General features: G+C 65.7%; 47 protein-coding genes. 26 read left to right on the plus strand and 21 right to left on the minus strand.

The genetic code is table 11. The annotated features are described in order from the left end of the window. From HMPREF2559_RS10980 to HMPREF2559_RS11000, 5 genes are all read right to left on the minus strand, one after another. A partial coding sequence (locus HMPREF2559_RS10980) for a hypothetical protein (protein ID WP_148138819.1) occupies window positions 1–200 on the minus strand: 200 nt, incomplete at its 3' end. Between the two features lie 440 nt (window positions 201–640). Further along, the gene (gene mfd / locus HMPREF2559_RS10985; protein WP_196131116.1) at window positions 641–4,291 is read right to left on the minus strand and encodes a transcription-repair coupling factor; all 3,651 of its coding nucleotides are present in this window, start codon (window positions 4,289–4,291) and stop codon (window positions 641–643) included. Next, complete coding sequence (locus tag HMPREF2559_RS10990) at window positions 4,292–4,900, minus strand: TetR/AcrR family transcriptional regulator (RefSeq protein ID WP_066487536.1); 609 nt, start codon at window positions 4,898–4,900, stop codon at window positions 4,292–4,294. A 522-nt stretch (window positions 4,901–5,422) separates the two neighbouring features. Next, entirely contained in the window at window positions 5,423–6,646 is a 1,224-nt protein-coding gene (locus HMPREF2559_RS10995) for an MFS transporter (RefSeq protein ID WP_066510518.1), read from the minus strand. A gap of 352 nt (window positions 6,647–6,998) precedes the next feature. Further along, window positions 6,999–8,630 (minus strand): multicopper oxidase family protein, encoded by a 1,632-nt coding sequence (locus HMPREF2559_RS11000; RefSeq protein ID WP_066487530.1) that lies wholly within the window; start codon window positions 8,628–8,630, stop codon window positions 6,999–7,001. Between the two features lie 49 nt (window positions 8,631–8,679). Between HMPREF2559_RS11000 and HMPREF2559_RS11005 the strand changes: the two genes are divergently transcribed. The 7 genes from HMPREF2559_RS11005 to HMPREF2559_RS11035 all read left to right on the plus strand — a co-directional run bounded on the left by HMPREF2559_RS11005 (window position 8,680) and on the right by HMPREF2559_RS11035 (window position 15,255). Then, window positions 8,680–9,912, plus strand: a complete 1,233-nt coding sequence (locus HMPREF2559_RS11005) for an MFS transporter (RefSeq protein ID WP_066487528.1) — start codon at window positions 8,680–8,682, stop codon at window positions 9,910–9,912. 52 nt (window positions 9,913–9,964) lie between these two features. After that, the gene (gene glmU, locus HMPREF2559_RS11010; RefSeq protein ID WP_066487526.1) at window positions 9,965–11,422 is read left to right on the plus strand and encodes a bifunctional UDP-N-acetylglucosamine diphosphorylase/glucosamine-1-phosphate N-acetyltransferase GlmU; all 1,458 of its coding nucleotides are present in this window, start codon (window positions 9,965–9,967) and stop codon (window positions 11,420–11,422) included. 47 nt (window positions 11,423–11,469) lie between these two features. Beyond that, window positions 11,470–12,444 (plus strand): ribose-phosphate diphosphokinase, encoded by a 975-nt coding sequence (locus HMPREF2559_RS11015; protein WP_066487521.1) that lies wholly within the window; start codon window positions 11,470–11,472, stop codon window positions 12,442–12,444. A 55-nt stretch (window positions 12,445–12,499) separates the two neighbouring features. Further along, window positions 12,500–12,772: a hypothetical protein gene (locus HMPREF2559_RS11020; protein ID WP_066487518.1), complete on the plus strand. Its 273-nt coding sequence runs from the start codon at window positions 12,500–12,502 to the stop codon at window positions 12,770–12,772. Window positions 12,773–12,987: 215 nt separating this feature from the next. Beyond that, window positions 12,988–13,644 carry a 50S ribosomal protein L25/general stress protein Ctc gene (locus tag HMPREF2559_RS11025; protein ID WP_066487514.1) on the plus strand — a complete coding sequence of 219 codons (657 nt, stop codon included), beginning with the start codon at window positions 12,988–12,990 and terminating at the stop codon, window positions 13,642–13,644. 93 nt (window positions 13,645–13,737) lie between these two features. After that, the gene (gene pth, locus HMPREF2559_RS11030) at window positions 13,738–14,301 is read left to right on the plus strand and encodes an aminoacyl-tRNA hydrolase (protein WP_066487504.1); all 564 of its coding nucleotides are present in this window, start codon (window positions 13,738–13,740) and stop codon (window positions 14,299–14,301) included. Between the two features lie 21 nt (window positions 14,302–14,322). Next, a complete protein-coding gene (locus HMPREF2559_RS11035) occupies window positions 14,323–15,255 on the plus strand; it encodes a fumarylacetoacetate hydrolase family protein (protein ID WP_082723217.1) in 933 nt (310 codons plus the stop codon). Here the strand turns inward: HMPREF2559_RS11035 and HMPREF2559_RS11040 are convergent. Beyond that, entirely contained in the window at window positions 15,252–16,403 is a 1,152-nt protein-coding gene (locus HMPREF2559_RS11040) for a PucR family transcriptional regulator (protein ID WP_066487495.1), read from the minus strand. The two genes, HMPREF2559_RS11035 and HMPREF2559_RS11040, sit on opposite strands and share 4 nt — an antisense overlap. 149 nt (window positions 16,404–16,552) lie before the next feature. On the opposite strand from HMPREF2559_RS11040, the gene HMPREF2559_RS11045 reads away from it, so the two are divergent. Together HMPREF2559_RS11045 and ppk2 are read left to right on the plus strand one after the other, a co-directional pair. Next, window positions 16,553–17,995, plus strand: coding sequence for an MFS transporter (locus tag HMPREF2559_RS11045; RefSeq protein ID WP_070540766.1), 1,443 nt, complete (start codon window positions 16,553–16,555; stop codon window positions 17,993–17,995). 119 nt (window positions 17,996–18,114) lie between these two features. After that, window positions 18,115–19,014 carry a polyphosphate kinase 2 gene (gene ppk2, locus HMPREF2559_RS11050; protein ID WP_066487492.1) on the plus strand — a complete coding sequence of 300 codons (900 nt, stop codon included), beginning with the start codon at window positions 18,115–18,117 and terminating at the stop codon, window positions 19,012–19,014. Window positions 19,015–19,189: 175 nt separating this feature from the next. Here the strand turns inward: ppk2 and HMPREF2559_RS11055 are convergent, their stop codons facing one another. Both HMPREF2559_RS11055 and HMPREF2559_RS11060 read right to left on the minus strand, forming a co-directional pair. Further along, the gene (locus HMPREF2559_RS11055) at window positions 19,190–20,641 is read right to left on the minus strand and encodes a glyceraldehyde-3-phosphate dehydrogenase (RefSeq protein WP_066487489.1); all 1,452 of its coding nucleotides are present in this window, start codon (window positions 20,639–20,641) and stop codon (window positions 19,190–19,192) included. Between the two features lie 94 nt (window positions 20,642–20,735). Then, window positions 20,736–21,725: a nitronate monooxygenase gene (locus tag HMPREF2559_RS11060; protein ID WP_083297829.1), complete on the minus strand. Its 990-nt coding sequence runs from the start codon at window positions 21,723–21,725 to the stop codon at window positions 20,736–20,738. A 30-nt stretch (window positions 21,726–21,755) separates the two neighbouring features. Between HMPREF2559_RS11060 and pth (HMPREF2559_RS11065) the strand changes: the two genes are divergently transcribed. From pth (HMPREF2559_RS11065) to HMPREF2559_RS11075, 3 genes are read left to right on the plus strand one after another with little or no spacing between them, the layout of a single operon-like run. Then, window positions 21,756–22,421, plus strand: a complete 666-nt coding sequence (gene pth, locus HMPREF2559_RS11065; RefSeq protein WP_082723214.1) for an aminoacyl-tRNA hydrolase — start codon at window positions 21,756–21,758, stop codon at window positions 22,419–22,421. Between the two features lie 40 nt (window positions 22,422–22,461). Beyond that, complete coding sequence (locus HMPREF2559_RS11070; protein ID WP_066487486.1) at window positions 22,462–23,316, plus strand: SDR family NAD(P)-dependent oxidoreductase; 855 nt, start codon at window positions 22,462–22,464, stop codon at window positions 23,314–23,316. 24 nt (window positions 23,317–23,340) lie between these two features. After that, window positions 23,341–24,981, plus strand: coding sequence for a peptide chain release factor 3 (locus tag HMPREF2559_RS11075; protein WP_068801572.1), 1,641 nt, complete (start codon window positions 23,341–23,343; stop codon window positions 24,979–24,981). An 18-nt stretch (window positions 24,982–24,999) separates the two neighbouring features. Here HMPREF2559_RS11075 and HMPREF2559_RS11080 read toward each other — a convergent pair whose 3' ends face one another. Further along, a complete protein-coding gene (locus tag HMPREF2559_RS11080) occupies window positions 25,000–26,502 on the minus strand; it encodes a GntP family permease (protein WP_066487478.1) in 1,503 nt (500 codons plus the stop codon). 60 nt (window positions 26,503–26,562) lie between these two features. Here HMPREF2559_RS11080 and HMPREF2559_RS11085 point away from each other — a divergent pair, with 60 nt between their 5' ends. Beyond that, window positions 26,563–27,150 (plus strand): TetR/AcrR family transcriptional regulator, encoded by a 588-nt coding sequence (locus tag HMPREF2559_RS11085; protein WP_068801570.1) that lies wholly within the window; start codon window positions 26,563–26,565, stop codon window positions 27,148–27,150. Window positions 27,151–27,181: 31 nt separating this feature from the next. Here HMPREF2559_RS11085 and mmsB read toward each other — a convergent pair whose 3' ends face one another. Then, window positions 27,182–28,060 carry a 3-hydroxyisobutyrate dehydrogenase gene (mmsB, locus tag HMPREF2559_RS11090; protein WP_070540771.1) on the minus strand — a complete coding sequence of 293 codons (879 nt, stop codon included), beginning with the start codon at window positions 28,058–28,060 and terminating at the stop codon, window positions 27,182–27,184. A gap of 16 nt (window positions 28,061–28,076) precedes the next feature. Then, window positions 28,077–29,591, minus strand: a complete 1,515-nt coding sequence (locus HMPREF2559_RS11095; RefSeq protein ID WP_066512155.1) for a CoA-acylating methylmalonate-semialdehyde dehydrogenase — start codon at window positions 29,589–29,591, stop codon at window positions 28,077–28,079. Window positions 29,592–29,770: 179 nt separating this feature from the next. Between HMPREF2559_RS11095 and HMPREF2559_RS11100 the strand changes: the two genes are divergently transcribed. Next, entirely contained in the window at window positions 29,771–32,389 is a 2,619-nt protein-coding gene (locus tag HMPREF2559_RS11100; RefSeq protein WP_066487541.1) for a GNAT family N-acetyltransferase, read from the plus strand. 9 nt (window positions 32,390–32,398) lie between these two features. Next, entirely contained in the window at window positions 32,399–33,526 is a 1,128-nt protein-coding gene (locus tag HMPREF2559_RS11105) for an acetoin utilization protein AcuC (RefSeq protein WP_210387036.1), read from the plus strand. Here the strand turns inward: HMPREF2559_RS11105 and HMPREF2559_RS13085 are convergent. The 3 genes from HMPREF2559_RS13085 to HMPREF2559_RS11115 all read right to left on the minus strand — a co-directional run bounded on the left by HMPREF2559_RS13085 (window position 33,523) and on the right by HMPREF2559_RS11115 (window position 35,704). Beyond that, on the minus strand, window positions 33,523–33,666 hold the full coding sequence (locus HMPREF2559_RS13085; protein ID WP_156435899.1) for a hypothetical protein: 144 nt from the start codon (window positions 33,664–33,666) through the stop codon (window positions 33,523–33,525). The genes HMPREF2559_RS11105 and HMPREF2559_RS13085 overlap by 4 nt on opposite strands. 73 nt (window positions 33,667–33,739) lie before the next feature. Beyond that, a complete protein-coding gene (locus tag HMPREF2559_RS11110; protein ID WP_066487455.1) occupies window positions 33,740–34,486 on the minus strand; it encodes an SDR family NAD(P)-dependent oxidoreductase in 747 nt (248 codons plus the stop codon). A gap of 9 nt (window positions 34,487–34,495) precedes the next feature. Further along, the gene (locus HMPREF2559_RS11115) at window positions 34,496–35,704 is read right to left on the minus strand and encodes an acyl-CoA dehydrogenase family protein (RefSeq protein ID WP_066487447.1); all 1,209 of its coding nucleotides are present in this window, start codon (window positions 35,702–35,704) and stop codon (window positions 34,496–34,498) included. Window positions 35,705–35,863: 159 nt separating this feature from the next. Between HMPREF2559_RS11115 and HMPREF2559_RS11120 the strand changes: the two genes are divergently transcribed. From HMPREF2559_RS11120 to HMPREF2559_RS11130, 3 genes are all read left to right on the plus strand, one after another. Further along, window positions 35,864–36,442, plus strand: a complete 579-nt coding sequence (locus tag HMPREF2559_RS11120) for a TetR/AcrR family transcriptional regulator (protein WP_070540774.1) — start codon at window positions 35,864–35,866, stop codon at window positions 36,440–36,442. Between the two features lie 146 nt (window positions 36,443–36,588). Continuing rightward, window positions 36,589–38,334 carry an AMP-binding protein gene (locus tag HMPREF2559_RS11125; protein ID WP_070540777.1) on the plus strand — a complete coding sequence of 582 codons (1,746 nt, stop codon included), beginning with the start codon at window positions 36,589–36,591 and terminating at the stop codon, window positions 38,332–38,334. A gap of 3 nt (window positions 38,335–38,337) precedes the next feature. Further along, a complete protein-coding gene (locus HMPREF2559_RS11130) occupies window positions 38,338–38,817 on the plus strand; it encodes a MarR family transcriptional regulator (RefSeq protein ID WP_066487440.1) in 480 nt (159 codons plus the stop codon). 58 nt (window positions 38,818–38,875) lie between these two features. Here the strand turns inward: HMPREF2559_RS11130 and HMPREF2559_RS11135 are convergent, their stop codons facing one another. The 5 genes from HMPREF2559_RS11135 to HMPREF2559_RS11155 form a co-directional block, all read right to left on the minus strand. After that, entirely contained in the window at window positions 38,876–39,610 is a 735-nt protein-coding gene (locus HMPREF2559_RS11135) for a CPBP family intramembrane glutamic endopeptidase (RefSeq protein ID WP_068801566.1), read from the minus strand. Window positions 39,611–39,927: 317 nt separating this feature from the next. Beyond that, window positions 39,928–40,692, minus strand: coding sequence for an enoyl-CoA hydratase (locus HMPREF2559_RS11140; protein ID WP_066511863.1), 765 nt, complete (start codon window positions 40,690–40,692; stop codon window positions 39,928–39,930). A gap of 21 nt (window positions 40,693–40,713) precedes the next feature. Next, window positions 40,714–41,790 carry an enoyl-CoA hydratase/isomerase family protein gene (locus tag HMPREF2559_RS11145; RefSeq protein ID WP_070540780.1) on the minus strand — a complete coding sequence of 359 codons (1,077 nt, stop codon included), beginning with the start codon at window positions 41,788–41,790 and terminating at the stop codon, window positions 40,714–40,716. 14 nt (window positions 41,791–41,804) lie between these two features. Continuing rightward, a complete protein-coding gene (locus HMPREF2559_RS11150; protein WP_066487425.1) occupies window positions 41,805–42,995 on the minus strand; it encodes an acetyl-CoA C-acyltransferase in 1,191 nt (396 codons plus the stop codon). Window positions 42,996–43,071: 76 nt separating this feature from the next. Further along, complete coding sequence (locus HMPREF2559_RS11155; protein WP_070540783.1) at window positions 43,072–43,941, minus strand: patatin-like phospholipase family protein; 870 nt, start codon at window positions 43,939–43,941, stop codon at window positions 43,072–43,074. Window positions 43,942–43,977: 36 nt separating this feature from the next. Between HMPREF2559_RS11155 and HMPREF2559_RS11160 the strand changes: the two genes are divergently transcribed. Then, on the plus strand, window positions 43,978–44,358 hold the full coding sequence (locus tag HMPREF2559_RS11160) for a hypothetical protein (RefSeq protein ID WP_066487416.1): 381 nt from the start codon (window positions 43,978–43,980) through the stop codon (window positions 44,356–44,358). Window positions 44,359–44,361: 3 nt separating this feature from the next. Then, window positions 44,362–44,904: a gamma carbonic anhydrase family protein gene (locus HMPREF2559_RS11165; protein ID WP_066487413.1), complete on the plus strand. Its 543-nt coding sequence runs from the start codon at window positions 44,362–44,364 to the stop codon at window positions 44,902–44,904. On the opposite strand, the gene HMPREF2559_RS11170 is transcribed toward HMPREF2559_RS11165, so the two are convergent. Further along, a complete protein-coding gene (locus HMPREF2559_RS11170; protein WP_066487410.1) occupies window positions 44,901–45,554 on the minus strand; it encodes a hypothetical protein in 654 nt (217 codons plus the stop codon). The two genes, HMPREF2559_RS11165 and HMPREF2559_RS11170, sit on opposite strands and share 4 nt — an antisense overlap. Before the next feature lie 142 nt (window positions 45,555–45,696). On the opposite strand from HMPREF2559_RS11170, the gene HMPREF2559_RS11175 reads away from it, so the two are divergent. From HMPREF2559_RS11175 to HMPREF2559_RS11200, 6 genes are all read left to right on the plus strand, one after another. Then, complete coding sequence (locus HMPREF2559_RS11175; RefSeq protein WP_066487399.1) at window positions 45,697–48,063, plus strand: MMPL family transporter; 2,367 nt, start codon at window positions 45,697–45,699, stop codon at window positions 48,061–48,063. Then, a complete protein-coding gene (locus HMPREF2559_RS11180; protein WP_066487397.1) occupies window positions 48,063–48,677 on the plus strand; it encodes a TetR family transcriptional regulator in 615 nt (204 codons plus the stop codon). The genes HMPREF2559_RS11175 and HMPREF2559_RS11180 overlap by 1 nt, the downstream gene beginning before the upstream one ends. A gap of 111 nt (window positions 48,678–48,788) precedes the next feature. Continuing rightward, entirely contained in the window at window positions 48,789–49,982 is a 1,194-nt protein-coding gene (locus tag HMPREF2559_RS11185) for an NAD-dependent epimerase/dehydratase family protein (protein WP_066487395.1), read from the plus strand. Beyond that, the gene (locus HMPREF2559_RS11190) at window positions 49,979–51,112 is read left to right on the plus strand and encodes a glycosyltransferase family 4 protein (protein WP_066487383.1); all 1,134 of its coding nucleotides are present in this window, start codon (window positions 49,979–49,981) and stop codon (window positions 51,110–51,112) included. The genes HMPREF2559_RS11185 and HMPREF2559_RS11190 overlap by 4 nt, the downstream gene beginning before the upstream one ends. A 25-nt stretch (window positions 51,113–51,137) precedes the next feature. Then, complete coding sequence (locus HMPREF2559_RS11195; RefSeq protein ID WP_070540787.1) at window positions 51,138–52,253, plus strand: DUF6882 domain-containing protein; 1,116 nt, start codon at window positions 51,138–51,140, stop codon at window positions 52,251–52,253. 67 nt (window positions 52,254–52,320) lie between these two features. Next, entirely contained in the window at window positions 52,321–54,969 is a 2,649-nt protein-coding gene (locus tag HMPREF2559_RS11200; protein ID WP_246818477.1) for an acyltransferase family protein, read from the plus strand. A 49-nt stretch (window positions 54,970–55,018) separates the two neighbouring features. Here the strand turns inward: HMPREF2559_RS11200 and HMPREF2559_RS11205 are convergent. Next, a partial coding sequence (locus HMPREF2559_RS11205) for an HNH endonuclease (RefSeq protein ID WP_148138820.1) occupies window positions 55,019–55,201 on the minus strand: 183 nt, incomplete at its 5' end.

Here is a 55,201-nt window from a genome sequence, read left to right on the forward strand (position 1 = left end):
TGGCCAGCAGCGCGGGCGGCCTTGCGGGCCTCAGCAATGCCTTTAGGCTTAGCGCGCCAATAAACAGCAGCCAGCGGCTGAACAAACTTAGCATCGGCAAGCGTCAGGCCGCGGTCGCGCAACTGGGCGACGGTGAGGCCGGCGGCTTCCTTGAGAGAATCAACACCGAGAGCAAGAGCATCGAAGATCGAGACGGTCATGCCACGGAGATTAAAGAGGCATCGGAAAGCCTGCAACCGATTGCCCAATGCATTTGTCGAACAGGGGTATTCGAACAGGGGTAATGAGGCAATAAACGTGCAGGTCCGCGCGTTTCGGCGCGAGCGTGCCGGTGGCATCGGTTAGCTTGAAGGTCCACTGTCAATCGGAGGACCGAAAGGATAGCGTTATGTATTCCCTGTTCGCTGCGGCCAGCGAGGCCGGGCTTGGCCCGCTGATCCAGCTCGCAATGCTCCCGATCGTGTTGAGCTCCGTGCCAATTCTCGCTATCACGACCTAGACACCCTTACTGCGAAAGGAGAACGCTATGAAACTGTCATCACCGATGGACTTTGACCAGTCGCTGTTGGACGCAGGACTGGGCCCGTCGATGCTCTGCGCACTGAGCTCGCTGCCGTTCCTGCGCAACGTCTAGAAAGCGCTACTCGCTTACGGAAATAACGTTGCCCATCTTCCGCGGGGTCTTGCCGCCGGTGACGTCCACCTGATCGATGTCGAACATCTGCGATAGGAAGTCCGCGACCCACTGGACGAGCTCGACGTCGCGCAGGAGCGGGTCGCGCACGTTGCGGCCGGCCTTGGGGAACGACAGCTGGATGGCCTTCGCGGCCGCCCGGTAATTCGAGCCTGGGAAGAGACGCTTGAGACGCACCTGCTTGGAATCCGCGAGCTCAACCGGGTGGACCTTGATGCGCGTGCCTTGGACCGTGATGTCTGAGACGCCGGCGCGGCGGGCCTGATGGCGCAAGCGTGCGACGGCGAGGAGACGCGAGACCTCCTCGGGCACGGGGCCGTAACGGTCTTCCATTTCCTCCACGATGAGCTGGAGATCCGCGTTGTTCTTCGAGGCCGCGAGCTTGCGGTACACCTCGAGGCGTAGACGCTCGGCGTTGATGTAGGCTTCGGGGATATGGGCATCGACAGGCAAGTCGATGCGGATCTCCTTGGGGCCTTCGTCGGTGGCCTTGGGGACCTCGCCGCGGGCCATGGCCTTGAAGGTCTCGACGGCCTCGCCAACAAGGCGGACGTAGAGATCGAAGCCGACGCCCGCAATGTGGCCGGACTGCTGCGCGCCGAGGACGTTGCCGGCGCCGCGCATCTCGAGGTCCTTCATGGCGACGGCCATGCCGGCGCCTAGGTCGTTGTTCTGGGCGATGGTCGCAAGGCGGTCGTAGGAGGTCTCGGTGAGCGTCGCGCCCTTGGGATACAGGAAGTAGGCGTAGCCGCGCTCGCGGGAGCGGCCCACGCGCCCGCGCAGCTGATGGAGCTGGGACAGGCCCATGTGGTGGGCGTTTTCGACGATGAGGGTGTTCGCATTCGCGATGTCGAGGCCGGTCTCCACGATGGTCGTGCAGACGAGCACGTCGTACTCGCGGTCCCAGAATCCTTGGACGGTCTTCTCAAGGAGCTCCTCGTTCATCTGGCCGTGGGCGACGACGATGCGCGCCTCGGGGACGAGCTCGCGCAGCTCGCGAGCTTTGGCCTCGATGTCGGAGACCTTGTTGTGGATGAAGAAGGTCTGGCCGTCGCGCAGGAGCTCGCGGCGGATGGCCGCGGCGACCTGCTTGTCCTCGTAGGCACCAACGTAGGTAAGCACCGGGTGGCGATCCTCCGGCGGGGTGAGGATGGTCGACATCTCGCGGATGCCGGCCATGGACATCTCGAGCGTGCGCGGAATCGGGGTCGCGGACATGGTGAGCACGTCCACGGAGGACTTGAGTGCCTTGATGTGCTCCTTGTGCTCGACGCCAAAGCGCTGCTCCTCGTCGACGACGATGAGGCCAAGGTTCTTCCACTGCACGCCTGTCTGAAGCAGACGGTGGGTGCCGATGACGATGTCGACGGAGCCGTCCGTCAACCCGCGCAGGATCTCCTTGGACTCCTTCGCGGTGGTAAAGCGCGAGAGGACCTGAATGTTGATGGGGAATCCGGCCATGCGCTCGCGGAAGGTATCGGCATGCTGTTGCGCCAAAAGGGTCGTCGGCACGAGGACCGCGACCTGCATGCCGTCCTGGACGGCCTTGAACGCAGCGCGCACGGCGACCTCAGTCTTGCCGTAGCCCACGTCGCCGACGACGACGCGGTCCATGGGAACAGGCGATTCCATATCGTGCTTAACGGCATCGATAGCGAGCATCTGGTCCTCGGTCTCGACGTACGGGAAGTTATCTTCCATCTCCGCCTGCCACGGCGAGTCGGGCGCAAACTGGTGGCCCGGCGCTGCTTGGCGCTTGGCATAGAGCTCGACGAGCTCGCCGGCGATTTCGCGCACGGCGGCGCGCGCCTTCTTCTTCGTGTTCTTCCAGTCCGAGCCGCCCATCTTGGACAGCTTGGGGGCCTCGCCGCCCGTGTACTTGGACAGCATGTCGAGCGAGTCCATGGGCACCCAGAGCTGATCACCCGGCTGGCCGCGCTTGCTCGGTGCGTACTCGAGCACGATGTACTCACGGCGGGACGTTTCATCGCCGGCTTGGATGGTCCTCTCAGCCATCTTGACGAACTTGGCGATGCCGTGGGTTTCATGCACCACAAAATCCCCGGCCTTCAAGGCCAAAGGGTCAACACGGTTGCGACGCTTGGCGGGACGGCGCTTGGCACCCGCGATGTCGCCCACGCGGTTACCGGTGAGGTCCGTCTCCGTAATGACCACAAGAGGCAGCGCCGCGGCGTCGCGGGCCTTGCGGATCTTGGGGAAAACCAGACCGGCATGCGACAGCGCCTGGTAAAGCGTCACCTCGCCAGGCGTGGGCTCCCAGCCGGGCGTGGCGACCTTGGCGGGAATGCCCTTCTCCGCGAAGCGGTCCACCATGCGCTTGATAGCGCCTTTGGCCGGCGCGATGAACGCCGCGCGCCCGCCCGCGTTCACGTGGGCGAGTAGCTCCGCCATCATCGCGTCGATCTGCTTGATATCGCCGCGCGGGGTGGGGCCCGGCTCGAAGTCGAGCGGCAGCGTCTCATCTTCTGGCGCGAAGAGCATGCCCGGCGGCGAGAACGTCCACAGCGGCAGCGACGCGTTGGCACACGTGATGTCCAAGGACTCAAAAGAGCGGTAACTAGAGGCAGAAGTGTCCAGGCCCTCCGCCGCGAGCGGCCCATCCGCGCCCATGGCGGCGGCCTCCCAGCCGGCGGCGAGGAACTCCGCGTCCGTGTCCACGAGGTCCGCGATGCGCGTGCGGATCTTCTCCGGCCCCACGAGCACGACGTGTGTGCCGGCGGGGAGGAGCTCTGGGAGGGTGACCATGGGGGCATCGGAAAGCACGGGCAGAAGAGCCTCCATGCCTTCGGCGGGAATCTTCTCCGAGACCTTGGCCAAAAGCTCCACCAACGCGGCGTTGCCCGGATGCGTGCCCATGAGCGACGCGGCGCGGGCGGCCACAGCGTCAGTGATAGGCAGTTCGCGGGCCGGGTAGACGTCCACGGAGCCGACCTCGATCTCCGCAATCGTGCGCTGGTCCGCGACGGAGAACTGCCGGATATCCGTGATTTCGTCGCCCCAGAACTCCACGCGCACCGGGTAATCAAGCGTCGTGGGGAAGATGTCCAGGATGCCGCCGCGCGTGGCGTACTCGCCGCGCTTGGCCACCATATCGACGTGGCGGTAGGCACGGAACTCCAGGCCGGCCACGACGTCTTCGAACTCGACCTCTAAAGACTCGGCGAGGCGAAGAGGCGCGCGGCCCTCCACGGTCTGCAACAAAGGCTGTGCGTAGCCGCGCGCGGCGGTTACGACAACGTCGAGCGAGTCAAGACGGTCGAGCACCTGCGCGCGGCGCCCCACGATGTCCGCGCCCGGCGAGAGGCGCTCGTGCGGGAGCGTCTCCCAGGACGGGAAATACGCCACCTTGGGTCCCAAGAGAGCCGCAAGCTCCGCCGTAAGATCCTCAGCCTCGCGGCCCGTGGCCGTGACGACGAGGACCGGGGCGCGGTGCGCCAGCGCGCCCAGCGCCCAGGGACGCACCTGGTCAATGCCGGTGAGGTGCAGCGAGGCCTCGCCCACGTGCGTGAGCATGCCCTTGAGCTTGGGATCCGTAGCCGCGACCTTGAGCAGGCCGGCGAGCATGGGGGTTGCCATCTAGGCGTGTCCTTTCAACTTAGGCTGGGCCTCCAGGCCCGCGAGCCCATTCCAGCAGAGATTCACGATATGCGCGGCGACGACCTCTTTGGACGGCTCGCGTTCGTCCAGCCACCATAGCGCCGTCATGGACACGGCACCAACGAGCGCCTGCGCGTAGAGGTTCGCCAGCGTCTCGTCCAGCCCGCGGTGATGGAAGGCCGTCGCGAGGATGTGGCTCACCTGCCCCACCGCGGTGGACAGCAGCGTGGCGTAGCTGCGGTCCGTTCCCGGCTTCGAGTCGCGCGCGAGGATGAGGAAGCCGTCGGTCTCCTCTTCGACGTAGGTGAGCAGCACGAGCGCGGCCTGCTCAATGCGCTCGCGCCACGAGCCCTCCCCCAGCGCGTCCGTGACGAGCTTTTCCAGCGCGAGCATCTCGCGGTCAATAATGACGGCGTAGAGCCCCTCTTTGCCACCAAAATGTTCGTAGACAACGGGCTTGGACACGGTCGCGCGGGCGGCGATTTCCTCCACGCTCGTGCCATCGAAACCCAACTCCGCAAACGCTGCGCGCCCCACTGCAATGAGCTGTTCACGGCGCTCACGCCCCGTCATCCTTTGTCGAACCATGCCTTCTACCCTATCGTCTCCCAGCTCGCGCGCAGCTTTCCGATGCCCCCCCCTTTCCCTCCCGTCTCATGTCCGCCCCGCGTGCTAGGTTGATGCCGTCCCTTCCCTACAACCAGCCATGAGCCTCTTGATGAGACGCTGCCGCGCCATGTAGCCGCGGCCGCCTGTGGCTAAGAGCCGTCCGCCGAGCTCATCGCACAGTGCGCGGACGGTACGGTCGCCTCCGCGTCCGAGGTCTGGGTGCTGCGCCGCGGGACGGTGTATTCCGTGTCGCAGGGCGCCGAAGACGCCACGACCGGCGGCGGCCAAGATGGTGGACCTAGCGCGCAACCCGGTCCTCCCTGCTCGCGTAGAACAGAGAGGACCGGGTTGCGATTGTGCTTCCCCACCAGGACTCGAACCTAGAATGACGGTACCAAAAACCGTAGTGTTGCCGATTACACCATGGGGAAATCCGGCTGCGTAAACAACCGTTCTTAGAGGATACCCGACGGGGGCACCGCTACTGCAAACCGACCCGAATTATTCGAAATCGAGGTGTCGGGACTGGGCCGCGGCCGTGCGGCCGTGGACGAGGACGTAGACTCCGGCGGCCACGATGACGAGGCCAGCCATGAGCCAGTACATTGTCGTATACCCCGTCGCGGCGATGAGCGAGCCGAGCGCCAGCGGGCCGAAGCCGATGCCCACGTCGAGCAGAAGAAAGAGCGTAGAAATACCCGCGCCCATCTCGGCGAGCGGGACAAGACGCACGGAGATCGCTTGCACGGCTGGCATGAGCGAGCCGTAGCCCAGGCCCACGAGGGCGCCGGCGAGGACGACCTGCCAGTTGGTGTGTGCAGCGGCGAGCAGCGCCAGGCCCGCGACGAAAACGACGAGCGCCGGGTAGACCACCGCGTTGTCGCCGTGGCGGTCCTGGATGCGGCCGAGGACAAAGCGCATGACAAGGCTCACGCCGGCGTAGGCAAGGAAGAAGAAGCTGGCGCCGGTCGCGAGACCGGCGGCATCGGAGTACGCATTGATGAAGGTGATGATCGCGGCGTACGCGACGCCGACGAGCAGCATGAAGAAGCCCACGGGCGCGACCTTGGGGTGGACGATGGTCGCCAGCGAGAAGCGCGCGGCGTGGCGTTCCTGGGCCGGGGCACGGAGGAACATCGCTAGGGCGAGCGCCACCACGGTAAGACTGAGCACGGAGATAAAGACCGCGTTGTAGCCCAGCGAGTTCGCCAGCGCGAGGCCGGCCGCTGGTCCGACGGCGGTGGCGAGCGTCGTGCCGAGCGCGAAGTAGCCGGTGCCCTCGGCGCGGCGGTGGTCCGGGATGACGGACTGTGCGACGGCCATGACGGCGGTCGAGGCCACCGCGTAGCCGAGGCCGTGAATAAGACGCACGACGATGAGGAACGCGAGCGAATGCGCCGGGAAGTAGGCGACACAGGCCACGGCAACGACCGCGAGCGAGACAAGCAGCGAGGTCTTCCGGCCGACGGTGTCGACGACGTAGCCCGAGAAGAGTCGAGCGACGGTCGCGCCGACGACAAAGGAACTCGAGGCGAAGCCGGCGGCGGTCTCACTCGCCGCGAACTGCGTGGCGGCGTAGAGCGCCATGATGGTCACGAGCAGGTAAAAGACCATGAACTGTGCGAAGTTCACGAGCCAGGCGAAGACAAAGGTGGGCGTGATGAGCCGTGGGCTCGGCGCGCCCGGTGCGGCGGCGGGACCAGTGGACGGGGACGTAGGAAACACCTCACATCGTGCGGGGACAAAAGAACGCGCGTTACCTTACTCCCCCGCCGCGGGGCTTTGCATGCCCGGTGCATGCGAACGGCGCGCGTGGTCCGTTCGGGGATCCGTCGCGCGCCGTACGAACGCCGTGTGAGGGCAGGAAGACGTGGGTTATTTCGTGGCGTCTCCTGGGGCACCATCCCGGTCTAGGGGTGAATTGCTTGGCACTTCTTTTCTCCTCTATACAATAAAAAGTTCATGTCTGAAGCGACTAAACCTTAATAAAGAATAAAGGCATACTACGTGGTCGCCGAGGTTACGGGGCACGGTTTAATCACAATCCTGTCGTTCAACAGGCGGCCGACACAGGAAGTTAGGCCCCTTGCGTCGGGGTCGCATACGGGCTGCGCGAGGCGTCGATGATCTGGCCGCCGTGGTGGGAGTGCGCCTTCTGCTCGAAGTAGAGCGCGGCGGCCTGAACGCGCACGTCCGGCTTCTCGCCTTTGTCCACGATGACGAACTGCCCCATCATGCCCTCGTCCTCGTGGAGGAGCATGTGACAGTGGTACATGTACGGAATCGTGGGATCCGGGTAGTGGCCGAACTCAACGAGCAGGCGCGCCGTCGTCTTTGGAGGCAGGTTGACCGTATCGTGCCATCCGGCCTCCGGCTTGGGACGCACCGTCACCGTCGTCGAGGCCTGCGCGACGTCCACGCCAAGCACCTTGAAGCGCGCGTCGTGAATGTGGAAGTTGTGCGGCCAGTCATCATTTTCATTCGTCACGGTCCAGATCTCCGGCTCGTCGTGGTCGATGACGACATCGACGCGCGCCATGTCCATGGACTCGCCGTTGATCATGAAGGTATTGAGCACAAACTCGCGCTCCGTAAGTCCCTCCTCGCTGGGGACCTCGAGCGCTGCGGGGTCGAGCTCGGCGGGCAACGCGGGGGCATCGGGGGCATCGGCAGCCGGGCCGATAATGCGGAGGAGGTCGAAGTTATCGCCGAAGCCGAAGTCTGAGGAGTACTCGTCGTCGGGCACGCCAAAGTTATCGGCGCGCGCGACGGACTGCAGGATGTGCTCCTCCCCCGGCTTGAGGTCGACGAGCACCTCGAGGCGTTGGCCGGGGCCGATGAAGGCCTCGTCGACGGTGAGCGGCTCGGGCAGCAGCCCGGCGTCCGTCGCGATGACGCGCAGCGGCGTGCCGTTGTGCATGGTAAGCGTGTAGAAACGCATGGACGCGGCGTTGAGGATGCGCAGGCGCACCCGGCGCGTCGTCGCCTCGAACTTCGCGTTCGTAATGCCGTTGACCACCGGCGTCGTGCCCAGCAGGCCGAGCGTCGAGTCGACGGAATGGTCGAGCTGGTTGTCGTCCGTGAACTTCGCGTCGACCAAGACGACGGGGATATCGTCCACGCCGTACTCATGCGGCAGCTCGAGGCCGTCCGAGACGTCGTCGTCGAGAATGAACATGCCAGCCAAGCCACGGTACGCATGCGTTGCCGTCGCCATATGCGGGTGCGGGTGGTACCACGTCGTCGCGGCGGGCTGCTCGATGGTCCACGTCGGCTTCCACGTCTCTCCGACCTGGATGGGCGAATGCGGGCCGCCGTCCGAATACGCAGGCAACTTCATGCCGTGCCAGTGCACCGTGGTCATCTCGATGAGGTCATTGGTGATCTCCGCGCGGACCTTCTCCCCCTTGTGTGCGCGCAGCGTGGGCCCCAGGTACGGGCCATTGAAACCCCACGTGCGGGTCTCCGACGCGCCGGGCAGAATCTCGGAGTGGCCGTCCTGCGCTGTGAGCTTGAAGACGCGGGTGTCGCCGTCCTTCTCGCCTTCGAGCAGCGGCGGGATGGGCAGCGGGCGGGGCTCGGAATCATAGCCTCGGGGCGGGGTCTGGCTCTTTTCTGCGGTGTCGTCCGAGTCCGAGCACGCGGCGAGTACACCACCGGCGGCGAGGAAGACGGAACCTTGGACAAAGAGGCGACGCGTGAGACTCATGTGTCCTACTTTAAACGCTCGAGCGGGGTGTGGCCTACCCTTGAAAAATATGAAAACGAGTGAGGAATCCAACGCACGCCGCTTCGTGTGGGCCAATGGTCTGCAAAACGTCGGCGACCAGCTCGTCTCCGGCAAGACGGTGCTGCCGTGGCTCTTCCATGCGGCGGGCGTGCCGGGCTTCTTTACGGGTCTGCTTGTGCCGCTGCGCGAGTCCGGCTCCATGCTCCCGCAGGCCGCGCTCACGCCCTGGGTCACCACGCATGCCGGCCGCAAGCGCCTGTGGGTCTTAGGCTCGCTCGGCCAAGCCGCCTGCGCCGCGGTCATCGCGCTCGCCGCATGGCTTGCCGATGCCGCCCTCCTCGGCGTCCTTGTCGTCCTTGCGCTCGCAGGGCTCGCGATCTTTCGCGCGCTGTGTTCCATCACGGGCAAAGACGTGCAGGGCCGCACGATTTCGAAGGGCGCGCGAGGCGAGGTCACCGGCCGCGCGGCCCGGCTCGGCGGCGCGGCGACGCTCATCACGGGCGTCGTGCTCGCGGTGCTCGGCGACGTGCCGCGGTGGGGTCTTGCGCTGTTGCTCGCGGTAGGCGCGGCGACGTGGCTCATCGCAGGCGGCATCTTCCGCGGCGTCGAAGAACCGATCCCGGACGAGGATGTGGAGGCTCAGGGCCTCAATAAGTCTTGGTGGAAGGATACGTGGGAGCTCTACCGCGGCGATGAGAAGTTCCGGCGCTTCGTCAATGTCCGCGCGCTGCTGCTCGTCTCCGCACTGTCCACGTCGTTTATCGTCGTGCTCTCGCGCGACGCGGGGCAAGCGATGCTCTCCGGGCTCGCAGGCTTCGTGCTCGCCTCAGGCCTGTCCAACCTGCTAGGCGGGCGCCTGTCCGGTGTGTGGTCGGACCGGTCCTCCCGGACAGTGATGGCCGCGGGGGCGGCGGGGGCATCGGCAGTTTTGCTGGCCTTGGTGGCCTGCGCGTGGTGGGCTCCGGCGAGCCTCAACGCCTGGGTCATGCCGCTGGGATTCTTCTTAGTCAACCTCGCGCACACGGCCATTCGCGTGGCGCGTAAGACGTACGTCGTAGACATGGCTGGCGGCGATAAGCGCACGCAGTACGTGGGCGCGGCGAACACGATGATGGGCGTCGTCTTGCTCATCGTGGGTGGAATTTCGGCCGTCATCGCGCTCGCGGGACCGGCCCCGGCGCTGCTCTTTTTGGCCGCCATCGGGCTGCTGGGCGCCTGGCGCGCCCGTGGTCTCGACAACGTCTCGCGTGGGAACGTTTAGAATGTGTGCCTAGATACTTTTTGACTCGACATTTTTGTGAGGAGCTATTCCTTTGGCTGATACCACCGATCTCGCCATCCTCGTCCTCGCCGCCGGCGCAGGCACCCGCATGAAATCCGCGAAACAGAAGACCCTCCACGAGATCGGCGGGCGCAGCCTCCTGGGCCACTCGCTCCACGCGGCCGCTGGCCTGAACCCGGCACACCTCGTCGCCGTCGTGGGCCACCAGCGCGAGCAGGTCGCCCCGGCCGTCGAGGCCATCGCTGCGGAGCTGGACCGCGAGGTCCTCGTCGCCGTCCAGGAAGAGCAGAACGGCACGGGCGACGCCGTTGCCGCAGGCCTCGCACCGCTGCCGGACTTCAACGGTACCGTCATCGTCACTAACGGCGACGTCCCGCTGCTGCGCCCGGAGACCATTCAGTCCCTCTTCGAGGCGCACGTCGCCGAGTCCAACGCCGTGACTGTGCTTTCCATGTCGTTGGACGACCCGACGGGTTACGGCCGCATCGTTCGCGACGGCTCCGCCGTGACGGCCATCGTGGAACAAAAGGACGCCGCCCCGGAGCAGCTCGCGATTACCGAGGTCAACTCCGGCGTCTTCGCCTTTGACGGCGCCATCCTGCGCGACGCGTTGGGCCAGCTCAACTCGGATAACGCACAGGGCGAGCTCTACATCACGGACGTGCTCTCCATCGCGCGCGACGCGGGCCACCGCGTGGGCGCCGTCGTCGCCCCAGACCCGTCCGAGCTCGCCGGCGTCAACGACCGCGTCCAGCTCGCCGCCGCGGGCCGCGCGCTCAACGAGCGCGTCGTCGAGGCCGCCATGCGCGGCGGCGCCACCGTCGTCGACCCTGCTACCACGTGGATTGGCGTCAACGTCACCATCGGCTCCGACGTCATCATCCACCCCAACACCCAGCTGTGGGGTGCCACCTCCATCGCCGACGGCGCCGAGGTCGGCCCGGACACGACGCTGACCAACATGCAGGTCGGCGCGAACGCCCACGTTATCCGCGTCCACGGCTTCGACTCTGTCATCGGCCGCGGCGCCAACATCGGCCCGTACACCTACATTCGTCCGGGCACCGTCGTGGGCGAAGAAGGCAAGCTCGGCGGCTTCGTCGAGGCCAAGAATGCCCAGATCGGCCGCGGCACCAAGGTCCCGCACCTCACCTATATTGGGGATGCCACCGTGGGCGAGTACTCCAATATCGGCGCGTCCTCCGTCTTCGTCAACTACGACGGCGTGAACAAGCACCACACCACCATCGGCAGCCACGTGCGTACCGGCTCGGACACCATGTTCATCGCTCCGGTGACGGTCGGTGACGGCGCCTACTCCGGAGCGGGTACAGTAATTAAGGACGACGTTCCTGCGGGAGCCCTCGTCGTCTCCGGCGGCAAGCAGCGCAACATCGAAGGTTGGGTGGAGCGCAAGCGCCCGGGCACCGCGGCAGCAGACGCCGCCGCGGCGGCACGCGACGCACAGCCAACGAACGACGATAAGTAATCGCAGAAACTTCCCGCCACAACTGACAAGGAAGGCAACACCCAGCCATGACCGGCAAGGTAACTGGTAGCAGCAAAAACATGAAGCTCTTCTCCGGGCGCGCACACCCGGAGCTGGCAGAGGCAGTCGCTCGCGAGCTCAAGACCGACTTGGTCCCCACCACCGCCCGCGACTTCGCCAACGGCGAGATTTTCATCCGCTTTGAGGAATCCGTCCGTGGCGCGGACTGCTTCGTCATGCAGTCCCACACGCAGCCGCTCAACAAGTGGCTCATGGAACAGCTCATTATGATCGACGCTCTGAAGCGCGGCTCCGCCAAGCGCATCACCGCGATCCTGCCGTTCTACCCCTACGCCCGCCAGGATAAGAAGCACCGCGGCCGCGAGCCGATTTCCGCCCGCCTCGTCGCTGACCTGCTCCAGGCCGCCGGCGCAGACCGCATCGTCTCCGTCGATCTCCACACGGACCAGATCCAGGGCTTCTTCGACGGCCCGGTCGACCACATGCATGCGCAGCCTATCCTCGTCGACTACATCAAGTCGAAGTACGCCATGGATAACCTCGTGGTCGTCTCCCCAGATGCCGGCCGCGTCAAGGTCGCTGAGAAGTGGGCCCACGACCTGGGCGACGCTCCGCTCGCCTTCGTCCACAAGACCCGCTCCACCGAGGTCGCCAACCAGACCGTGTCCAACCGCGTCGTTGGCGAGGTCGAGGGCAAGGATTGCATCCTCCTCGACGACATGATCGATACCGGCGGCACCATCGCCGGCGCCGTCCGCGTCCTTAAGGAAGCGGGCGCCAAGTCCGTCGTCATCGCGTGTACGCACGGCGTTTTCTCCGACCCGGCGCGCGAGCGTCTGTCCGAGTGCGGCGCAGAAGAGGTCATCACGACCGATACCCTCCCGCAGTCCACCGAGGGCTGGTCCAACCTCACGGTGCTGTCCATCGCCCCGCTGCTGGCACGCACCATCAACGAGATCTTCGAGAACGGCTCCGTCACCACGCTGTTCGAGACGCACTAAGCGCGCATCTCGCTTCTTCCCCGCTCGGCCTCACGGCCCAGCGGGGATTTTTGTTGTGCAATCTTTATCACCGCAGTACTCACACACCGCTCGCGGGCGCGACGCCGAGGCGTATGGCGCCGTCCATGTCGCCCAGGGCGAGGAACCGCGCCCGCCTAAGGAGCCGGAGCCGGAAGACGGCCAGGAAGAGTCCGTGCTCGTCGACGATGAAGGCTGGGGCGTCGTGAACGACAGCGAGGTCCGCGAGTTCATTGAACTTGAGCACCCTGCCGCGGCCACTGCGGAGGCCACTGCGGAGGAGGCAGAGGACGAGACGGACGAGCGCTAAGTATTTGGTGTCCGGGCCGATGCGTTGCTAGGATATATCCGTCTCGGCGAGGGCGAGCGGTCACATGACCGTAAGCCGTTATCGACGCGATTGTGAACTTCTAAGCATATAAGCCTGCGATGACTCCTCCCCAGACGTCCATCGGCAGGCTTTCGTCGTTCTTGCGCCGTATCATTGAGCCTCGCCACACACTGATTAACTGCAAGGAGAATTTTATGTCTAACGAGACTCCGGTCATCAAGGCTACAGCCCGCAACGAATTCGGCAAGGGCCCGGCTCGCCGCCTGCGCGTCGCCGGCCAGGTCCCGGGCGTTGTCTACGGCCACAGCACCGACCCGGTCCACTTCTCTGTTGACCGCCTGGAGATCACCGCTCTGGTTCGCAACCACGGCGTCAACGCTGTTCTCGAGCTCGAGCTCGACGGCGAGCAGCACCTGAGCATGGTCAAGCACGTCGACCAGAACGTGCTGACCCTCGACATCGACCACATCGACCTCCTCGCCATCAAGCGCGGCGAGAAGGTTGAGGTCGAGGTCCCGGTCGTCGTCGAGGGCGAGCCGGCACCGGGCACCGAGTACTACCAGGATGCAGACGTCATCCTGGTTGAGGCTGACGTTCTTAACATTCCGGAAGAAATCGTCGTCTCCATCGAGGGCCTGGAGGACGGCTCCGTCGTCACCGCCGCCGACATCACCCTGCCGGAGAACACCACCCTGGTCGCCGACGCCGAGACCGTCATCGCTTCCGTCTCCATCCCGCAGGTGGACGAAGAGCTCGAGGCCGCCGCTGAGGCAGCTGAAGAGGGCGGCGCCGAGGCTGGCGCTGACTCCGCTGAGGACGCCGCGGCTGCCGCAGCCACCGAGTCCGAGTAATTCTCGCCTCATTCGCCGCGTTCCCCGCATGGGGTGCGCGGCGTTTCGCCGTTTTTCAGGCGGCTTCGCCCACGCCCACGCGGGCGTGCGAGAATGGAACGCGTGACTGATTCTCCCCTTCTCATTGTTGGCCTGGGCAACCCGGGCGCCCAGTACGCGGGCACGCGCCACAACATCGGCTACGACGTCATTGACGAGCTGTGCGACCGCGTGACGCCCATGGCTACGAGCTTGAGCGTCCATAAGAAGACGAACACGTTCGTCGCGGAGCTCGGCGCCGGGCGGCTCACCTCGCGCAAGACGATCCTCGCCCGCCCGCGCTCGTTCATGAACCTCTCCGGCGGGCCAGTCAAGGCCCTCGCGCAGTACTTCGGCGTGGCCCCCGCGGACATCGTGGTCATCCACGACGAACTCGAGCTCGACTTCGGCCAAGTGAGACTGCGTACGGGCGGCGGGGACCACGGCCACAACGGCCTGCGCTCCATCACTAAGTCCCTGGGCACCAAGGATTACCAGCGCCTGTCCATCGGCATCGGCCGCCCACCGGGCCGCATGGATCCCGCCAGCTTCGTGCTCAAGCCGTGGTCCAAGCGTGAGGCCCAGGACATCCCCATCGTGTGCGCTGATGCTGCCGATGCCCTCCTCCGCGCCGCGTAGGCACGAGTACACTGTCCCACCATGAGACTTGCTACGCTGCGCACCCCTTACGGCACGACGACCATCCGCGTCGAGGGCGACAACGTCGGTATTGAGCTCGACCACGAGGACGTGGGCGCGCTCCTGCGCACCGAGGACTGGCGCAAGGCGGCCGCGCTGTCCGGCGAGCCCGTCGCCTTCGCGCCCGAGGACCTGGCACCCGTTATTCCGCACCCGGGCAAGATCATCTGCGTCGGCCTCAACTATGCCAAGCATATCCGGGAGATGGGTCGCGAGTTCCCCGACGTCCCCACGCTGTTTATCAAGTTCCCAGACGCGCTCACCGGCCCCTACGACGACGTGCACATCCCGCCGTTCGGGCAGTCCAAGCTCGACTACGAGGGCGAGCTCGCCGTCGTCATCGGCCGCCGCGCCCACCACGTCACCGCCGCCGAGGCGCTCGACTACGTAGCGGGCTACTCCATCATCAACGACTACACGCTGCGCGATTTCCAGCGCGCGACCACGCAATTCCACGCCGGCAAGTCCTTCTACCGCACCGCCGGCTTCGGGCCGTGGCTCACGACCTCCGACGAGTGGGCGCCGGGCGGCGGCGCGCGCCTGACCACGACCGTCGACGGCGAGGTCCGCCAGGACGACAACACGGACGATCTCATTTTCTCCGTCGCTCGGCTCATCGAGTTCTGCTCGCAGCTCTACCCGCTCCACCCCGGCGACGTCATCGCTACCGGCACGCCCGAGGGCGTCGGCTTCGCCCATAAGCCGCAGGCCTTCATCCAGGACGGTCAGACCGTGCGCATCGAGATCGAGGGCCTGGGCCATATCGCGAACCAGACCATCTACGACCACTCGGTGATGCCCTCCATCGTGGGCGAAGACCTCCTTGGACACGGGCACAGCGGCAACTCGGACGGCTGCGCCTGCGGCGGCGACTGCTCCTGCGGCGCGCACTAATCACCGGACGAACCCCCGCCGAGCTCCCGCGCATAGCGCAGCCAGAGTAGCTCCATGCGCGTATCCGGCTCGGTGAGGCTGCGACCCGTGACCTCCTCGAACTTCGCGACACGGTGGCGCAGCGTGTTCTCGTGCACATATAGCCCCGCGGCGGCCTGCTTGAAGCTCAGTCCCGCGTCCAAATACGCCCACACCGACTCGAGCAGCATCGCGCCGGTCTCAGGGGCCTCAGCGAAGACAGTCTCGTAGCGCGCCTGCACGATGGCCGTGACCGCAGGGACCTCCGGCACGGCGAGCCGCCACGACAACGCGGCGGCGTCCCACCACCCCGTCCGGCCCGGCGGCAGCGCAGAGAGCACGCGCCTCGCCCCAGCCCAGGACTCCCCGGCTTCGGCCAGCGAAGTGGAGGGGCCTGCGGCGAGGAGAACGGGGGCATCGGCAAGCTGGGCCGTGGCGGGAATAAGCGCGGCGATGACATCGCCGACCTCGGCCGCGACCGCCATCGCGGCGGGCGTCGAGCCCCACTTCTCCACGTAGGCGACCCACTCGTCCGGGTCCGCGGCCATGCCGAGAGCTACGCGGTACGCGATATCCGGCAGGCCGAGCCGCCGCGCGCGGGCGGCAATCTCCAAGCCCGAATGCTGCGGCGCGGCGATAAGGCGCAGCAACTCCGCCTTAGCCACGCGGCGGCGCACGGACTCACCCACGCTCGCCGCCCGATATTCACGCACGGCCTGCTGCATGAACCACTCACCCACCTCCCACATCGCGTCCATGGCGGTAAGACAGTCCTCGACCGGAAGCCCACGCGTCCGCGCGATGTCGCTAAACCGCCGCTGCGTCGAGGTGAGCGCCAGACGGTAAGCACGCAACAACGAATCGACCTGCACGCCCTGACCTAGGCGGCGCAGCGCGACACTGGGCACGGCCGGAAGCTGCGCTGCAGAACCGCTCGCAACGACGTCGAGGACCACATCGATAATCCCGCCCACGGAGGCCACAAGCTCGCGGCGCGGGACGTCCGCGTAGTCCGGCAGCTCCTCGTGGATATCGCCCACGGCGTGCACCGTGAGGTCCTCGTGCTCACGGCGCAGCTGCGCCACGACGGTCGCCAGCGTCGCGTAGGGAATGGAGTTATCCGGACTCATGCATCTCGATTGTAGGAAACTCCAAACGCGCACGTGAACTATTAGACAGAACCCCATTGAATATGATGTATATCACGGGAGATAGTAGTGGGCATCGCGTCGCCCCAGCCGCGACGTGCCCTGCACGCCTGATCCTCTTGGAGACACTCATGCCCACTTCCCTTTCCGCGAGCCTCGCCAAGGCCGCTGACGTCATGGAACCCACCCGCACCCCGCGCCAGAAGCGCAAAGCGTTTTTAGGTGCCATCGCTGGCCATCTCATCGAGTGGTACGACTACGGCGTCTACGGCTTTGTAGCCATCTACGTCGGCCAAGCCTTCTTCTCCGCCGCCACGCCTGCCATCGCACTGCTGTCCTCTTTCGCGACCTTCGCATTGTCGTTCTTTATGCGTCCGCTCGGTGGATTCATCTTTGGCCCGCTCGGCGACCGCATCGGTCGCAAGAACACCATAGCACTGGTCATGGTGCTCATGTCCGGCTCCACTTTCTGCATTGGGCTTATGCCCACCTACGCCGCCATCGGTTTCGCGGCACCGGCCCTGCTCATCCTCGCCCGCTGCGTCCAGGGCCTATCCGCCGGCGGCGAGATCGGTACCGTGACCTCCTATGTCGCGGAGTACGGCGGCGCCAAGCGCCGTGGCCTGGCCACCTCGCTGCTCATGACGATTGCGGTCTCCGGCCTGCTCCTCGGATCCATCGTCGCCAACGGCCTCGCGGCCATGCTCGGCGACGAGGCGATGCAGGCCTACGGCTGGCGCATTCCGTTCCTCGTCGCGGGCCCACTCGGCCTCATCGCGGCCTACATCCGCTCGCGTCTCGAGGATTCCGCCCAGTTCGAGGCCATCGCCGAGTCCGGCCACCAGGAAAAGCGCCCTTTGCGCGCCCTGTGGAAGTGGAAAGGCAACCTGCTGCTCGTGGCTGGCTCCATCTCCCTGCTGGCCTCCATGTTCTACATGGTCCTCACGTTCTCCTCGACGTACCTGGTCAACACGCTGGGCTTCACCGCCACGGAGCGCTTCTGGTTCATCACCGTCGGCGGCGCCACGGCCGCATGCCTCATGCCACTGGGCGGACTCATCACGGACGTGTGGGGACGCCGCCCGTTCCTCATCCTCACCTCCGCGCTCACCGTGCCGGCGGTCTGGTGGTTCTTCTCCTCGGCCCCGGGCGCTACAGCGCAGTCGCTCTTCCTGCCATTCATGGCCTGCTGCGTGCTCTTCGGCCTCTACTCCTCGACCCCGTACGCGGTGATGACGGACATGATTCCCACGCAAGTCCGCGCCACGGGTATCTCCATGGCCTATAACTTCCCCGTCGCCATCTTCGGTGGCTCCGCCCCGTTCATCGCGTCCTACCTCATCAACCTCACCGGGGATATCACCTCGCCGATGTACTTCTTCATCGGCACCGCAGTGCTGTCGTTCCTCTCCAGCTGCCTCATCTCCCGCCGCCACTACTCCCGCGTCAAGGCTGCCGATGCCGCCCTCCTCGGCGTCATCGCCTCCTCCCGCGCCTTAGCCGACGCCGTCGCTACGGAAGCCGCCGAGGAAAACGCAGCGCAAACCTCCTCTTCGGCGCGCGCTACCCCATAGCGGAACTCTGCGTCTGTGCGTCGCATGCCCCGAATGGCCAGATCACTGGGTTCGCCCCCACCATTCTGGGGCTAGCGGCGTTTTCGCATGTCTAAAGTTCCGCTAATAAGCTGTTAAGTATGAGCAAGAATACAAAGCGCACCAAGCCCGCCAAACTCGACAAGGAAGCCTACGAGGCCGAACTCAAGCGTCTCCAGGCCGAGCTCGTCGAGATGCAGCAGTGGGTCGTCGAGACCGGCGCCCGCGTCGTCATCATCATGGAAGGCCGCGACGCCGCTGGCAAGGGTTCCGCTATTAAGCGCATTACCCAGTACCTGAACCCCCGCACGTGCCGCATCGAGGCGCTGCCCAAGCCCACCGATCGCGAGTCCGGCCAATGGTACTTTCAGCGCTACATCGAAAAGCTGCCCACCGCCGGCGAGATCGTCATCTTTGACCGCTCCTGGTACAACCGCGGCGGTGTGGAGCGCGTCATGGGCTTCTGCACCCCGCAGGAGCACGTGCGCTTCCTTCACCAGGCGCCGGTCCTTGAGCGCATGCTCGTCGAAGACGGCATCATCTTGCTCAAATACTGGTTCTCCGTCTCCGACGAAGAGCAGATCGCCCGCTTCAAATCCCGCCGCAACGATCCGCTGCGCCGCTGGAAGCTCTCCCCCATGGATCTCCAGTCCATTACCCGCTGGGAGGACTACTCCCGCGCGAAGGACGAGATGTTCGTCCACACGGACACGCCCACCGCGCCGTGGTACACCGTGGAGTCCGAGGACAAGAAGCGCTCGCGTATCAACGTCATCAACCACATCCTGAAGACGATTCCGTACCAGCACGTCCCGCAGGATGTGCCGGAAATCCCGGAGCGCCCGGACGAGAGCGGCGAAGAGTACGAGCGTCCGCCGCGCGATGATTTCTCCTACGTCCCCGACGTCGCCTCCGAGTTGGAGCGCGACAAGGTCGCCGCCGCGAAGAAGGCTAAAAAGGCTAAGAAGGCCGCTAAGAAGTCAGGCAAGAAGAAGGACTAGCCTCCCACGCCACTGAAATAGCCATTTCGCCCGAATTAGCTCCGATTTTTCGACAAATCGGATTCTTATTCGGGCGAAATGGCTATTTCACTGCATAAACAACTTTCGACGTCGCGAAGATCAACGAGCCGCCCCGCGAAGCGAATTCGACGGGGCGGCCTTGTGCGTCTAGCGCTTAGAGCTCAGCGGCGGACTTGCGCGTCGGGAGAACCGTGGGGCGTGCGCCGGCGAGTTCCTCGACGATGCGGATGACCTGGTTCGAGTAACCGAACTCGTTGTCGTACCACACGTAGAGCACGAGGTGCTTGCCGGAGGCGATGGTCGCCAGGCCGTCGACGATGCCCGCGTGGGTGGAGCCGACGAAGTCCGAGGAAACGACCTCCGGGGAGGCGATGTAGGAAATCTGCTGGCGCAGGTCCGAATGGAGGGAGACGTTGCGCAGGAAGTCGTTGACCTCGTCGGCCTCGACCTCCTTGGCGAGCTCGAGGTTGAGCACAGCCATGGACACGTCCGGGGTAGGAACGCGGATGGCATTACCGGTGAGCTTGCCCTCGAACTCCGGCACGGCCTTGGAGACGGCCTTGGCAGCGCCGGTCTCCGTAAGCACCATGTTGAGGCCAGCGGCACGGCCGCGGCGCGGGCCCTTGTGGAAGTTGTCGATGAGGTTCTGGTCGTTGGTGAACGAGTGCGCGGTCTCGACGTGGCCGTGGACGACGCCGTAGCGGTCGTTGATGACCTTGAGCACCGGAGTGATGCCGTTCGTGGTGCAGGATGCGGCAGACAGGATCTTGTCCGTGTCCTCGATGTCGCCGTGGTTGATGCCGTAGACGATGTTCTTCAGGTCGCCCTTGCCCGGAGCGGTGAGCAGGACGCGAGCGATGCCCTTGGACTTGAGGTGCTGCTCGAGCCCCTCGCGGTTGCGCCACACGCCCGTGTTGTCGACGAGGATGGCGTTGTCGATGCCGTACTCGGTGTAGTCGATGGATGCCGGATCGTTGGCGTAGATCATCTGGATCTTCGTGCCGTTGGCCCAGATGACCTCGTTCTCCTCGTCGACGGAGATGGTGCCGTTGAAGGCGCCGTGGACGGAGTCGCGGCGCAGGAGGGAGGCGCGCTTGATGATGTCGCCGTCGCCCTTCTTACGGACCACGATGCCGCGCAGACGCACGCCGTTGTAGGCGGCCTCGCGAGCGATGAGGATGCGGGCAAGCAGGCGGCCGATGCGGCCGAAGCCGTAGAGCACGACATCGACCGGCTCCTTCTGGGTGTCCTTGCCAATGACGTCGGCGAGGGCGGACTCGACGAAGGCACGCAGGTCGGTCTCGCCGGAATCGGCGAAGTCGAGCGCGAGCTGGCCCAGATCGATAGACACGGAGGCCAGGTTAAGGTCGACGAGAACCTCGAGAATGGGGAGGGTCTGCGCGGTGGAGAGTTCCTCGCCGGCGACGCGGCGGGCGTAGCGGTGTGCCTTGACAATGTCGATGTCAGTGACACCCTCGAGCAGCGAGCCGAAGATCGACGTCACGACGTTGGAGCGGCGCAGCGTGTGCAGCAGCGGGATCATCTTCTGAGCGCGCTCGATGCGCTCGTTCCAGTCGTCGTGGCCAACCTGGGCGTTTCCGGTCACTTCAATCAATCCTTTACTCATGGGGTTGTCACATAGAGTGCGCAAAAGGGGTTAATGCAACAACACATAATATCCGAACCGGGCACGCAATTTACTAAAGACGCTGAAGTATCTCCGCCACACTACCCCCGCCGAGTCGCTCGGGCTCCACGCCCACGAGACAATAGGCCACCGCAGGGTCCTTCTGCGCACGTCGCGTCTTGAGCAGCGGGCTCAAATGCGGGTAAATGGGCGCCATGTCTGGGTGCGTGCGGGTGTAGTCCGTCGCGAGCCCACGGGCGTAGCGTCCGGACAGAGCGCGCGTCGAGACCGTCTCCCCGCCGCTCGCTATGAGCTCGCGATTGCTTTCGGATGTCCCCGCCTCCTCCGCGAGCAGGAACGCCGAGCCGCAGCTCACCTTGGCCACGCCGGGCCAGCCCAGGGCCTCCTCAACGTCCGCGTGGTCGCGCAAGCCGCCGGCCGCGATGAGCGGAATGGCAAAACCCTCGGCCTCGAGCGCCGCGTGGACGTCCGCAACGAGCTCACGCAGCGGCCGCCAGTCCGGTTCTTCCTCGATGGTCCACGTCCCGCGGTGCCCGCCTGCGTCGGCGCCCTGGACGCAGAGCACGTCGACGCCCCGGCGCGCGGCCACGAGGGCATCGGCCGCCGTCGTCACCGTCGTCCACGCCTCGATTCCTGCTTCGTGGATGCGTTGTATTTCCTCGTCGCTGAAGGTTCCGAACATCGACCAGATGACGGCGGGACGGTTGTCGTGCGCCAGTGCGAGGGCGAGCTTCTCATGCCATCCAAACGTGTAATCCACGTGGTCGAGCACAACGCCCTCTTCATCCGAGATGGTCTGCGCGGCCGCCCACAGGTCCTTGGTGAGCGGCGGCTGCGGGTGGAAGAGGTTGAGCCCAAAGCGCGCCCCCTCCATAGCGTCGAGCTGCTGCGCGACGACGTTCATAGGCGACGTGCCGAGCGCAAGGGCGCTGAATGAGCCGGCGGCATCGGCAGCACGCACCAGGGCGGGCGTGGTGGGGCCGCCGGCCATGGGGGCGACGATGACAGGCGACGGGAAGGAATCGATCACGCGAGTACTCATGCGGACATCCTACGTGCGAGACTGGAACGCATGGTTGGTTTTATTTCGAAGATTCGCGCGCTCTTCGGCGGCGCTGGCGCACCCGACACGCGGGGGCCGGTCGCGCTCGACCCGGCATCCTTGCAGGCCGAATGGCTCATCGTGGGACTCGGCAACCCGGGTGCACGCTACGCGGCGACGCGCCACAACGTGGGCTACATGGCCATCGACGATCTCCTCGCTGACGCCGGGGACGTGCTCGCCCCCGTGCGCGGCATCAAAGCCGAGGCCGCGCAGATCGACATCAATGGCACGCCCGTCGTCGTGGCGCGCGCAACGACGTTTATGAACCTCTCGGGCGAGGGCATCGGCCCGCTCGCCACAGCGCTCGGCGTCGGGCCGGACCGCGTCATCGTCTGCCACGACGAGCTCGACTTGCCCGCGCACAAGCTACGTCTCAAGCTCGGCGGCAACGAGAATGGCCACAACGGACTCAAGTCGCTCACGGAGCACCTGGGCACCCGCGACTACCTGCGCGTGCGCATCGGCATCGGCCGCCCGGCCAAGTCCGCGCCGCAGCCCATTCCCGACTGGGTGCTGGGGCCTGTCGACGACGGCCACGACTTCGATACCGCCATCGCCACGGCCGCCCGCGGCGCCCGGCTCATCGTTGCTCGCGGCCTGAACGCCGCGCAGAACGACATCCATTCGCGCTAAGCCCGGCGCGCAGCAGTTCGCACGCGTAATCTCGACAACCATGAGCGACCAGACTGCATCCAAGACGATTGTCATCACCGGCGCCTCGGACGGCATCGGCGCCGCCGCGGCCCGCAAGCTGCAGCGCATGAACAACAAGCACACCCTCGTCATCGTCGGTCGCAACCCGGAGAAGACCCGGGCCGTCGCGAGCGAAATCGGCGCGCGCTACCACCTCGCGGACTTTGAGTCCTTGGGCCAGGTCCGCCGTCTCGCCGAGGAACTGCAAGACTTGGGCCACATCGATGCCCTCGCCAATAACGCGGGCGGCGTCTTTGACGGCCCCTTCCGCACCGCAGATGGCTTCGAGCGCACGTGGCAGGTCAACGTCGTCGCCCCCTTCCTGCTCACCTCGCTCCTGCGCGAACAACTCACCCCGGACCCAGAGCTGGGAAAGGAAGCGGCGACGGTGGTGCAGACGGCATCGGTAGCAAACATGCTCATGAGCAACTTCGATGCCGCGGACCCCAATACCTTCCAGAACTTCAGCCGCGAGCGCGCCTACGGCAACGCGAAGCTGGGCGATATCCTGCTCGCGAGATATCTCGCGAGTAAAGGACTCAACGCCGTGGCCTTTCACCCTGGCGTGCTCGCCACGAACTTCGCGCAGTCCGGCACGGGCGCGGTGCAAAAGATCTACGCGTCGAAGCTCGCTCACCGCTTCTTTGGCAAGCCATCTTCCGGCGGCGATAACTTGGCGTTCTTCCTCCTCGGCACGCCCGGCGTGCACTTCGAGCCGGGCGAGTATTACAACGACAAACGGCGTCCAGGCCTGCAACGTCCCATCGCGAAGAAGCTCTCCGTGGCGCGCCGCCTCTTTGACGATCTCGGCCGCCGGCTGAATGTGGAATGGTAAGTCCCTCCCGCTAAGGTAGAGGCCATGAGTTCTTCCACCGTGGCCAATGAGGCCTCCCGTCGCCGCACCTTCGCCGTCATCGCCCACCCGGATGCCGGTAAGTCGACGCTCACGGAGGCCTTGGCCCTCCATGCGCACGTCATCAACGAGGCCGGCGCGGTCCACGGCAAGGGCAACCGCAAGGCCACGGTCTCTGACTGGATGGAGATGGAGAAGGACCGCGGTATTTCCGTCGCGTCCTCGGCTCTTCAGTTCGAATACGCACCTGAAGACCATGAAGGGGAACCCTTCATGATCAACCTCGTCGATACCCCTGGCCACGCGGACTTCTCTGAAGATACCTACCGCGTGCTCACCGCCGTCGACGCCGCAGTCATGCTTATCGATGCCGCCAAGGGCCTCGAGCCCCAGACCCTCAAGCTCTTCCGCGTCTGTAAGGCCCGCGGCCTGCCCATCATCACGGTGATCAACAAGTGGGACCGCGTCGGCCGCGAGCCGCTCGAGCTGGTCGACGAAATCGTCAACGAGATCCAGCTCCAGCCCACTCCGCTCTACTGGCCGGTGGGCATCGCGGGTGATTTCAAGGGCCTGGCCCACATCAACTCGGACGGCGAGGCGGACGAGTACATCCACTTCATCCGCACCGCCGGCGGCTCCACCATCGCTCCGGAGGAGCACTTCCAGCCTGCCGATGCCGCCGCGCGCGAAGGCTCCGATTGGGACACCGCCGTGGAGGAAGCCGAGCTGCTCGCCATGGACGGCGCGCTCCACGACCAGGAGTTGTTTGAGCAGTGCGTCACCTCGCCGCTCATCTTCGCCTCCGCGATGCTCAACTTCGGCGTCCACCAGATTCTCGATACCCTCTGCGCCATCGCCCCGGCCCCGCGCTCCCGCGAGTCCGATCCCAAGGCCGTCGAGGCATCCACCACCGCCATCGACGAGGTCCGCGAGGTCACCGATGACTTCTCCGGCGTCGTCTTCAAGGTGCAGGCCGGCATGGACCGCAAGCACCGCGACAACCTGGCGTTCATGCGCGTCGTCTCCGGCGAGTTCGACCGCGGCATGCAGGTCACCCACGCCCAATCAGGCCGCAGCTTCTCCACGAAGTATGCGCTCACTGTCTTCGGCCGCACGCGCGACACCATCGACACCGCCTACCCGGGCGATATCGTGGGCCTCGTCAACGCCGGCTCACTCGCTCCCGGCGACACCATCTACAACGGCCGCAAGGTCCAATTCAAGCCCATGCCCCAGTTCGCGCCCGAGGCGTTCCGCATCCTGCGTGCCAAGTCGCTGGGCGACTACAAGGCGTTCCGCAAGGGCTTGGACCAGCTCGCCGCCGAGGGCGTCGTGCAGATCCTGCGCAACGACATCCGCGGCGACGCCGCCCCCGTCATGGCCGCCGTCGGCCCCATGCAGTTCGAGGTCATGCAGGCCCGCATGGAAGTCGAGTACAACGTCGAGACCGTCACCGAACCCATCCCCTACTCCGTCGCCCGCCGCACCGACGCTGCCTCCGCCGAGGAACTCGGCCGCCAGCGCGGCGTGGAAATCTTCACCCGCACCGACGGCGAGCTCATCGCGCTGTTCGGCGATAAGTGGAAGCTCGCCTTCGTGGAGAAGGAACACCCGGACCTCACGATGGAGCCGCTCGTCGCGGACTAACCTGCGGCGCAGAAGATTTTAGGACAAGCCAGGAATCACGGCGTTGAGTCCCAGCATGATGGCCAACGTCGCGAGCGGGATGATGATGGTCACGACGGCCACGTCCTTGTAGGACAGGCGGTGAGTCATGCCGCAGACCATGAGCATGGTGAGCACCGCACCGTTGTGCGGCAGCGAGTCGAAGCTCACGGAGGCCATGGCGGTCACGCGGTGCATAAGCTCCAAGCTAATGCCTTGCTCCGTGGCCAGCTGCGCGAGCTGTTCGCCGAGGGTTTCCATGGTGATGGACAAGCCTCCGGAGGACGAGCCGGTGATGCCGGAGATGACCGCGGTGGACACGGTGGAGACCACGAGCGCGTTATCCGCGATGCCGAGCATGTTGTTCTTGATAACGGCGAAGACGGCCAGCGCCGCGATGACGGCACCGTAGCCGACCTCAGACGCGGTAGTAAAACACGGGAGGATGGCGTTCTTCGCGCCTTCGGAAAGTTCTTTGAGCGAGGTGCTCACGCGCGAGGGGAACATCGCGATGATGACCACGACGGCGAGCGCCAGGGCGATGGTCGGCGACCAGATACCGAGCAGCGCCTTGAGAGAGGTCTCGCCGTATTTTTCTGCGGCGAGGTAGTCGGCGGTCCAGGACTTGGAGAAGAAGTAGACAATCGCGAAGTTCACCACGATGACCACGAGAATGGGCAACAGGCCCAGCATGCCTTGGACCTTGACGGACGGTTCCTTGATGCCCAGCGGCGCGTGGGTGGTGAGGTGACCACCGGAGTTGGTGTCGAAGGACTCGCCGCCGATGTCGACGGAGGCTTCGTCGCCAGTATCGCCGATGCCCTCGGGCGTCGGGATGACGTTGCCCTTTGCGTCGATGGGCTCGAAGCGCTCGCCGCCGCGCTGGAGTTGCTTAATGCGGAACTCGAGCCAGGCCATACCGGCCACCAGCATGAGGAGGGCCGAGAGGATGCCAAACACCGGCGCGGCGTACGTATTCGTGCCAAAGTAGCTCGTCGGAATGGCGTTGTGAATCTGTGGGGAGCCCGGCAACGCGGCGAGCGCGAAGGTGATGGTGCCCAGCGCGATGGCGCCGGGCATAAGCCGCTTGGGGATGCCGGTTTCTTTAAAAAGCGCGGTCGCAATCGGCACGATGGTAAAGGCCACGACCCACGCGGAGACGCCGCCGTAGGTAAGCAGTGCGGTGGCGATAACAGTGGAGAGCATCGCACGTTTCGGCCCGAAGAGCGCGGTGATACCGCGGGCGAGGTAGCGCGCCAGGCCTGTCGAGGTCATGAGGTAGCCAAAGATCGCGCCGAAGAGGAAGAGCGGGAAATACTTCCCAATGAACCCAGCGAGCGCCGGCATGAAGATCTGGGTGTACGTGCCCATGACCGGTTCGCGGGCAAAGAGCACCGCAATGAGCGCGGCGGCGGGGCCGACGACGACCACGGAGTGGCCACGATAAGCGAAGACGACAAGGAATATGAGCGAGAGGACCACGCCTATGAGCGAGATGACCATCGAAAGAACCTTCCTAGAAAAGCATCGTGCGCCCGCGGGGCGGGCGCTACGATAAGCGACATGGATACAGGCCCGGCACAGGAGCCGAACGAGGTAAAACCGAGCGCGCGGGAGCGGATTTTGGAATGCTCGCGCGTGCTCTTTAGTGAGCACACGTTCGCGCAGGTCTCACTCAAAGACATCGCGGAGGCTGCGGGCGTGTCCGTGGCGCTCGTGGTCAAGCACTTTGGTAACAAGGACAGCCTCTTCGAGGCCACCGTGGATTTCACGGCTTCTTCGGCCGCGCTGTTTGCCGGACCGTTTGGGGAGCTCGGGCGGACCGCGGTCATCGAAACGCTCACGGCCCCACACAATGCGCCCTACTCGATGGCGCGGACCATCTCCGTGGCCGCGGGTGCCCCGGAGAGCCTCAACGCGATTGGCAAGCGCATCAAGTCAGACCTGCTGCAAGTACTCGCCCAGCGCATCCGGGACGAGGCCCCGCACCCGAGTCCTTCGCCGGAGTTGCGGGCGCAATCGGCGGTGGCGCTGCTCATGGGTTTGAGCTTCATGCGCCGCTTCGGGGATACGGAATTCGAGGCCTTCCAGACGGACACGCTCATCGAGTACTACGCGCCCGTCCTCCAGGAGATGCTGGACGGGCACTAGCCAGAACGCTGCGCGCCCCGGCTAGCATGAACTACGTCGCGCGCACGTCGTTGATAATCGCGCCGAAGTCGAGGCCGCCGTGACCCTCGTCCACGAGCTTGGTGTACTGCTGGGTGGCAATCTTGCCCAGGACGGTACCGGTCTTCGTCTCCTCCGCCGCGGCCATGGCGAGCTTCAGATCCTTGAGCATGAGCGCTGCGGCGAAGCCCGGCTTGAAGTCGTTGTCGCCCGGCGAGCCCGGCACGATGTCCGGCACCGGCGCGTTGACGGTGAGCGACCAGGAGTTACCCGTCGCGTTGGAGACCACGTCGTAGAAGGCCTGGTGGTCGAGGCCGAGGCGCTCGCCCAGGACAAGGGCTTCGGACAGGGCAATCTGCTGGATGGCCAGAATCATGTTGTTGCAGGCCTTGACAGCCTGACCGTTGCCGGTCTGGCCGCAGTGCGTCACGGACTTGCCCATGGCCTCAAGTACCGGCTTGACCTTGTCGAAGTCCTCCTTCTCGCCGCCGACCATAAAGGCCAAGGTGCCGTTGGCGGCGCCCGCCATGCCGCCGGAGACTGGGGCGTCGAGGAAGCGAGAGCCGACGGCGGAGACGGCATCGGCAAGCTCGCGGGCTTCGGAAACGGCGATGGTGGAGACATCGACGAAGATCGGGGCGGTATCCTCGGCCGCGATGATGGGCTCGAGGACCTGCTTGACCAGGCCGCCGTTAGGCAGGCTGGTGATGACGATGTCAGCGCCCTGGGCGGCCTCCTCAGCCGAAGCGATGATCTCCACGCCGTTGTCCGCGGCGCGCTCGCAGGCCTCTTCCACGACGTCGAAGCCGCGGACCGTGTGACCTGCCTTGACCAGGTTGGCGGCCATGCCGCCGCCCATGTTGCCTAGGCCGATGAATGCGATGGTGCTCATTGAAATCAGTCCTTTCTTACATGACCGGCATGGTGAACTGCGGGCCAGCGTTCTGGTCATCCGGCCAGCGCGAGGTGACGGTCTTGGTCTTGGTGTAGAAGCGGAAGGCGTCCGGGCCGTGCTGGTTGAGATCGCCGAAGCCGGAGGCCTTCCAGCCGCCGAAGGTGTGGTAAGCGATGGGGACCGGGATGGGGACATTGACGCCCACCATGCCGACGTTGATGTTCTTCACGAAGTCGCGCGCCGCGCCGCCGTTCTGGGTGAAGATGGCGACGCCGTTGCCGTACATGTGGTCGTTCGGGTAGGAGATGGCTTCCTCGAGGGTCTCCGCGCGGACCATGGAGAGGACCGGGCCAAAGATTTCCTCGGTGTAGATGGACATGTCTGCGGTGACGTTGTCGAAGAAGGAGGGCCCGCAGTAGAAGCCACCCGCGAGGGACTCACCCTCGAATTCCTTGCCAGACATGTCGATGTCGCGGCCGTCGACGACGAGGTCAGCGCCAGCCTCGACGCCCTCGCCGATGAGGCGATTGACGCGGTCGCGGGCATCCGCGGTGACGAGCGGGCCGTAGTCCGCCTCCGGGTCAAGGCAGTGTCCGACCTTGAGGTCCGGGATCTTGCGGATGAGCGCCTCGCGGAGCTTATCGGCGGTCTCCTTGCCCACGGGAACGACGACAGACAGCGCCATGCAGCGCTCGCCGGCCGCGCCGAAGGCGGCACCAGCCAAGGCATCCGCGGTGGCCTCGATGTCCGCGTCCGGCAGGACGATGGCGTGGTTCTTCGCGCCGCCGAAGCACTGGGCGCGCTTGCCGTTGGCCGCGCAACGCTCGTAAATGTAGTTCGCAATCGGGGTGGAGCCCACGAAGCCGACGGCCTTGATGGTCGGGTTGTCGAGCAGCGCGTCGACGGCTTCCTTGCCGCCGTGGACGACGTTGAAGACGCCTGCCGGACCGCCGGCCTCGATGAAGAGCTCGGCGAGGCGGACCGGAACCTCCGGGTCGCGCTCGGAGGGCTTGAGGACAAACGCGTTGCCGGAGGCGAGCGCCGGGCCAGCCTTCCACAGCGGGATCATGGCTGGGAAGTTAAACGGCGTAATACCCGCGACGACGCCGAGCGGCTGACGCAGGGAGTAGGTGTCAATGCCGGTGCCGACCTCGGTGGAGTACTCGCCCTTGAGCTGGTGCGGCGCGCCGAGCGCAAACTCGAGGACATCGACACCGCGCAGGACGTCGCCCTTGGCATCCTCGAAGGTCTTACCGTGCTGCAGAGAGAGCGTGCGGGCCAACTCATCCATGTTGGCGTGGATGAGGCGAATCCACTCCATGATGACGCGGACGCGCTTTTGCGGGTTCATCGCCGCCCACGTCGGCTGGGCCTTCTCGGCCTCCGCGACAACGTGGTCGACGTCCGCCGTGTTCGCCAGCGCCACTGCGGCCTGCTCCTGGCCGGTAGACGGGTTGAGGACCGGCTGCGTGTTGCCGGTCGTGCCCTCCCAGGCCTCACCGTTGACGTAGTGGTGAATGGTGTACATAGCGGACTCCTTTGCATCCAGATTGGGGTTTCGTTGCCTTTCACCCTAACGAGACACACGTCACAAAACTATCTTTTGCGAGAGCTGAACCACTGTTTACCCCTGGAGTGACCCCAGTGTCATGGGATTTCGCCCAAACCCCTGGGGTGAACGCCATTCACTGGCTAAAGTGGGACGGCATGAAGCCCGAAAACAGCAGGTATACAGCCTGGGACGCGGATGTCATCCTGAACGACGGCACCATCGCCACGCTGCGCGCCGTCCGGGATACGGACCGCGCGGGCCTCGTGGAGTTCTTTGGTCGCGTCTCCGATCACTCCAAGTATCTGCGCTTTTTCGGCACCCACCCCGAGCTCACCAACGAGGACCTGGACCGCTGGCTCGACACGCGCGGCTATAACAAGGTCACCCTCGTCGTCGAGGAGCGCGGGGACATCGTGGCCGTGGCTGGGTACGGGATTGTCGAGTCGCTCCTGCCCGCCCGCGTGGGCGACGTGTCCTTCCTCGTTCAGGACTCCCACCACGGCAAGGGCGTGGGCAATATCCTGCTCGAGCACCTCGCCGAAATCGGCCGCGAAGGCGGCGTCGAGCGCTTCTTCGCGGAGATGCTCACCCAAAACCGCCAGATGGCGCAGGTCTTCATCCGCGCGGGCTACTCCGCCAAGCCGGAGCTCGCGGACGGCTACATCAGCGTGGACTTCCGGATTGAGCCCAACGCCACCTCCCGCGAGGTCATGGAGCGCCGCGAGCTGCGCGCCGAGTCCAGCTCCATCCGCCGTCTCCTCAATCCCACCCACGTAGCTACCGTCGGCGACGCCCCCGCCACCTTCCACGGCCCCACCAGCTCCCTCGCCCAGCTTTCCGATGCCCCCTCCCCCGACGCCGCCATCCCCGGCGGCCTCGTTGTCGCCCCGACCGGCACCGACCCGGGCCCGCTCATGGACGCGGCCTCCGCGGTCCATGCGGCCGGCGTCGTGCTCGTCTCCCGCAGCCAAAACCCAGGCCTCGCGGGAGAGGCCTCCCGCGCCGTCGTTCTCGCCGCCCGCGACCATGGGCTGCGCGCCCTGGGCCCGGCCTCGTTGGGCATTATCAACACGGATCCAGACGTGCGGCTCAACACGACACCCGCGCCGATGCCGCGGGCGGGCCGCACCGGTCTTTTTACCCAGTCCGCGGGCGTCGCGACGCTCACGCTTTCCCACGCGCTCGCCCGCGGAGTCGGCCTATCCACCTTCATCGCGGCCGGCTCCTTCGCGGATGTCACGGGCAACGACGTCATTCAGTTCTGGAGCGACGACGAGCGCACGCAGGTCTGTCTGCTCTCCCTCGACACGGTGGGTAACCCCCGCAAATTCTTCCGCGTGCTGCGTCGCCTCGCCCTAGAGAAGCACGTCGTGGTCTTCCTGCCGTCGCGTGCGCTCCACTCGGCGCGCTATGCCGCAGCCCCAGACGACGTCGCCGTCACCCAGCCCGCCGCGCCCATCGCGGCCCTCGACGAGGTCATCGAGCAGACCGGCGCCATGGTCGTCACCCGGCGCGACGCCATGTACGACATCGCGCAGCTGCTTGCCCGCCAGCCCGTCCCCCAAGGCCCACGCGTCGCGGTCATCTCCAATTCGGCGGGGCTCACTCGCCAGATGGAAGGCGCCGCCGGTCGCTTCGGCCTGCGCGTCCGCGGCACCACCGTCATGGGCGAGCCCGTCGCCAGCATCCGCGACGCCGTGGCACAGGCTCTCGCGGACCCCGCTGTCGATGCGGTGCTCACCGCCGTCGTGGAAATCGGCGAGTTCATCACCAAGGATGCCCGCGCGCAGCTCACCGAGCTCGCTGCCGGGCCCGCCCTCGAGCACGCCACCCCGCTCATCGCCTCCTTCGTGGGCTTCGACCTCCCGTCCGAGGACCACACCGGCGAGGAAACCCAAGGCCAGCTGCCCGTCTTCGCCACGTACGCGGACGCGCTCGAGGCTCTCGCCACCATCCTCCACAACGAAAAGCGCCGCACGCTCGCCCGCCCCACGCCCGAGGATCAACTGGCAGAACCCGGTGACGCCCACAGCGCCCGCGCGATCATCGCCGACATCCTCCGCGACTCCCCCACTGGCCGCTGGGCCACGGACGAGGAATGCATGGCTATCCTCGACGCCTTCGGCATCGACATCGTGCCGTGGACGCCGGCGCCCACCTTGGGCGAGGCCCTCCATGCCGCGGAATCCCACGGCTGGGACGTCGTTCTCAAGTGCACCTCCCCCATCGTGCGCGGCCGCTCCGAGCTGCCCACCGTCCTGCGCCACATCCGCACCCCTGAGGCCCTCACCCGCGCCTGGGACACGCTTACCCAACTCACCCGCGACCTCCACCTCGGCGAGGATCCCGGCGTCCTCGCCCCCGCCATCCAACGCACCGTGCCCGCCGGCGCCTCGCTCACCCTGCGCGCCATCGAGGATCCCGTCCTCGGCCCCATGGTCTCCGCCGGCATCGCGGGCCTGCCTACAGATCTCCTTGGCGACGTGTCGTGGCGCGTCCCGCCCCTGCGCCGCACCGACGCGCTCACCATGCTCAGCGAGCTGCGCGCCGCCCCGCTCCTTGCCGGCTACCAGGGCGCGAAGGCCCCGCAGCTCCATGGCGTCGAAGACGTCCTCATGCGCCTGACCGCTCTCAAAGACGAGCTCGTCCAAGTTGTCGACTGCGAGCTCACGCCCGTCATCGCGGGCCTCGACAGCACAGCCGTCGTCGGCGCGCGCCTGCGCGTGGCTCCCCTCGACGAACAACGCGACCCGCTCGCCCGGGCGCTGCGCTAGGAGACCGCCGTGAAGCCATTGCTCTTCAACGCCGAGGAAATGCGCCGCTACTCCCTCGGCCCTGACCATCCCATGGGCCCGGACCGCGTGCGGCTGGCCCACGAGCTCGCGGACTACTTCCACCTCACCGAGGAATTCGAGGTCGTCGAGCCCGCCGCCGCCACGACCGCCGAGCTCACCGCCGTCCACTCCCCGGACTACATCACCGCCACGCGCCTCGAAGTCCCTGCCCGCCGCTTTGGCCTCGGCACGGAGGACAATCCCATCAGCCACGGTCTGTCCACCGTCGCCGCGAAGATCGCCGGCGCCTCGCTCCAGGCTACCCAGGCCGTGTGGGAGGGCCGCGCCCCGCGCGCGCTCAACCTCGCCGGCGGCCTTCACCACGCGTTCGCGGATTCCATGTCCGGCTTTTGCATGTACAACGACGCCGCCGTCGCCATCCAGTGGCTCCTCGACCAGGGCGCCACCCGCGTCGCCTACCTCGACCTCGACGCCCACCACGGCGACGGCGTCGAGCGCATCTTCTGGGACGATCCCCGCGTGCTCACTATCTCCGTCCACGAGTCCGGCCTCTACCTCTTCCCCCACACCGGCTTCGCGCACGACATCGGCGGGCCCGGCGCCGAGGGCACCGCCGTCAATATCGCCTTACCCCGCTCGCCTTCCGATGCCGCCTGGCTCCACGCCGTCCACGCCCTTATCCCCGCACTCCTCAGCCGCTTCCGCCCGCAGCTGCTCATCTCTCAGCATGGCGCCGATCCCCACGCGGCCGACCCGCTCGCCGACCTCGAGGTGAGCATCGACGCCATGGCGCATGCCTACCGCTCCGTCGCGACGTGGGCTGACCAGTACGCCAACGGAAAGTGGGTCGCTCTCGGCGGCGGCGGATACAACCTCGACTCCGTCGCCCGCGCCTGGACGCACGTCACCGCCGCCGTCGCTGGCGTGGACCTCGACCCGGCCGCGCCCATGCCTCATGGCTGGCACGGCTCGGCGACTCTGGGCGACTTCGGGAGCGCACGCCCGGACTTTACAAAGTTCGACCCGTGCCAGGTCCTCGCCACGCGCCCTGAGCCCGCCGTCGTGCAGACCTCCCGCGCGGTCTTCCCCTACTGGGGGCTTCCCGCCTACGGCTAGGCCGTCGTACCCCGCCATTCTGCGGCGAGGATGCTGTAGCGCACCGAGCTTTCCGCCGCAGCACGCGAACGCGCATTCTGGTCTGCGACCTCGAAACCCAGGATGGATTCTGCGTAATACTGCAGGCGAAGAGAAGTCATGGTCTGAAAGAGCGCGAGCGCGAAAACGCAGAGAAACCCGGAGCACCTGCCCCGGGTTTCCCTGCGTGACGCTCTAGCGCGGCGGCATGCGCAGCGCGCCGTCCAAACGGATGGTCTCGCCGTTGAGATAGTTATTCTCCGCCATGGAGATGGCCAGCTGGGCGAACTCCTCGGGCTTGGCCAGTCGCGAGGGGAACTGCACGGTGGCCTCGAGCTGCTGCTTGAACTCGGGCGTAATCTGCTCCATCATCGGTGTCGCCACGACGCCGGGTGCAATCGCGTTGACGCGGATGCCCTGCGACGCGAGGTCGCGCGCAGCCGTAATCGAGAGCGCATGGACCGCACCCTTGGACGCAGCGTACGCGGCCTGCCCCACCTGCCCCTCAAACGCGGCGACGGAGGCGGTATTAATGATGACGCCGCGCTGGCCGTCCTCGTCGACTGGCTCAGTCGCGGCCATGGCCTCGGCCGCCGCAGTCATGACGTGGAACGTACCCATCAAGTTGATATTGATAGTCTTCGCAAAGAGGTCTGGGTCGTGCGGCCCCTTGCGACCGAAGATGCGCGCCGAGGGGCAGATGCCGGCGCAGTTGATGGCGAGACGCAAGGGGGCATCGGCATGCTGGGCGGCCTGAACGGCCTCGCGGACGGCGGCAGCGTCGGTGACGTCGACCTCGGCGAACTCCACGCCGTCATACTCCGGGGCACGAAGATCAAAGGCCGTGACGCGCACGCCGCGCTGAATAAACGCCTGAGCCGTCGCGGCGCCGAGGCCGGACGCACCGCCGGTGACGATGGCAGAAATGTTCTCGAGCTGCATAGTTTCTCCTTAGACGAATGCCGACACACCGGTGACGGCGCGGCCGACGATGAGCGAGTTGATATCGTAGGTGCCCTCGTAGGTAAAGAGGATCTCCGCGTCCGACATGAGCTTGGACAGGTCATACTCGGTGAGGATGCCGTTGCCGCCGCCGATATTGCGACCGGCCGCGGCGGATTCGCGCGCCAGGCGCGTGGTCGTGGCCTTGGCAAGTGCCGCGAAAGGCATCTCGAGTAGGCCCTTTTCCTGGACCTCGGCGACCTGCGCCATCATGGCGAGCGAGGCCGTTGCATTGCCGAGAATGCGCGCGAGCTGCTCCTGGACAAGCTGGAACTTCGCGATGGGGCGGCCGAACTGCTCGCGCTTGACGGCGTACTCGCGGGCCTTGTCGAAGATGCCCAGCTGGATACCGGCACCCTGCCAGCCCACCCAGGCGCGGGAGTAGCACAGGAAGTCGTTGACGTTGGCAAAAGTCTCCGCGCCCGGGATGAGGTTCTCGTGCGGGATAACGACATTGTCGTAGTTGATGTCCGCGTTTTGCATGATGCGCAGGCCCATCTTGCGGGCAATCTTCTGCGTCGTCACGCCCTCGCGGTTGTGCTCGACGATGAACGCCTTGATGTCGTTGTCCGCGATGTCGCGGGCGAAGCAGATGGAGAAGTCCGCGAATGTACCCGCGCCGATCCAGCGCTTGGCGCCGTTGATGACCCAGCCCTCCGCGGTCTTTTCTGCGGTGGTGGCCAGACCGCCGGCGATATCGGAGCCGTGGTCCGGCTCCGTAAGCGCGAAGCAGCCCACTTTCTCAAACTGGCGCAGACCCGGCAGCCATTCCTTCTTCTGTGCGTCCGAGCCCAGCTTATCGATGAGCCCGACCACGAGCTCGTTGTGAATGCCCACGAGCGCCGAGAGCGACACGTCCGCGCGCGTTACCTCGGCGTAGACGAGACCGCGGTAGAGACGCGAGGTGCCCGAGAGCTCGATCTCGCCGAGGCCGTGCGCGGCCATCTTGGGCAGCAGGTCGAAAGGCAGCTCTTCTCGGTCCCAGAACTCGCCCACCACGGGGCGAATCTCGGTCTGAAGGAACTCGTGGATGGTGGCGAGCTTGGCCTGCTCGTCTTCGGGCAGTCGATCCGCGACGCCCAGGATGTCCGCGTGCGGGTACTTGATGCCGGCGAGGTGCGCGCCGAGTGGGTGGGAAGAATCAAGAATCGGTGGCATGAAGTGCTCCCTAGGTCCGAAGGGATAGTACGATTATGTTTAAAATCGTACAGTACGGCGTGGCCCACGTCACGTCTTCTGGGTGGAAATTTTCCCCCACGCGTTCCCCAACCTAGAGTTAACGCAGGTAAACCGCGAAACACAGACAGGACCTAGCCCATGCCCGAGAACGCCACACGCCCGCTCACCGCGCGCCAACGCGAGCTTTTTACCGCGCTCCTCACAGACTTCCTGGCCGAGGGTTTCGAGTCCTTCACCATCGACGACGCCACCAAGCGCTACCACTGCTCCAAGTCCACTATCTACGCCCTGGGCAAAACCCGCGACGCCATCATCCGCCGCGTGCTCGTGAGCTTCTTCAAAGAAATCACCCGCCGCACAGACCCCGAGGCGAACCGCATGACGAGCGCCGCCCGCGCGTTGGAGGACTATTTCACGGCAATGACCAGCGCACTCGCCCCCGCGAGCACTGCCTTCATGCGCGATCTTGCCACCGAACCCGTCGCCCAGGAGGTCTACGCACTCAACACCTCCGGCGCGACGCAGACCATCCGCACGCTCCTCGAGCGCGGCGTCGCAGCAGGCGAATTCCGCGCTGAATCCGTGACGTTTACCTCGCTGGTCATCCAGCGCACCATGGCCGATATCCAGCAGGGCGCCTACACGGAAGCACTCGCTCCCGCCGCGGCCTATCACGCGTTGGGACAACTCGTCCTCCACGGGATTCTCGAGCGTTAGCGCGACTATTTTTATTAGCTGTACTGCGGAAACAAAAAATACTTTGACAATTGCCTAGCCATTACTTCGAATTCGAACTATGGTGAGTTGGGACGCAGGTCACAATTATTTTCCACTAGGACCCCCGACACTTCTCGAGGAGCATCATGACTACTGTTTCCAGCCCCAGCGTTACCGAGCAGTTCCGCGCCGCCCGCGACCAGCTTGTTTCCGTACAGACCGATTACGAAGCCGCTCGCGCGAACTTCGAATGGCCGCGCTTCGAGCACTTCAACTTCGCCCTCGATTGGTTTGATCACCTGGGCACCGAGGCCGAGTCGAAGGACCGCGAGGCCCTCGTCATCTGCGAGCAGGACGGTACGTCCACCCGCCGCACCTTCGCCGAGCTTTCCGCCCGCTCGAGCCAGCTCGCTAATTGGCTCACGGAGCAGGGCGTCAAGCGCGGTGACCGCGTCATGCTCATGCTCAACAACCAGGTCGAGCTGTGGGAATCCATGCTTGCCTGCATCAAGGCCGGCTTCGTCCTCAACCCCGCCACGGCGATGCTCGGTACGGTTGACCTCCAGGACCGTACCGATCGCGCCGATATCTCATGGGTCATCGCCAACGGCGAGGACGCCGCCAAGTTCCAGGACGTCACGGGTGAGTTCACCATGATCCAGGTCGGCGACGCCCCGGACGCACAGTCCAGCCACCCGACGCTGCGCTATTCCGATAGCTACTCCGCTTCCGAGACCTACACGCCCACCCAGGAGACCCCGGCGGACGAGACGCTCCTGCTCTACTTCACGTCTGGCACGACGTCCAAGGCCAAGCTCGTGGAGCACACCCACACCTCGTACCCCGTCGGCCACCTCACCACCATGTATTGGATCGGCCTCGAGCCGGGCGACGTACACCTCAACGTCGCGGCACCCGGCTGGGCCAAGCACGCATGGTCCAATTTCTTTGCGCCGTGGATCGCGGGCGCGACGGTCTTCCTCTACAACTACACGCGCTTTGACGCCGCAGCCCTCATGGACAAGATGGAAGAAGAAGGCGTAACCAGCTTCTGCGCCCCGCCGACCGTGTGGCGCATGCTCGTCCTCGCCGATCTGAACCGCATGAAGACCCCGCCAAAGAAGCTCGTCGCCGCCGGTGAGCCGCTCAACCCGGAGCTCATCAACGCCATCGAGAATGCCTGGAAGACCTCCGTGCGCGACGGCTTCGGCCAGACGGAAACCACCCTCCAGATCGCCAACACCCCGGGCCAGAAGGTCAAGGCCGGTTCCATGGGTCGTCCGCTACCGGGCTTCGAGGTCGTCCTCATCGACCCTGCCACGGACGAGAGTGGCGACACCGGCGAGATCTGTCTCAAGCTCGACCCGCGCCCTGTTGGGCTGACGCCGGGCTACTTCAACTTCCCGGAGAAGAACGAGGAAGTCTTCCGCGACGGTTACTACCACACCGGTGACACGGCCGAGCGCGATGAGGACGGCTACATCTTCTACATCGGCCGTGCCGACGACGTCTTCAAGGCCTCGGACTACCGCCTCTCCCCGTTCGAGCTCGAGTCCGTTGTCATCGAGCACGCCGCCGTGGCTGAGGTCGCCGTCGTGCCCTCCCCGGATCCTATCCGTCTCGCGGTCCCCAAGGCTTACGTCGCACTCGCCCCGGGCTACGAGCCCACGGCCGAGACCGCCGAGGCCATCCTCAAGCACTGCCGCGACGGCCTCGCCCCCTACAAGCGCATCCGTCGCCTGGAGTTCTACGAGCTGCCCAAAACCATCTCCGGTAAGATTCGCCGCGTGGATCTACGTAAGCGCGAGACCGAAATCCACTCCGCCGACGGCGGCGAGACCAAGGCACAGACCGAGTTCGCGGATTCGGACTTCCCGAACCTGAAGGGCTAAATCATGGACAGCATCGCGGAGGGCCGTCGGCAATGGGAGAAGCACTATGCTTCCGATGCCGCCTTAGGCCTCACCGCGATTTCCTCCGCCGCCCGCGCCGCGCACCTCCTGCGCGCGGGTGCGGAGGACGCGCTCGCGCCGTTCGGCGTGAGCTTTGCTCACTTTGAGCTCCTCACGCTCCTCATGTGGTCACGCTCCGGCGCGCTGCCCATGTCGAAAATCAGCGCCCGGCTCCACATGCCGCCGGCTTCGCTCACCCACACCGTCCGCCGTCTCGAAGGCCAAGGCCTCGTCGCCCGCGTGACGGACGAGAAGGACAAGCGATCGACGTTGCTCACCATCACAGACCAGGGCATCGCGCTCGCCAGCGCCGCCGGCCCCGTCCTCAGCGACTACTGCGTCAGCCTCGACCAGGACGCCGCCGCCAAGCTTGTCGATGCCGCCGCGATCTTCCGCCGCGCCGCCGGCGACGACGTCGAATAACCTCGGCGCTCCGAGCACCAAGCAGCAGCCACGCCGAATGTGGAAGCGCGTTGAATGCTTAGAGCGACGCAAGAATCATTGCACTAAGCAGCGCATTATTCGCTGCATGAACGAGGAACGATCCCCACAGGCTCTGGAACCACAATCGCGCCAGGACCAAAGACGTACCAAGGAATGCGATATACAGCATGACCGCGGGCTGCGCGTGGACCAATGCAAAGGCAACCGTCACGAGGATCGCGGCCAGGGGCGTCGATAGCTTGGTTCTGAGACCGTCGAACAGCATTCGTCGAAAGACGATTTCCTCAATCGCAGGTATCACGACTGCGCCGCAGAGAATCATGAGCAGCCCAGCGGCAACGCCCAGATGAAATCCATCGCGGTCTGCGCTCCCGTCCTGTGGGGCTAATCCCGCTGCCGTTCCAATGAGCATTGCTCCCACACCGCCGCATAACATCGTGACCGGCGTCCACCACAGAAGGTGCCACAAAGAATGCGCAGGGCGGACAAAACCGAGTTCTCTCAGTCCCCAACCGCACGAGCGCATAAGCCCGAAGTACAGCACAGCTGCTCCAGCGACGGTTCCCAGAAGGACGCCGCCTACCGTCGCGAAATCCGGAACAGGAGCTCCTATTTTCTTTGCAATGAAACCCAATCCCAGCGCTCCGACTGCTGCCCCGCTCAACAGCGCCACCAACGCTGCAAGTGACCACACCACATGAACCAGCTGAGGACTGGGGTCGAGGTCGCTACCGGCATCGTGTTTCAAATTCGGATCGCTGACGTTCAACATGGTGGTGTGGTTGTCCCCTTCCGGCGTTGTCTCCTTGCCGGCTCGTCACGCTACAAGCGACCTCCACCGCAGGCAGTCACAAGCTCGTTGGCTCAAACAGCAGACAAAGAATGAAGTGATTGTTAAGCCCGTTCATCCTCCCATATGAATATCAATTTCCATAAGGAAACCATATTTATGCATCCACGAGAAGCGGCACGTAGAGCACCACTATCAGCGACACTAAACGAAAATGAGCACAAGAGGGCCCCACAGTGCGCGCGGAAGCAACAGCTGTAGAGCCCTCCAAATGTGGGTGCGCAAGCGAAAACTGAATTTTAGGAGTGCGTGAAGTTGGCGTCGCGCTTCTCGGCGAAGGCGGCCATGCCTTCCTTCTGGTCGTTGGAGGAGAAGATGGAGTGGAAGGTGCGGCGCTCGAAGAGGAGGCCCTGTGCGAGGGTCGTCTCGTAGGCGGCGTTGACCTGCTCCTTAATCATGGTCGTCGCGATAAGCGATTTGGCCGCGATGGTCGCGGCGGTCTTCAGCGCCTCGTCGAGGAGCTCGCCGGCGGGGACGACGCGGGCGACGAGCCCGGAGCGCTCGGCTTCCTCGGCGTCCATCATGCGGCCGGTGAGGCACATCTCCATGGACTTGGCCTTGCCCACGGCGCGCGTGAGGCGCTGGGAGCCGCCCATGCCCGGGGTGACGCCGAGGTTGACCTCGGGCTGGCCGAACTTGGCGCGGTCGCCAGCGATAATGAAGTCGCACATCATGGCCAGCTCGCAGCCGCCGCCGAGCGCGTAGCCGTTGACGGCCGCGATGATCGGCGTGCGCGCGCGGGTGAGGATATCCCAGTCCGCGAACCAGTTGGTCGAGTACATCTCGGTCGCGCCGCGCGGCGCCATCTCCTTGATGTCGGCGCCGGCGGCGAAGGCCTTCTCGGAGCCAGTGATGACGATAGCCCCGATGTTCTCGTCCGCGTCGAACTGAGCGACGGCGGAGGTCACCTCCTCCATCGTGGCCTTGTTGAGCGCGTTGAGCGCCTCGGGACGGTTGAGTGTAATGAGCGCGACGCGGTCGCGGGTCTCGGTGAGGATGGCCATGGTGTCTCCTTCAGTCGTGCGTTAAACGTTCTTGGTGAAATCCGGCGGCGCAATGCCGTCGATGGGGGCGAAGATGGCGCCCACGTCGCCCGGCACGTCCGCGATCGTGGCGTACTTCCAGTGCGGGCTGCGGTCCTTGTCGATGATTTGGGCGCGGATGCCCTCGGCAAACTCGGGGTGGCGCTGCATATTGAGCGACATCCAGAATTCCTGCGTGAGCACGTCCGCGAGGCTGTGCTGCGCCGCGCGCTCCAGGCCTTCCTCGGTCACGCGGATGCCCAGCGGCGAGTTGCGGCGAATGCGCTTGGCGGCCTTCGCAGCCCAGTGCTCCTCGCCGTGCTCGGCGGCCAGCGCGTCGAGTCGCTCGAGCGTCGCCTCGGCCGTGGGCGCGGCGTAGGCCTCGACCATCTCGGCACGGTCCTCGCCGAAGCCCGGACCGGCGTCCTGCGCGAACTCCGCGATGACGGCCGGGTCCGCGGTCTCGTGCAGCCGTGCCACGAGCGACTCAATCTGGTCCTGCGGCACGTAGTAGTCTGCGAAGCCGGTGTCGATGGCCTCGGCCGCGCCGACGTGGGCCGCGGTGTAGCCCAGATGGAAGCCCAGCCGATCCGCCGCACGCGCGAGGACGTAGGAGCCACCGGCATCCGGCGAGTAGCCGATGCCGACCTCGGGCATGCCCAGGCGCGAGTCATCCGTGACGATCCGGTGGCTGCCGTGCGCCGAGATCCCGATGCCGCCACCCAGCACGATGCCCGTCTGCAGCGCCACGTACGGCTTGGGGTAGATCGAAATATAGTGGTTAAGCTCGTACTCCTCGCGCCAAAACGTGGCGCCGAAGTCGCCTGGTCCACCCTCGGCGACTGCGTCGCGGTAGAGCGCCGCGACGTCGCCGCCAGCGCACAGGCCGCGCTCACCAGCACCCCGCACGAGCACGAGACGCACCGCGTCATCGTCCGCCCACGCACGCAGAACGCGGGTGAACTCACGAATCATGTCCAAGGTCAACGCGTTGAGCGCCTTAGGCCGGTTAAGCGTGAGCGTGCCCACGCCGTCGCGCACAGAAGCGAGAACCTCGCCCTCGGTGATTTCTACAGACATCTCACAGTTCCTTTCTATTTCGCTTCGAGCAGCAGGGCCTCGCCTTGTCCCCCGCCACCGCAGAGCGCAACACCCGCGCGCGAACCCGCGCCCGCCGCCAGCTGGTGCGCCGCATGCACGACCAAGCGCGCTCCCGATGCCCCGATGGGGTGCCCCATCGCAATCGCTCCGCCCTGCGGGTTGACCGCGTCCGGGTCCAGGCCCAGGGTGCGCGCGGAATGGACGACGACGGCGGCAAAGGCCTCGTTGATTTCCACGTGGTCGAGGGAGCCTGCGTCCCAGCCCTCGCGCTCAAGGGCGCGGAGGAGGGCATCGGCAGGCTGTTGCTGCAGCGAGGAATCAGGGCCGGCGGTCTGGCCCACCGAACGCAGCGCGGCGAGAACCTCCCAGCCCTGCGCCGCGGCATGCGCGGCCGTGGTGAGCACAACCGCCGCCGCGCCGTCCGTAATGGGCGAGGAATTGCCCGCCGTAATCGAGCCGCCCTTCTCAAAGGCCGGGCGGAGCTTGGCCAACGACTCGTCCGTGACGCCCTCGCGGATGCCCTCGTCGGACTCGATGGTCACCGAGCCCTTGCGGGTCTCGATGGTAAGCGGCACGATTTCGCGGGCGAGCGTGTCGTCCTGCGTCGCGGCGAGCGCGCGTTGGTGGCTCAGCGCCGCGCAATGGTCCTGTTCTTCGCGGGTGACGGGATAGCGGTCCGCGTATTTCTCGGACAGCGAGCCCATGGAAATACCCAGGTCCGCGGCGCGCAAGCCGTCGTGTTCCATGTGGTCGAGCGCCTCAAACGCCCCGAATTTCACGCCGGCGCGCGAGCGCGGCAGCAGGTGCGGCGCATTCGTCATGGATTCCATGCCGCCGGCGACGACGACCTCGGCCTCGCCCGCGCGCAGCAGACGCGCCGCGTCGATGACGGCCGTGAGCCCGGAAAGGCAAATCTTATTCACCGTCGTCGTATGCGCCCGCGGCGAAATCCCGGCCGCGAGCGCGGCCTGCTTCGTGGGATTCTGGCCAACGCCGGCCTGGAGGACCTGGCCGAAGACGACGGCATCGACAAGCTCGGGCTCCACGCGCGCCTGCTCAAGCGCGCCGCGGATGGCGTGCGCGCCCAGGTCGGTGGCGGGCAGTGCAGCAAGCCTGCCCAACAGCTTGCCAAAGGGGGTGCGCGCGGCGCCCACGATGACGATATCGGTATCCTGCAGGGTCACAAGGCCTCCCAAGAAGAATCTGTACGAAGTTAGAATAAATCGTACAGTTCCTTCGTGACCTGCGCCACCCTTTCGGTTAGGAAGTGAGGAATTCCTTCCACGCGGGCCACTCGGCGTACATCTGCGCGCGCCCCGCGTCGAAGTTCGCCCGCAGCTTGGCGACGTTCTTTTCCGTCGACGCGACCTGCATATCCTCCGGGAAGAACAGCTGCGCGCGGCCTTCCTTTTCCAGCTCCAGCAGCCGGTCCTTCGACGCGTTATACCGGTCCGGACGTTGGATGAGCGCCTCCGCGACCGCGGGGTACCGGCCCAGCACGCGGCGCACGGCGCGGCGGCGTGTAACCTGCGGTCGGACGTAGCCGCGCGGGTGCGTGCCCACAAAAAGGAACTTCTCGTAGCCAGCCTTCTCCGCCTGGTCGATGGAGATGCCGCCGGACTCGCCCAGCGCGCCGTCCACATACGGCACGCCGTCAATAAAACGCAACGGCATGATAAGCGGCAGCGTCGAGGACGCGCGCACGTACATATTCAAATCCGACTGCTCGTAAATATCGTCGCGCGTAATGTAGACAGACTCGCCTGTATCCGCGCGCGTCGTCGCGAGATTCATCTCCGCCGGATTGGCCAGAAATGCTTCGAAGTCGAAGGGCAGTTCCTCATCCGAGGAGCGCTCATAAATATACTCCGCATTGAAATACCCCGTGCCGCGCAGCAGCGAGGACACCCCGCCGAAGCTGGGGTTATGGGCAAAGTCCACGAAAGATTCCTTCGCCCGCCACGCATCGTGCGAGAGATAGTTCACGGCGTGCGAGGCTCCTGCGGACACGCCGCCCACCCAGCCGAACTGCACGTCTTCCTCGATGAGCTTGGCCACGCAGGCCGCCGTGTACGAGTTACGCATGCCGCCACCTTCAAAAATCAGGGCGATATTTCTTGCATCAATCACGTTGTTTTACTGTACGCAGCTGCTTACGATGTTCACATGGGATTACTTGACGCGCTCCGCTCGCTCACCGGCCCCAAGGCCCCGCGCCTCGCCACGCCCGAGGCTGGCGCGCCCGTCGTCGAGGTCGGCCACCTCGAGGTCCACACCGCCGGAACCTTGCTCATCGTCGTCACCGACCCTTCCGGCGTCGCAGCGCTTCGTGAGGTCGCCCGCGCCGCCGAGCCTGCCTGGCTTGCCGATGCCCCCACCCGCGTCTTCTTCTCCCCCTCCCCGCGCCCCGAGGTCCCCGTCCGCGACCCGAAGAAGGGCTGGGCCATCCCGCTCGACCCGGACACGCGCGCCGCACTCCTAGAGACCCTGCGCGCCGAGCCGGGCGACTACGAACTGTCCGAAACCCTCGCAATCTCCGTGGAGTAAACCATGCTCATTCTTCCTTTCAACGGCGTCCGTCCCCGCATCCACCGCAGCGCGTTTATCGCGCCGAACGCCACGATTATCGGCGACGTGGAAATCGGCCCCGATTCCTCCGTCTTCTACGGCACGGTCCTGCGCGCCGACGTGGGCGCCATCCGTATCGGCGCGCGCACGAACATCCAGGACAATTGCGTACTCCACGTCGACCGCGACGCAGACTGCGTCCTCGAAGACGACGTGACCGTGGGCCACATGGCGATGGTCCACGGCGCACACGTCGAGTCCGGCACGCTCGTGGGCATGCAGGCCACCGTGCTCTCGCGCTCGCGCATCGGTACCGGCTCGCTCATCGCCGGTGGCGCCGTGGTCCTCGAGGGCCAGCACATCCCGGCGCGCTCGCTCGCCGCTGGCGTGCCCGCCAAGGTCCGCCGCGAGCTGAGCCCCGAGGAATCCGCCGCGTTTATCCCGCACGCCGCGCGCTACGTCGAGACCGCCCGCGGCCAAGCACCCGAGTCCGAGTCCCTACGACTCGAGGACGTCTGGTTCTAGAGCGAGACCACGCCCATGATGATGAGGAAGCCCGCGACCGCGTAGCCCGAGTACAGCGCGACCTGGGTCGAGTTGCGGCGCGCAGCCGCGAAGATGCGCCCGGCTGGGCTGTCCGGGTAATGGCGCACCATCGCGAGCCCCAGGCCGCACAGCGTGGGCAGGCTCAGTGCTAAGCAGGCGTAGAGCAGGCCCGCGCTGATCCGCGAATTCACCGAGAGGTCGCCCGCCGCCAAGTGCATGAGGCCGTAGTAGAACGGCACGGACGTGAGCGATTGGATAACGCCCATCGCGAAGCCGACAAGCCCCGTGAGCAACGACGGAGTGCGCAGAGGGCCCAGAAGTTTCTCCACGAGCGGGCTCGACTGGCCCTTCGAGCGCCACGCGCCGAGCGCAAGGAGTATGCCAACGACGATGAGCACGATGCCTGCGACGGGCGAGCCGAGGACCGCGATGATCTGGTCCTTGATGCCAAGAAAGATGAAGAACACGAGCGCCGTCGCAGCAAGCACGCCCAGCCAGTCTCCCACGACCACAAGCGTGGCGATCTTGCGGTACATCCCGCGCGGCAGCATGATGCCAATCGCGACGAGGATGCCGATGAGCAGCGCATTCACGGAGTCAAGGAGGGCATAAAGGACGGCATGGAGCATGCGGGACAGTCTAGCCCACCGCCGGCGCGCAACTTTAACCGTTAAATTTGCACCATCTCCGCAAAATTGCGTAGGGTATGCACGTATCCCCGCGGCCGTGACGTCGCACGGGTCATGCACTGTTATCGAGAGAAAGAATTACATGTCGAAATTCCTCTACCGCGTTGGCTCGTGGTCGTACCGCAAGGTGTGGCCCTTTTTAGCCTTCTGGCTGGTACTCCTCATCGCGATGGGCGGCCTGGCGGCCGGCTTCGCGAAGTCCCCCAACCCCTCCTTCTCCATGCCGGACATGGACTCCACCGTGACGATGGAGCAGATGAACGAACGCTTCGGCGACAGCGGCGAGTCCATGGACGCGCCGACCGCCAATGTCATCATCGAGGCGCCGGAGGGTAAGACCCTCGCCGACCCGGACGTCGCCGCCGAGGTCGATCAGCTCATCGCGAATCTCAAGGACACCGGCGCGCTCACCGACACCGACGCTCTCGTGAGCCCCGTCATGGCGGCCGCCGGCATGCAGAAGCAGATGACCGAGCAGCTCTCGGCCCAGGGCATGCCGCAGGAGCAGATCGACGCGAACCTCGCCGCCATTTCGCCGCTGAGCGCCGATAAGCGCACCGGCACGCTGTCGATTACCTTCGACGCGGACACCATCACCGAGATTCCCACGGAAGAGAAGTCCGCCGTCACCGACGTACTCACCCACGCTGACGAGGGCGACCTCACCGTCGCCTACGGCGGCAACGCCTTTAGCGGCGCGGACGAGATGAACGGCACGTCCGAGATCCTCGGCCTCATCGTCGCCGCCATCGTCCTGCTCATCACCTTCGGCTCCTTCGTCGCCGCAGGCATGCCGCTCATCTCCGCCGTCATCGGCGTGGGCGTGGGGCTCCTCGGCGTCCAGCTCGCCACGATCTTCACCGACTCCGTCTCCGACATGACGCCCATGCTCGCGTCCATGATCGGCCTCGCCGTCGGCATCGACTACGCGTTGTTTATCGTCGCGCGCTTCCGCAACGAGCTCATCACCTCCTCCGGCCTCAACGACTTGAGCCCCAAGGAACTCGCCGCGGAACTGAAGAAGATGGACAAGGCCACCCGCGCCCACTCCATGGGCATGGCGCTCGGCACCGCCGGCTCCTCCGTCGTTTTCGCCGGCACGACGGTGGTCATTGCACTCGCCGCGCTCACCATCATCGGCATCCCGTTCCTGTCCACGATGGCCATTGCCGCCGCCGTGACCGTCGTCATCGCCGTACTCGTCGCGCTCACGTTCATCCCGGCGCTGCTCGGCCTGCTTGGCACAAAAATCTTCGCCGCCCGCGTCCCCGGCCCCAAGGTCCCGGATCCCGAGGACGAGAAGCCGACCATGGGGCTGCTCTGGGTCCGCCGCATCCGCGCGCATCCGTTCCTCCACCTCGTCGCGGGCGTCGTCCTGCTCGGCGTCCTCGCCATCCCTGCTGCGAACCTCACGCTCGCGATGCCCACCGACGGCACCGCCAAGCTCGGCTCACCGCAGCGCAACGCGTACGAGATGACCGAAGAAGCCTTCGGCCCCGGCCGCAACGCCCCGATGATCGCCTTCGTCGACCTCGCGAACGTCTCCGAGCAAGACCGCATGCCGGCCCTCCAGGAGCTTCTGCAGGACTTCGCTACGACCGAGGGCGTCGTCAACGCCCAGATCGCAGGCATGAACGAGGCGAACGATGCCGCCCGCATCATGATCACCCCCACCACGGGCGCCACGGACGAGGCCACGACGACCACGCTCGAGCACCTGCGCGACTACAAGGGCGAGTTCGAGGAGAACACCGGCGGCACCTATGGCGTCACGGGCATCACGCCTATCTTCAACGACATCTCGGAGAAGCTCAATAGCGTTCTCGTTCCGTATATCGCGATCGTCCTGGTCCTCGCGTTCTTCGTCCTGCTGCTCGTCTTCCGCTCCATCTGGGTGCCGCTCATCGCGGCCGCCGGCTTCGGCCTGTCCATGGCCGCGACCTTCGGCATTACCGTCGCCATCTTCCAGAAGGGCATGTTCGGCATCATCGACGACCCACAGCCCATCCTTTCCTTCCTGCCCATCATGCTCATCGGCCTGACCTTCGGCCTCGCCATGGACTACCAAGTCTTCCTCGTCACCCGCATGCGCGAAGGCTTCGTCCACGGCAAGACCGCGGGCAACGCAACCTCCAACGGTTTCAAGCACGGCGCCCGCACCGTGACGGCCGCAGCACTCATCATGATCTCCGTCTTCGCGGCGTTCATGCTCATCGACATGCCATTCATTAAGACGATGGGCTTCGCGCTCGCCGTGGGCGTGTTCATTGACGCCTTCATCGTCCGCATGATGCTCATCCCTGCCACGATGTTCCTCCTCGACGAGAAGGCTTGGTGGATCCCGAAGTGGCTCGATAAGCTGCTTCCCAACATGGATATCGAAGGCGAGGCCCTCTCCCGCGACCGCGCGGCGCTCGAGGCCAGCCAGCGCGAGAAGGTGAAGAACTAGTGACCGGACTGCGGGATAAGAAGAAGCAAGCGACACACACCGCCATCGCGGAGTCGGCAGCTAATATCGTGCTGCGCGAGGGCTTCGACGCGCTTACCGTCGCCGCCGTCGCGGACGCCGCCGGCGTTTCTCCCCGCACCTTCCACAACTATTTCTCGAGTCTGGAAGAGCCCCTCGTCGACTTCATCGCGGGCACGTTCGCCGTCATCGCCGAGGATATCCGCGCGCTCCCCACGGGCCTCGACATGCTCGACGTCCTCGAGCGCTTGCTGGGCGATGCCCTCTCCGACGACGGCGTTGAGCTCTACTCGCTCAGCACGCTGCTCGCCATCGGTCAGGCCATGGAGATGCAGCACCGAGGCCCCAGCGCCCTCGGCGCGGACGAGGAGACAGCCCGCGCCGCCGCGGCTCCCATCATCACCGCCTTCCAGGAACGCTTCCCCAGTATGGACGAGTTCGATATCCTTGTCGCCCTCCAGGCCGGCGCCGGAGGCATCGGCCATGCCTTGCACATCTACGACGAGCTCGGCCCGGATCGCACCCCTGAACAGGGCCGGGCGCTGATCGCTCGTGCCGTGCGGGTGGTACGTGGCATCGGAAAGCTCCGCGCCTAGTTCACCAAGTATTTACCCCGGATCCCCCCATTGCGGGCGGAAGGCCGGGGTATTGTCGTGCAAAGGCCCCGCAACTCGGCGGGCGCACGAGCACGAGGAGTGAACACCACAGTGAAGATCGCGATTCTGGGCGGCGACGGATTCTGCGGCTGGCCCGCATCCCTCTACCTCTCGGACCGGGGACACGACGTCACCATCATCGACAACCTCTCCCGCCGCGCCATCGATAAAGAACTCGGCGCGGAATCGCTCACCCTCATCGCCTCCATCGCGGAGCGCCTGGACGCCTGGTACGAGGTCACCGGCAAGACCATCGGCTTCCGCAATATCGACGTCGCGCAAGACTACGACGCCCTGCTCGATTTCCTGCGCGCGGAGGCTCCCGATGCCGTCGTGCACTTCGCCGAGCAACGCGCCGCGCCGTACTCCATGAAGAACTCACGCACGAAGCGCTACACGGTGGATAACAACATCAACGCGACGCACAACTTGCTCGCGGCCATCGTGGAGTCCGGGCTCGATATCCACGTCGTGCACCTGGGCACCATGGGCGTCTACGGCTACGGCACCGCGGGCATGAAGATTCCGGAAGGCTACCTCGACGTCATGGTCCACACGGATGACCACGGCAATATCGAGCAGTCCATCCTCTACCCTTCCAACCCGGGCTCCGTCTACCACATGACGAAGGTGCTCGACCAGCACCTTTTTGCTTACTACGCGAAGAACGACGAGCTGCGCGTCACCGACCTCCACCAGGGCATCATCTGGGGCACGTGGACCGAGCAGACGGCGCGGGACGAGCGCCTTATCAACCGCTTCGACTACGACGGCGACTACGGCACGGTGCTCAACCGCTTCCTCATCCAGGCCGGCATCGGCTACCCGCTCACCGTCCACGGCACGGGCGGCCAGACCCGCGCATTTATCCACATCCGTGACATGGTCCGCTGCATCGAGCTCGCGCTCGAGAACCCGCCGGCGCGCGGGGAGCGCGTGAAGATCATCAACCAGATGACGGAAACGCACCGCGTCCGCGACCTGGCCGAGCTCGTCGCGCAGATTTCCGGCGCCGCCGTGGCCTACGTGCCCAACCCGCGCAAGGAATCAGCGGAAAACGAGCTCTTCGTCTCCAACGACACGTTCCTCTCCCTGGGGCTTAAGCCCACCACGCTCGCCGAGGGCCTGCTCCACGAAGTCGAGGAAGTCGCCCAGCGCTACGCCGATCGCGTCGACCGTGACAAGATCCCCGCGCAGTCCCTGTGGACGAAGAACCAGCGCGCAGGTGTGCCCGAACTTTCATGAGAGTAGCCATCGTCACGGAGGTCTTCCTCCCCAAAATCGACGGCGTGGTCACGCGACTGACCCGTACCATCGAGCAGCTCGCAGCCTTGGGCCACGAGGTCGCCATCTTCGCACCCGGCACCCCGCCCGCGACCTTCGCGGGGTTCCCGGTCCACCGCATCCCGTCGCTCGCACTGCCCGTCTACCCGGAAATCAAGTTCGGTCTCCCGTCCGCGCGCTTCTTCAAGGAAATCCGCGCCTTCGACCCCGACGTCATCCACGCCGTCAACCCCATCTGGACCGCGGCGCTGGGCGTCTTTGCCGCGAAGCTCGACGCCGTCCCGCTCGTCGCGAGCTTCCACACCAACGTGCCCGAATACGTCGAGGCCCTCGGCATCGGCTGGACCAAGCCGCTCACCGTCGCCGCGCTGAAGTACCTCCACAACCAGGCTGCGGTAAACCTGTGCACCTCCGGCCCCATGGTGACCAAGGCTCGCGACCTGGGCATCCGCAACGTCCGGCTGTGGCCCAAGGCCGTCGACACCCACGGCTACCACCCCTCCAAGGCCACACGTGAGATGCGCGACCGGCTTAGCGACGGCCACCCCGAGGACCCGCTCTTCGTCTACGTCGGCCGCGTCTCCAAGGAAAAGGACTTGGACCGTCTCCCCGCCATCGCACAAAGCGTCCGCGAGAAAGTCCCCAGCGCGCGCCTCGCCATCGTCGGCGCAGGCCCCTACCTCGAGGAGCTCAAGCAACACTTCGACGACGGCACCGTCTTCACCGGCTACCTCTCCGGTGAGGACCTCGCCGCCGCCTTCGCCTCCGGCGACGTCTTCGTCTTCCCCTCCCAGACGGAGACTCTCGGCCTTGTCGCGCTCGAGTCCTTCGCCTCGGGCGTGCCCGTCGTGGGCACCCGCGCCGGCGGCATTCCCTTCGTCATCACCGAAGGCGTCACCGGCCGCCTCATTGAGCCCGAGCTTCCCGATGCCGCCTGGGCCGCAGCCATCGCCGACCTCCTCACCGATCCCACGGCGCGCGCAGAAATGGGCGCCGCCGCGCGCGCCGAGGCCGAAAAATACTCGTGGCGAGAGTCTACGATGTCCCTTATCTCCGCCTACGAGGACGCCGTCGCGGCCCCGTTGGCCTAACCCTCTGTAAGGAGCATTCCACGCCATGCCGCTGCCCGCGCCTGCCACGCTCGCCGATGTGCTTGCCGACGGACTCTTCGTCTCCGCAGCCCAAGACCTCGCGTTCGCGCAGGCACTCGGGCCCGTAAGCTCGGCGGAGTATAACTTCGCGGCCGACCGTGACGGCGCTGGCGCCCCGCTTCCCGATGTCCCCGTCCAGCTGCGCATCGACGCCCAGACCGGCGTCCATGATCTCGAGGGCACTCGCCTGGCCGTCCTCCGCGACGGCCAGTGGACGTGGGCCACCTCCATGACCGCGGGGCTTACTGTGCCCGAGCTGAGCGGCACCCAGCCTTATTCTCCGAAGCTTCTCGCCGCCGCGCGCACCGTCGTGGGCGGCTCGCCGGTGCTCATCGCCGAGCAGGACGACGCACTCGCCGCCGTCGCCGTCGCCTTCCGCGGCAACGGCGTGCCGCTGTCCGAGGCGATTGCCGCCGGGCTCGCACAGTCCACTCCCGCGACCGACGAGCGGCGCGCCCTCGGGGCCTACGCCCAAGCCACCGGCCAACAGATTCCCGCACCGCGCTTCGACGGCACGCGGCTGACCGGCTGGGGTTCCTCGCTCACCCACGCCGATGTGCGCGCAGACGCCCACTACCTCGCTGCCGAGCACCAGTTCTTCGTCGATGCCCGCTTCCCCCACGCGCAAGTGACCCCGCGCCTGCTCGAGGGCCGCGCCACCGTCTCTGCCGGCGGCCATGCTTTCGAGGCCGTCGCCCCGGTCCTCGCGACCATCACGGACGACACGTGGACGTGGGCCTGGGCCGACGAAGAACTCGCCCCGCCGGCCCGCCGCGCCGCCGCCAATGTGCGCCGCTTCGGCGCGGACCACGGCATCGCGGACTTCCTGCGCCCGCAGCTGCCCGCTGCCCGCGCCTTCGAGCTCGGCCTTGCCCAAGCCGCCATGCCCATCCTTCAGCTGTGGACGCTCGTTCCCGTCGCGCTCTCCCCCACGACGACGGGCCTGTTCCTCCTCGACGCCCCGCAGCTACGCCTGCCCGACGCCACCGTTGCGACGCACTCGGCGATCCTCGCCGTGCCGCTGCCGGATGGCCTCGACGCCGTGCGCGCGCAGGCCGCGTATCGCGCCGCCCGCGGCTAACGCCCATCCCGCCGTGGGGGTTAAGCTATAGCACGTCCTTGTACCATCTTCTCATGCGGGAGATTTTGTGAAACGCTTCCTTCGGTCGATTGTTGATCGCGTCACCGGCACCCGCCGTGACAACGAGCTTCCCGCGCCCCAGTCTCCGGAGTCGGCCCCAGTTTCCCGCCCCGCAGTTCCCGAGCCCATCGCGCGCCCGCCGCGTCACGCCGCGCCTGCCCCGCGCGAGGCGACACCGGCCAACCGCGTCGCCGCACGCCGCCTCCCCGCCAGCCTGCGCCCCGCTCCCGCAACGCACGAAGAACCAGAACTCTCGCCCACCGCGCGCCGCGCGCACCGCCGGCTCGCCACGCTCCTCACCGTCCCCGCAGCTACCCTGGCCCCGGTTCCCGCGCCTGCGGCTCCCCGTCCGCTACGCCCGGCGCCCCCACTCGAGCGCGAAGCAACCCCCGCCAACCGCGTCGCCGCACGCCGCCTCCCCGCCAGCCTGCGCCCCGCTCCCGCAACGGATGACGAACCAGAGCCGTCGCCGGCTGCGCGTCGGGCGCTGCGCCGCTTGTCGGGAATCCTCGCCTCCCCGGCGCCCCGAGTTGAAACGCTTGCACCGCAACCCGTAGCTGACAAGCCCGCTGCCGAGACGGCAGGAGCACTCGCGGCCGCGGCGGCCGCTGCTGCAACCGCAACTGCTGGACCCATGGCTCGCAAGCGCGCGATGCCGGTTGTCATTCCCTCGGCGGCACAACGCAGCGCCGCCCGGGCGGCGGAGGCGGAGGCTGCGGTGGGCGATGGGGGCATCGGCAAGCGGGCGCTTGCCACGCCGGTCGAGTCCGCGGCGGTGCGAAAGAATGCGCGCGCCCGGCTGCGTCTGGTGCCGGGTCTTGACGGCCTGCGCGGCCTGGCGGTACTCGCTGTGGTCATTTATCACTTCTTTGGCGATGTGCTGCCCGGCGGCTACCTGGGCGTGGACATGTTCTTCGTCCTGTCGGGCTTCCTTATTACGTCGCTGCTCGTGCGCGAGTTCCGCGTCACGGGGCGCATTAGTCTCAAGGATTTCTGGGTCCGGCGTTTCCGGCGCATTTTGCCGGCAGCCGTGACGGTGCTGGTGATCTGTACGGCGATTGTCGCGGCGATTGGCGGCGACCTGGCCGTGGGGATCCGCGAGCAGTTCCTGGGCACGCTCTTCTTCGTCAATAACTGGACGCAGATTGCCACCTCCCAGTCTTACTTTGCGGACAACGAGATTCAGGTCTTCGCGCACTACTGGTCGCTCGCCGTGGAGGAGCAGTTCTATCTCATCTGGCCGCTGCTTATCGCGGGGCTGTTTATCGTCGTGCGGCGGTATCCGCGGCGCGTGCCGATTATCGTGTCGGTCGTGCTGGCCGCGGCGTCCGCGGTCGCCATGTGGTTTATCTACACCCCAGGCGAGGACCCGACGCGTGTCTACTACGGCACGGATACGCACGCGTTTGGCTTGCTCATCGGTGCGGCGCTGTCGCTCATCATTACGTCGACGCACTCGGACCCAGCGGCGGACTCCTGGCCATCGTCGCGCCGCGCAGGCGCTATCGCGGCGCAGGTCCTCGCGCCGCTGGCGTTGCTCGCGTACCTCGCGCAGCTCATTTTCATGACAGACGATCTGGAATTCACCTACCGCGGCGGGCTGATGCTTACGAGCGTGCTGGGAGCGCTCATGCTCTGGGGTGTCGTGCGCGACGCGCGTCCGCTCACGTGGCTCTTCAGCACGACCGTCATGCGGTGGCTGGGCCAACGCTCGTTCTCGCTCTACCTGTGGCACTGGCCGCTCATCATGATCCTCATCGCGCTCTTCGACTCAAAGCGCGAGCACGCCTGGGTGTGGGGGCTTGTGGCGTTACCGCTGTCCTTCCTCCTGGCGGAAATCTCGTACCAGTTCATTGAAAACCCGTTCCGTCGCGGCGGATACAAGAAGGCGTGGACGACGTACTGGGCCTCCCGCCCGGGCCTTGCCGAGCTGCGGTACGGCTTCGCGAAGGTCGCGTGGCCGCTCGTGCCGCTGCTCGTCGTTGCGTCGCTGGCAGGCGTGGTCTACGGCGTCGTGACGTCGAGCGATAAGACGCAGCTCGAACGCGACCTCGAAGAGCTGCAACAGCTCAATAACTCGGGAAGCACGCCAGCTCCCGAGGCCGCCGCTCCCACGACGACTGCTAAGAAGACCCGCCCCATGCCGCGCGGCCCAGAGATAACCGCCATCGGCGACTCGGTCATGCTCGCCTCGAGCGCCGCGCTCAACACCCGTTTCCCTGGTCTCTACATCGACGCGGCGGTCTCGCGTCACTACACCGCGGCGATTCCAATCGTCCAGGAGCTGAAGAGTACGGGCCAGCTGCGCGATACAGTCTTCCTCGGCTTCGGCACGAATGGCGCGGCGTTCCCCGGACAGCTCGATGAGCTTATCGATGCCATCGGCCCCGACCGCACCATCGTTCTCTCCGTCCCCTACGGCGACCGGGACTGGATGCCCGGTGCGCGCGCCGAGGTCATCCAAGCGGCCAAGGACCACAAGAACGTCTACATCGCGGACTGGTGCACGCACGCACAGTCCAACACGTCGCTCCTGCGCGCCGACGGCGTCCACCCCGAAATCGAAGGCGCCGACCAGTACGCGCTGGCGTTCCAGTACGCGCTGCAGCAGTACTCGAATTACGACAAGAACACTTCGACGCAGTGCGCTGTATAAAACGGCATGCCGAATGACCCCAGCCTTGGCTGGGGTTTCCTTTCGGCTGTTAGTCCACGGTGCAGAGTAGGCGCTTGCCATACGGCGTGACGTACCAGTAATTGCCCTCGGCATCACGGGTATACGAATCACCATCGGCCTTGCGCCCGTTATGGAACCGGCATAACGGCACGAGGTTCGCGACATTCGTGTCGCCGCCTTTGTTCCGCGGGATAAAGTGGTCACGCTCGCA

The organism is Corynebacterium sp. HMSC072G08, from assembly GCF_001809185.1.
In the GTDB taxonomy this organism is placed as follows: Bacteria; Actinomycetota; Actinomycetes; order Mycobacteriales; family Mycobacteriaceae; genus Corynebacterium; species Corynebacterium phoceense.

What these genes read in the sequence shown, in the direction of transcription:
- mfd (WP_196131116.1), bottom strand. Translation starts at nt 4,291, where the DNA reads ATGGCAACCCCCATGCTCGCCGGCCTGCTCAAGGTCGCGGCTACGGAT.
- HMPREF2559_RS10990 (WP_066487536.1), bottom strand. Translation starts at nt 4,900, where the DNA reads ATGGTTCGACAAAGGATGACGGGGCGTGAGCGCCGTGAACAGCTCATT.
- HMPREF2559_RS11000 (WP_066487530.1), bottom strand. Translation starts at nt 8,630, where the DNA reads ATGAGTCTCACGCGTCGCCTCTTTGTCCAAGGTTCCGTCTTCCTCGCC.
- HMPREF2559_RS11005 (WP_066487528.1), top strand. Translation starts at nt 8,680, where the DNA reads ATGAAAACGAGTGAGGAATCCAACGCACGCCGCTTCGTGTGGGCCAAT.
- HMPREF2559_RS11015 (WP_066487521.1), top strand. Translation starts at nt 11,470, where the DNA reads ATGACCGGCAAGGTAACTGGTAGCAGCAAAAACATGAAGCTCTTCTCC.
- HMPREF2559_RS11025 (WP_066487514.1), top strand. Translation starts at nt 12,988, where the DNA reads ATGTCTAACGAGACTCCGGTCATCAAGGCTACAGCCCGCAACGAATTC.
- pth (WP_066487504.1), top strand. Translation starts at nt 13,738, where the DNA reads ATGGAACGCGTGACTGATTCTCCCCTTCTCATTGTTGGCCTGGGCAAC.
- HMPREF2559_RS11035 (WP_082723217.1), top strand. Translation starts at nt 14,323, where the DNA reads ATGAGACTTGCTACGCTGCGCACCCCTTACGGCACGACGACCATCCGC.
- HMPREF2559_RS11040 (WP_066487495.1), bottom strand. Translation starts at nt 16,403, where the DNA reads ATGAGTCCGGATAACTCCATTCCCTACGCGACGCTGGCGACCGTCGTG.
- HMPREF2559_RS11045 (WP_070540766.1), top strand. Translation starts at nt 16,553, where the DNA reads ATGCCCACTTCCCTTTCCGCGAGCCTCGCCAAGGCCGCTGACGTCATG.
- ppk2 (WP_066487492.1), top strand. Translation starts at nt 18,115, where the DNA reads ATGAGCAAGAATACAAAGCGCACCAAGCCCGCCAAACTCGACAAGGAA.
- HMPREF2559_RS11060 (WP_083297829.1), bottom strand. Translation starts at nt 21,725, where the DNA reads ATGAGTACTCGCGTGATCGATTCCTTCCCGTCGCCTGTCATCGTCGCC.
- pth (WP_082723214.1), top strand. Translation starts at nt 21,756, where the DNA reads ATGGTTGGTTTTATTTCGAAGATTCGCGCGCTCTTCGGCGGCGCTGGC.
- HMPREF2559_RS11070 (WP_066487486.1), top strand. Translation starts at nt 22,462, where the DNA reads ATGAGCGACCAGACTGCATCCAAGACGATTGTCATCACCGGCGCCTCG.
- HMPREF2559_RS11075 (WP_068801572.1), top strand. Translation starts at nt 23,341, where the DNA reads ATGAGTTCTTCCACCGTGGCCAATGAGGCCTCCCGTCGCCGCACCTTC.
- HMPREF2559_RS11080 (WP_066487478.1), bottom strand. Translation starts at nt 26,502, where the DNA reads ATGGTCATCTCGCTCATAGGCGTGGTCCTCTCGCTCATATTCCTTGTC.
- HMPREF2559_RS11085 (WP_068801570.1), top strand. Translation starts at nt 26,563, where the DNA reads ATGGATACAGGCCCGGCACAGGAGCCGAACGAGGTAAAACCGAGCGCG.
- mmsB (WP_070540771.1), bottom strand. Translation starts at nt 28,060, where the DNA reads ATGAGCACCATCGCATTCATCGGCCTAGGCAACATGGGCGGCGGCATG.
- HMPREF2559_RS11095 (WP_066512155.1), bottom strand. Translation starts at nt 29,591, where the DNA reads ATGTACACCATTCACCACTACGTCAACGGTGAGGCCTGGGAGGGCACG.
- HMPREF2559_RS11100 (WP_066487541.1), top strand. Translation starts at nt 29,771, where the DNA reads ATGAAGCCCGAAAACAGCAGGTATACAGCCTGGGACGCGGATGTCATC.
- HMPREF2559_RS13085 (WP_156435899.1), bottom strand. Translation starts at nt 33,666, where the DNA reads ATGACTTCTCTTCGCCTGCAGTATTACGCAGAATCCATCCTGGGTTTC.
- HMPREF2559_RS11110 (WP_066487455.1), bottom strand. Translation starts at nt 34,486, where the DNA reads ATGCAGCTCGAGAACATTTCTGCCATCGTCACCGGCGGTGCGTCCGGC.
- HMPREF2559_RS11115 (WP_066487447.1), bottom strand. Translation starts at nt 35,704, where the DNA reads ATGCCACCGATTCTTGATTCTTCCCACCCACTCGGCGCGCACCTCGCC.
- HMPREF2559_RS11120 (WP_070540774.1), top strand. Translation starts at nt 35,864, where the DNA reads ATGCCCGAGAACGCCACACGCCCGCTCACCGCGCGCCAACGCGAGCTT.
- HMPREF2559_RS11125 (WP_070540777.1), top strand. Translation starts at nt 36,589, where the DNA reads ATGACTACTGTTTCCAGCCCCAGCGTTACCGAGCAGTTCCGCGCCGCC.
- HMPREF2559_RS11130 (WP_066487440.1), top strand. Translation starts at nt 38,338, where the DNA reads ATGGACAGCATCGCGGAGGGCCGTCGGCAATGGGAGAAGCACTATGCT.
- HMPREF2559_RS11135 (WP_068801566.1), bottom strand. Translation starts at nt 39,610, where the DNA reads ATGTTGAACGTCAGCGATCCGAATTTGAAACACGATGCCGGTAGCGAC.
- HMPREF2559_RS11140 (WP_066511863.1), bottom strand. Translation starts at nt 40,692, where the DNA reads ATGGCCATCCTCACCGAGACCCGCGACCGCGTCGCGCTCATTACACTC.
- HMPREF2559_RS11145 (WP_070540780.1), bottom strand. Translation starts at nt 41,790, where the DNA reads ATGTCTGTAGAAATCACCGAGGGCGAGGTTCTCGCTTCTGTGCGCGAC.
- HMPREF2559_RS11160 (WP_066487416.1), top strand. Translation starts at nt 43,978, where the DNA reads ATGGGATTACTTGACGCGCTCCGCTCGCTCACCGGCCCCAAGGCCCCG.
- HMPREF2559_RS11165 (WP_066487413.1), top strand. Translation starts at nt 44,362, where the DNA reads ATGCTCATTCTTCCTTTCAACGGCGTCCGTCCCCGCATCCACCGCAGC.
- HMPREF2559_RS11170 (WP_066487410.1), bottom strand. Translation starts at nt 45,554, where the DNA reads ATGCTCCATGCCGTCCTTTATGCCCTCCTTGACTCCGTGAATGCGCTG.
- HMPREF2559_RS11175 (WP_066487399.1), top strand. Translation starts at nt 45,697, where the DNA reads ATGTCGAAATTCCTCTACCGCGTTGGCTCGTGGTCGTACCGCAAGGTG.
- HMPREF2559_RS11190 (WP_066487383.1), top strand. Translation starts at nt 49,979, where the DNA reads ATGAGAGTAGCCATCGTCACGGAGGTCTTCCTCCCCAAAATCGACGGC.
- HMPREF2559_RS11195 (WP_070540787.1), top strand. Translation starts at nt 51,138, where the DNA reads ATGCCGCTGCCCGCGCCTGCCACGCTCGCCGATGTGCTTGCCGACGGA.